Source organism: Lentzea roselyniae (assembly GCF_039537795.1).
GTDB classification, from domain to species: domain Bacteria; phylum Actinomycetota; class Actinomycetes; order Mycobacteriales; family Pseudonocardiaceae; genus Lentzea; species Lentzea atacamensis.
In genome coordinates this window covers 1-54,153 of sequence record NZ_BAABBE010000017.1, presented here as the reverse complement: position 1 = coordinate 54,153, position 54,153 = coordinate 1, and the positions used below count along the sequence as shown (strand labels likewise).

Genomic DNA, 54,153 nt, shown 5'->3' with positions numbered 1-54,153 from the left:
CGACAAACCGCTGGTGGTGCGGCTCGACGGCAACAACGCCGAGGCCGGCCACCGCATCCTCGACGAAGCCCGGCACCCGCTGATCACCGTGGCGCACACGATGGACGACGCTGCGGGCCGTGCCGCCGCGCTCGCCGGCGCCGGTAAGGAGTCCTGATGGCGATCTTCCTCGACGAGAGCAGCCGCGTGGTCGTGCAGGGCATGACCGGGTCGGAGGGCTCCAAGCACACCCGCCGCATGCTGGCGGCCGGCACCCGGGTCGTCGGCGGTGTCAACGCGCGCAAGGCCGGCACGTCCGTGGACTTCGACGAGGTGACGCTGCCGGTGTTCGGCACGGTCGCCGAGGCGATGGCGGAAACCGGCGCGAACGTGTCGGTGCTCTTCGTCCCGCCCGCGTTCACCAAGGACGCGGTCATCGAGGCGGTCGACGCCGGGATCGGGCTCGCCGTGGTGATCACCGAGGGCGTCCCGGTCCACGACACGGCCCAGTTCTGGGCGCACGCGCAGGGCAAGTCGACGCGGATCATCGGGCCGAACTGTCCCGGCATCATCAGCCCCGGCAAGTCGAACGCGGGCATCATCCCCGCCGACATCACGAAGCCGGGCTCGATCGGGCTGGTGTCGAAGTCGGGAACCCTGACCTACCAGCTGATGCACGAGCTCAAGGACTTCGGCTTCACCACGTGCGTCGGCATCGGCGGCGACCCGATCGTCGGCACCACGCACATCGACGCGATCGCGGCGTTCGAGGCCGACCCCGAGACCGAGCTCATCGTGGTGATCGGCGAGATCGGTGGCGACGCGGAGGAACGAGCCGCGGAGTTCGTGCGGGACAACGTGTCCAAGCCGGTGGTGGGCTACGTCGCCGGCTTCACCGCGCCCGAGGGCAAGACGATGGGCCACGCGGGCGCCATCGTCTCGGGGTCCTCGGGCACGGCGGAAGCCAAGAAGCAGGCCATGGAGGCGGTCGGGATCAAGGTCGGCAGGACGCCGTCGGAGACCGCCGCGCTGGCCAGGGCGATCCTGACCAGTTAGAACAAAGGGCCTTGTCCGCCACGTCGAACGAGGAGGGCTTCGAGTCCATCCGGTTCGTGTTGGTCACGACCGACGCGAACCGGCCGTCCTCGGTGACCAGCGTGAACGAGTGGTGGCCCGTGGGCAGGGCACCGTTGTGCCCCCACGCCACGCCGCCGCACGCCAGCGGCAGCTTGACCAGCGCGAGCCCGCAGGCGTCGGCCGGGCCCCACGTCCGCTTCATCTCGGCCAGCGCGGCGGGTGAGACGACCTGCCCGCCCAGCAGTGCCCGGTAGAACCGCTGCAGATCGTCCACCGACGCAGCAGCACGCCGAACTGGCTGGTCACGACGCCCCCTCGTCCCGGTGATCCACACCTTCGAGACGCACGCGTTCACTGCACGGATCCCGCCGCGAGAGGAAGATCGGCGATGTGCTGACCCAGTGGCTCCACACCGTTCCACCGCTGCTGGTCTACATCGTCGTAGGCCTGGTCGTCGGTCTCGAAAGCGTCGGGATCCCGTTGCCGGGCGAGATCGTCCTCGTCACCGCCGCGCTCATGGCCTCGCACCACGACGGCATCTCACCGATCGTCGTCGGCGCGGTGGCCTCGGCGGGCGCGATCGCCGGCGACAGCGCCGGGTACGCGCTGGGCAAGCGGTTCGGGCCTCGCGTGTTCGGGTGGGCGGGCGAGAAGTTTCCCCGGCACTTCAGCGAGGACAGGGTCGGCCGCGCCCAGGCGCTGTTCGAACGGTACGGCGCCTGGGCGGTCTTCTTCGGCCGGTTCGTGGCGTTGCTGCGGATCCTGTCCGGTCCGCTCGCCGCCACGATGGGCATGCACTACGGGAAGTTCCTGCTGGCCAACGCTGCTGGCGGCATCGCGTGGGCCGGTGGCACGACGGCGGTGGTCTACTTCGCGGGCGAGGCGGCCGAGCACTACCTCGCCGAGTTCTCCTGGGTCGCGCTGCTCGTCGTGCTGCTCGCGGTGATCGGGTTCAGCGTCCGAGCCCGGCTCCGCCGTTCACCCCGATGACCTGCGCGGTGATGTGCCCGGCCTCGGGCGAGGTCAGGAACGTCACCGCGGCGGCGACGTCGGCCGGGGTGCCCGCGCGCCCGTTGGCCGGGTTGCCGACGAGCTTCTTGCGCCGTTCCTCGCTGAGGGTTCCGCCGAAGAACTCGGTGTCCTCGGTGACGCCAGGCGAGACCACGTTGACCGTGATCCCCCGCCCGCCCAGCGCGAACGCGAGATCTGCCGTCCACGCCTCCACCGCCGCCTTCGCCGCGCCGTAGGCACCCGAGCCGCGCCGGCCCGCGATCGACCCGAGCGTCACAACCCTGGCGTTGTCGGCGAGTCGCGGTTCCAGCGCGGTCGTCACCAGCACGGCGCTGATCACGTTGGACTCGTAGTTGGCGAACCACAGGTTCTTCACGTCCGCCAGGTTCTCCGGCGCGGGCAGGCGCCGGGTCATGTTGCCTCCCGCGTTGTTCACCAGCACGTCCACTGAGGACGGCAGGTCGCTGAGCGCCGCCTGGACGGCGTCCGGGTCGGACGCGTCGAACACCACCACCGCCCGCGCGCCGATCTCCTCGGCCGCCGCCTTCAGGACGTCCTCCCGCCTGCCCGTGATCACCACGTCCAGGCCCTGCTCCACGAGCCGGGCCGCCACCGCCCTGCCGATGCCCGTGCCGCCGCCGGTCACCACTGCTGTTCGTGTCATGCGATCTTTGATAACAGTCGAAGACATGCAGGTCGATCGGCCTGTCAGCCCATCGGGGTTCACGTGTGTGACTAGGCTGCTCAGGTCAGCACAACTGGGGAGTTTTTCAATGACAACTCACGTTCTGGAAACCGACGGCGCGGCCATCACGTACGACGTGCACGGCGAGGGCGGCCGCCCGTTGATGATGATCGGCCAGCCCATGGACGCGAGCGGTTTCACCGCGCTGCGCGCCCAGTTCCCCGACCGCACGGTGATCACCTACGACCCCCGCGGACTCGGCCGCAGCACGAGGTCGGACGGCCGCACCGACAACAACCCGGAGACGCAGGCCGCCGACGTGCACGCGGTGATCCAGGCGGTCGGCGGGCCGGTCGACATGTTCGCGTCCAGCGGTGGCGCGGTCACGGCGCTCGAACTCGTGGCGACCTACCCGGACGACGTGGTCACGCTGGTCGCGCACGAGCCGCCGATCATCGACGTGCTGCCCGACGCGGAGGCCGCCCGACGTGCCCGCGACGGGTTCATCGACGCCTACTTCGCCGGCGGAACCGGTGCGGGCATGGCGCAGTTCATGGTGATGTCGTCGTGGCAGGGCGAGTACACCGACGAGTACTTCGCCCTGCCACCGGCCGACCCGGCGCAGTTCGGCATGCCGGCCGAGGACGACGGCACCCGCGACAACCCGTTGCTGTCGCGGGACTCGCTCGCGATCACCGACTACCAGGTGAAGGTGGACGCGCTCGCGGCCGCGCCGACCCGCATCGTGATCGCCGTGGGCGAGGAGACGGGCAACGCGTTCACCGCGCGCACGGCCGTGCACACCGCGAAGCTGCTCGGCCAGGAGGTCGTCGTCTTCCCCAGCCACCACGGCGGGTTCATGGGCGGTGAGTTCGGCTACGCGGGCAAGCCCGAGGAGTTCGGCGTCAAGCTGCGCGAAGTGCTCGGCTGAGGATCACGTCGGCGGCCCTTCCGGCGCCACCGCCGTTCGCGATGGCGGCACGCATCCGGTCGAGGTTCTGCCGGATCGTGCCGCTCTTCGCGACCCGCTCGACCGCCGCGCGCAGGCCGGCGTGGTCGTCGACGCGTTCGCCGAGCCCGAGTTCTGCCACGCGATCGGCGTTCAGGACCTGTTCCGGCGTCTGCGGAACGACGACGAGCGGCACACCCTGGTGCAGAGCCTCCATGGTGGAGTTCATGCCGCCGTGGCTGATGAACACGTCGGCGTGCTTGAGCACCGCGGGCTGCGGGAACCACGGCCGCACATCGATGTTCTCCGGCACCGCGCCAACATCGCGCGCGGTCATCGCGACCTGCCAGGTGCCGTCGCCGAACTGGTCGACGCACGCCGCGTAGAAGCCGGCGTCGCTCATCACGGAACCGAGCGAGATGTACAGCAGCGGCAGATCCGTGCGGCGCGGTGACCACTCCTCGTCCAGGCGGCTGCCGAGCACCGGGCCGACGAAGTGGAACGACTCGTCGAACGTCTCCCCGAACGGCTGGAACTCGCGCGGCAGGAACACCACGCTGCACGCCTCCGGTGCCTCCACCGTGCTCCACGGGTCGAGCTCGACGCCGTGTTCGGCCGCGAACCGCGCGGTGTCCTCGGTGAGGTACCGGTCCAGGTCGACGTCCATCACCTTGTAGTGCTCGTTGGACGCGGTGTGCGGCATGGTGCGCACCGCCGGGATGCCGAGCTTGCGCGCCACCAGCCGCGCCGGCCAGTTCGTCGCGTCGTAGCAGATCAGGTCGGGACGCGTGGTCCGGCAGCGGTCGAGCAGCACCGGGTAGGTGGCGCTCATCGCCCTGAAGTAGTGCGGAAACCACTCGTCGATCGGGTTGGCGGTGACCGGGCGGAAGTCGGGCAGCGCGGGCAGCTCCACCCAGCGCGCACCGGCTCCCGTCACGGCTTCCGCGTGTTCGGCGCCGGTCGCGTAGTCGACCTCGGCACCGCGTTTCACGAGCTCCTCGACCACCGCGAGGGTCGGTGTGACGTGGCCATGTCCAGCGAGTGTGACGAACAGGATCCCCATCTCCCCGATCCTGCCGAACACGGTCAAACGCATTTTCGGGCTCGAGTAACGTGGGATGGAGTTGATCAAGTACAGGGGGCGTCGTGGCAGAACGTGTCGTCGAGACGGGGCAGGTCCGGCTGTGGAGCGAGGACCTCGGTGATCCGGCGGCTCCGCCGATCTTCCTGATCATGGGCGCCAACGCGTCCGCGATGGGATGGCCGGACGAGTTCGTCGAGCTGCTGGTCGGCGGCGGGTATCGGGTGATCAGGTACGACCACCGCGACACCGGCAAGTCGACGACGGTGCCGGACGCCACCTACGACTTCACCGACCTCACCCAGGACGCGCTGGCGGTGCTGGACGCCCACGGCGTCGACAAGGCTCATGTCGTCGGCGTGTCGATGGGCGGTCTCATCGGCCAGCTGCTGGCCGTGGACCACCCCGGGCGTCTTCGGTCCCTCACGCTCGCCCTCACCGGTGCCCTCGACATGGGGACCACGGACGAGACGCAGCCGGACAACGGCGAGCGCATCAGCAGGATGATCGCGCTCGCCGAGCCGGGAGCCGACGTGGAGTCCGAGCTGGAACGCCGGGTGGCGCTCTGGCGGGAGCTGCACGGGGACAAGCTGCCGTTCGACGCGGCGGAGTACCGGCGGCTGGAGGAACGCGCGATCGCGCACGCGGGCACGTTCCTCCCGGCCACCGGACACGTGCGGCTCGGAGCCACGCCGCTGCCGCGTGGCGCGGAGGACCTGCGCAAGGCCGAGACCCCGACGCTGGTGCTCCAGGCGAGCGAGGATCCGTTCTACCCGCTCGGTTTCGGCCGTCACCTGGCAGGTCTGCTGCCGGACGCACGGCTGCTGGAGCTCGACGGCATGGGACACAGCATCCCGGCCACGATGCATTCCGTGCTGGCGGACGCGATTCTCGAGCACATCCGCCTGCGCTAGCGCAGGAAGGCCTCGATCACCTCGGCCACGCGCAGGCCGCTGTCGAAGTTCGCCAGGTCGCGCGGGTGTTCACCCCGCACGGCCTGCGCGAACAGCGTGAGCCGCGAGTAGTCGGAACCGGTCTGCGTCAGCGGCACCGGCTCCCACGCGCCGCCGTCCGAAGTGGACAGGTCTGCCCACTGGTCGAGGCGCAGCGAGCGTTCGGTGCCCCACACGGTCCACTCGTAGATCTCCGGCCCGGCCAGTCCGGAGAACGCGGACACGTGCACCGGCACGCCGCTGCCCCGCAGCAGGCCGCGTGCCGCGACCTCGGCGGCGCCGGTTTCGGGGAAGTCCGCCGACACCGACTCGACGGTGAGGGGGCCGAGCAGCCGGTCGGTGAGGTAGATGAAGTGCGACAGCACCTCGCGGACGAATCCGCCCTGCTCGTCTCGCGCGAGCCATGCCGCTTCCGCCTGGAACGCACGTGGCCAGCGCGGGAACTGCAGCCTGATCTCGACGCCCCGCAGTGCGCCGAGCTCCAGCAGCTGGCGTTCGATCTCCAGTGTGGCGACCATGTCCGACAGTGCGAAGTTCACGGCGTTCGCCCGTCCCCTGGCGGCGTCGGCCATCGCCCGCGCCTCGTCGAGGTCGACCGCGAGCGGTTTCTCGCAGAACACCGCCTTGCCCGCGGCGAACGCCTTGGTCGCGAGTCCGGCGTGCAGCGCGGGCGGGGTGGCGATGTACACCGCGTCCACTTCGGACAGCACGTCGTCGAGCGAGGTGACGACGGGGACGCCGAGGGTGCGGGGTGCGATGTCGACGCCCGCGACCACGGTGTAGTCGGGGTGTGCCCGCGCCGCCGTCAGCATCCGGGTGCCCATGGCGCCCAGGCCGACGACGGCGAGGCGAATCGGATCGGCGGTCATGTGCCTATTCTGCAGGGGCCCAGGCTCGCGACAGCTTGACCCGCGCGCCGGTCTGCAACAGCGACCCGGTGTAGAGCCTGGACGCGACCAGCAGGATCGCCACGACGGTGGCCGCCAGGATCCCGAGCGACAGCAGTGCCTCCCACGGTTGCGCCTGCTGCGCGAACATCCGCACCGGCATCGCCACCCCCGCCGTGAACGGCACGTACGACATGACGGCGAGCACCGCCGCGTTGTCGAAGAAGAACTGGACGCCGAAGTACGGGCCCATCACCGCGAGCATCACGAGGCCCATCGTCGAACCGAGGTCCTCCTGACGGCTGACCAGCGCGCCCGCGACCGCCCACATCGACGAGATCAGCACGAACCCGAGCATCAGGAACGGCACGAACCACCCCAGCGCCGGCACCACCACGGCCAGCAGCTCGCCCAGTCCGGCGACCCGCAGCGCGATCGGTGCCGCGAGCGCCAGCACCACGACCTGGCCCAGCGTGAGGATCGTGTGCCCGAGGATCTTGCCGGCGAGCAGCGCCCGCACCGGCACCGTGGACACCAGGATCTCGACGATCCGGGTCTGCTTCTCGGTCACGGTGCTCTGCGCGATGGCCGCGCCGCCCATGCCGAACATCAGGAACACCAGCCCGAACACGAGCACGGTGACGAACCTCTGGTCGGAGTTCACCGCGGAGGCGTCCAGCAGCTCGACCGGCGGCGAGGCGACGAGCTGGCGGATCACGTCGTTCGGCGGGTCGTTCAGCGCGATGACCTTGATCCCGCTGCCGTCCGGCACGATCGCCGCCTCGACCTCGTCGGCCCTGACCAGTTCCGAAGCCGCCTGGACGTCCGCGACCTCGCGGACGTCGAGCGCCTTGCCCTGCACCACCTGAACGGCCGAGCCGACCGCCGCGACCTTCGGGTCGTCGTCGCCGAACACGGTCGGCAGCACGGTCAGCGCGAAGAGGCCGACGATCGTGGCGACGAACCCGATCCAGAACCCCTTGGTGGTGACGAAGGTCTTCATCTCGCGTTCGGCGACGAGCCAGGTCGCCTGGGAGAAGGAAGCACGAGCCATGTCAGATCACTTCCTTGAAGATCTCGTCGAGCGTGGGGACGACCGGCGTGAACGAGCGGACCTCGCCGCGCTTCACCGCTTCGGCGAGCACCCGCTGGGGTTCGGCCTCGAACACCGCACGCGGCCCGTCGAGCTCCAGGATCGTCGCCCCCGGGACGTCGCGGACCCAGCCCGCGTCCTCGGCGACGACGATCTCGTAGCGGGTGCCCGCGTGGTTCTGGCGCAGTTCCTCGCGCGATCCGTTCGCCGCGATCCGTCCCTTTGAGATGATCACGACGTCGTCGCAGAGCCGTTCCACGATCGCGAGCTGGTGGCTGGAGAACAGCACCGGCACGCCGTTCGCGGCCCGCTTGCGCAGCACGTCCAGCACGGTCTCGACGGCGATCGGGTCGAGGCCGGAGAACGGCTCGTCGAGGATCAGCACGTCCGGGTCGTGCACCAGCGCGGCGGCGATCTGCACGCGCTGCTGGTTGCCGAGCGACAGCTGCTCCAGCCGGTCGTTCGCACGTCCGGTCAGCTCCAGGTCTTCGAGGAGCTGGTCGGTGTTGCGCTCCGCGACCGTCCGGTCGACGCCGTGCAACCGCCCGAGCCAGGTGATCTGCTCGCGCACCTTCATCTTCGGGTACAGCCCGCGCTCCTCCGGCATGTAGCCGAAGTGCGGCCTGCGTTGCGGAGTGACCGGCTCCCCCTGCCAGCTCACCGTGCCCCCGTGCGCGGCGAGCACCCCCAGCACGATCCGCATCGTCGTCGTCTTGCCGGATCCGTTCGCCCCCAGGAAGCCGGTCATCCGGCCGGGCTTCACGTCGAAACTCACCTCGTCGAGGACGCGGTGGTCGCCGAAGCTCCGGCTGATCCCCCTCACAGTCAACATGGGAGGAACGGTAGGCGGCCTCGTTCAAGATCGCGTCCGCCACGGGGCATCATCCGCGCGGAGGACTCCTTACGGACTAACGGGCGCCAACCGTCACGCCGAGGCGGTGGCCTCCTGTGTAGACGTTCATCGACGTGCCGCGCAGGAACCCGACCAGCGTCAGGCCCATCTCCTCGGCGAGGTCCGCCGCGAGCGACGACGGCGCGGACACCGCGGTGAGCACCGGAATCCCGGCCATGACAGCCTTCTGCACCAGCTCGAACGACGCCCGGCCGCTGACCATCAGCACGGTGCCGGTGAGCGGCAGCCGTCCGCCGCGGGTGGCCCAGCCGACGACCTTGTCCACCGCGTTGTGCCGGCCGACGTCCTCGCGCAGGCACAGCAGGCTGCCCCGGTCGTCGAACAACCCGGCCGCGTGCAGGCCGCCGGTCCGGTCGAAGACCCGTTGCGCGGCACGGAGTTTGGTCGGGAACTCGGTGATCAGCTTCGGGTCGAGCCGGATCGGGTCGGCCGCCACCTGCCAGGTCGCGGTGGTGCGCACGGCATCCAGGCTGGCCTTGCCGCACAGGCCGCACGACGACGTGGTGTAGAAGTTGCGCTCGATCGACGGATCCGGTGGCGCGACACCTTCTGCGAGGCCGACGTCGAGCACGTTGTAGGTGTTGGTGCCGTCCGCCGTGGCACCCGCGCAGTAGCGGATCGACGCGATGTCGGACGGGTTGCGCACCACGCCCTCGCTGACCAGGAAGCCCGCGGCGAGGTCGAAGTCGTCACCGGGCGTACGCATGGTCACGGCGAGCGACCTGCCCCGCACCCGGATCTCCAGCGGTTCCTCGACCGCGAGCGTGTCCGGCCGCGCGATGGCCGCGTCGTCCACCAGCCGCACCACGCGCCGCCTGCTCGTCACCCGTCCCATCGCCTGCCTCCCTGCAGATCGCGACGCACTCGCCGAGCAGCCGCCGCAACACCTCGTCCCCGCTCATCGCCCGCACCGCCCTGACCACCACCAAGCCGCGCGGCCACCACCGCCGCGCGGTGATCCCGCTCCTGCGCACGCAATGGGCGACCAGTTCCTCCGCCGCCGGAGCCTTGTCCGTGCCGATCATCTTGACGGCGAACGGCAGCAGCTTGCGTCGTCCGTCCGTTGTGGACTGATCGTTCACGCACCGCGCCACACAGGCCAGCACCGGGTGCACGCAGGCCGGCCGGTCCGACCACACCTCGCCCGCGAGCACCGACGTCAGCTCCAACAGGCAACACCCCTCGGCGGGCGTCCGGTGCCAGCCCTTCGTCAGGACCGGTACCCGGCTCACAGCCGCGGCCTTCCCGGCTGCGAGAGGTGTCGCGTGAGCACCGCGCCCGCCAGCCCGAGCACTCCGGCTGCGACGAAGGCGAACTCGGGCCCCTGCGAGGCAAGGACGATCGCCGCGAGGAGCGCTCCGGCCGCCTTCGCCGTGTAGAGCACGCCGAAGTTCTGCGCCCCGTTCGTCTCGCCGAAGTACTCCCGCGTGACGCCGACCAGCAACGAGTAACAGCACCCCGTGCCCAGTCCCGCGAGCGTTGCTCCCACCAGCAACCCGATGACGTTGCCGGAGTACAGCAGCACGAACTGCGCCAGGCCTCCGGTCGCCAGCGTCCAGACCAGCGCCTTCCTGCGGCCGATCCGGTCGGAGATCCACCCGACGAGCACGCGCCCGGTGCCCGTGGCCGCCGCGAGGGTCGCCAGCGCGACCGCCCCGAGCACCTTGTCGCCCACGAACAACGGCAGATAGGCCAGGTCGTAGAGCGAGACCGCCGCCGCGAACGCCACACCGCCGTACAGCCACCAGAACGTGCCGCACCGCATGGCCTCGTGCGTGCGGAACTCCTTGAGCGCGAACCGGTTCGGCACCCGAGCCCGGTCCAGCGCCCACTCGCGCGGCGACACGTTCGGCGGCCACCAGTGCTCGGGCGGATCCTTCATCACCACCCCGGCCACGGCGACCACCGCGGTGATCGCGATCGCGGCCTGCGTGAGGAACCCGCCGACGTCGCCGAGCAGGAACCCGGCGGCGAGCACGAACGGCACCGACCCGTACGCGAAGGCCCCGCTGACGAAGGCGACCTTCCTGGTGACGCGCTCCGGATACCACCGCACGATCGTGCCGAGGCACGTCGCGTAGACGAGGCCCGCGCCGATCCCTCCGAGGACGGAGTACCCGACGAGCTGTCCCTGCCCGAGCGTCACGAGCCCCGCACCACACAGGACCGCGCCGATCCACATGGCCCCGGCCGCCGTCAGTCTCTTCTGCTGCCGCAACCAGGCCGCCGGAAACGCCGTGCCCGCCTGGCACAACGTCCACAGCGCCAGCGCCCAGAACAACTCCGGCACACTCCACCGGTCCTGCAGCTGAGGGATCAGCGCGCCGAACCCGTACTGCCCGATGCCGGCCGCGAGCATCGCCGCCCAGGCCGCCCACAACACCGCGCGGCGTGACCGCCCCGACACCTCGACGTCGGTCTCCCCCACCCGGTAGAGCCTGCCGACGTGATCACGTAGGTAAGTCGCGACTGGCATGCCCTTCACCCCGTCCCGAGGATTGCATACAGTATGAGGTAGGCTATACCACGGGAGTCCTGATGAACATGCCCTGGAATCTCGCCCGCCAGACGGCGCGGGAAGCGGCCAAGCCGCTGGAGGCCGTCGAGGTCGCGCTGCCGGACGCGCTCGGCCTGGCGCTCGCGTCCGGTGTGCGGGCGCTGGCGAGCCAGCCGACCTGCGACACCTCGGCGATGGACGCTACGCGGTGGCCGGACCAGGGCCGTGGATCGTGGTGGCACGGGTGGCCGCTGGTGACCCGGTGCCGGGGGTGCGGCTGCGCGCGGGCGAGGCGTTCGGGGTGGCGACGGGTGCGCCGGTGCCGGACGGGCCGGACTCGGTGATCCCGGTGGAGCTGTGCTCGGTCGAGGCCGGGGTGCTCCGGGAGGCTGCGGGCGGGGTAGCGGACCGTCGGCCCGGCGAGTCCCGCCAGGCGCCGAACCGCCCACCCGGCGACCACGGCGAGTCCCACCAGGCGCCGAACCGTCCACCTGGCAAGCACATCCGCCGCCGCGGCGAGGACTGGTCAGCGGGCGACGAGCTCGTTCCCGCCGGTTCCCTCGTCTCCCCCGCCGTCCTGGGCCTCGCGGCAGGCGCGGGCCACGACACCCTCCTGGTCCACCGCCGCCCCCGCGTCGCCGTGGTCGTGACCGGCGACGAGCTCCTCCACGCCGGCCCGCCCCGCCCCGGCCGGGTCCGCGACGCGATCGGCCCGATGCTCCCCGGCCTGCTCACCGGAGCCGACCTGTTCGGCACCACCCACCTGCGCGACGACCCGTCCGCCCTGGCCGACGCGCTGACCTTCGACCAGGCCGACGTGCTCGTCACGTGTGGCGCCACGTCCGTCGGCCCGGCTGACCACCTCCGCCGGGTGCTGGCCGACCTGGACGCCGAGGTGCTGGTCAGCGGCGTCGCCTGCCGCCCTGGCCACCCGATGCTGCTCGCCGTCCTGCCCGACGGCCGCTGTGTCGCGGGCCTGCCGGGCAACCCGTTCGCCGCACTGGCCGCGGTCCTCACCCTGCTCCGGCCGCTGCTCGACACCCTCGGCGGTCAGGCGATCCGGGCGCCGGTCACCGCCTGGCTGGGCGACGCCGGCGCACATCCTCACGACACGCGCCTGGTCCCGGTCACCAGAGCCGGCGTCCCCGTCGGGCACGACCGGCCGGGATCGCTGTGGGGTGCCGCGCTCGCCGACGCCCTCGCGGTCGTGCCGCCCGGCCACCGGGGCGGCGAGGTCGAGCTGCTGCCGTTGTGACTAGCCGAGTCCGAGCTCGGCGCGGTGCTGCCAGGCCAGCCTCAGACACGCTTCCGTGTTCGGCGAGACGTTGTGCGCGCGGCAGTAGCGGTCGACGGTGGCTTCGTTGAACGGCAGACCGTTCCTGCGATCGCCGGCGATGATGATCCCCTCCTCGTTGCGCGCCGGCACCGGAGCGAAGACCTCGTCGAACACCTCGGCGTCGATCACACACACGGTGAGCAGCTCGGTCTTCCACGGGAGTGGGTCGACACCCAATCCGAGCACTTTGACCTGCAGTTGCCCGGTCGCCCGGGCCATTTCGAGCTCCCAGTACGGCGACTCCGATGCGTAGTCGATCCACCGGCCGCCCTGCCCCTGTGCGTCCGGTACCCCGAGCATCTCCTCGGCGTACTCGCGCATGATGTTCTTCCACAGGTCAAGATCACGGGACACGGCCTCACCCGACACGTCGGACGGCGTGAACTCCCCCGCAGGTATCACCCCGATCATGGAGGCGTTGTTCACGACGTTCTTCGGATCCCTCTGGAGCAGGAAGAATCCCGCTCGCTCGCCGTCGCGCCGAATGGTCAGCGTGTCGATGCCCAGGCCCGCCACCCGCTTGCGGAAGTCGAACGGGTCACGCAGCCGACGGCGATAGGACCGCCGGCGCGACGTCTGGGCTTCGAACGCGAGCACCTCACTCGTGTCGAGGTCCGCGAAGTAGGTTGATCTGGTGAAGACCATCCGTTTCGAGTCCGCGGTTAGCTCGACGTCGACCAGTCGGTAGATCACGCCGTCGAAGAGCCTGGTCAACCCCGCGATCTCAATCAGAGCAGTGCTGTACCTGGTGATGGGCGCGATCTGGATCTTGTCCAAGACCTTGGCGGAGGCACGACGGAACTTCGCGACATCGTCGAACGACTCGTCCAGCCACTCGATCTTGACGTCGGCGAGGTCGAACGGAACGAGGCGCATCCACTCCGGCCTGGTCAGCACGGGCAGGTTCGACTGCCGCAGGTGTTCAGGACTCGCGGCCAGCATTCGGCGTGTCAACGCCCTCTGGTTGTCGCGCAACGACTGCAGTTGGTCTCGGAAGCGAGCCTTCCCTCCAGCCTGCCTGGCGGTTCGCCAGCTCGACCAAGCTGCCCATGCCGCCGGCAACGCGAGCACGCCCGCAGCGAGCGCCCCCGCTGCCAGGTAGTCCTGCAGAGTCATGTCGCCTCCCGCTCGACACCTTGTCGTCGAAGGCGACAGATCCCGTTACTTCCGCGAGGGCCAGCCGGTGTAGCCCTCCGCCAGGTACCGCGACCCCGCCTCCGACCCCACCACCGATGCCAGCTCACCGAGCTGCCGCCGCACGTCGAAGCCGGTCGCGCCGGGCAGCGCGTGCAGCATCGTCGTCATCCAGTACGAGAAGTGCTGCGCCTTCCACACGCGGTCCAGCGCGCGCGGCCCGTACTCGTCCAGCGCGTCGCTGTCGTTCTTCAGCAACGCGCGTTCGATGACCTCGGCGAGCACCCGGACGTCCTGCAGCGCCAGGTTGAGTCCCTTCGCGCCGGTGGGCGGCACGGTGTGGGCGGCGTCGCCGGCGAGCAGGAGGTTGCCGTGGCGCATGGGTTCCGCGACGAACGAGCGGAAGCGCAGCACCGTCTTCTCGGTGATCGGGCCCTCGTTCAGCGTGAAGCCGTCGGGGCCCGCCACCCGAGCCTGCAGCTCCTCCCAGATGCGGTCCGAGGACCAGGCGGCGGGATCGGTCTCCGGATCGCACTGGAAGTACATGCGCTGGTGGGTCTCGGTGCGCTGGCTGATCAACGCGAACCCGCGCGGCGAGTGCGAGTAGACCAGCTCCGGGGCGCTGCGCGGCGCCTCGGTGATGATGCCGAACCAGGCGAACGGGTACTCGCGGAAGCTGTGCGTGCGCACGGACTCCGGTACTTCGGCGCGGCAGATCGACCGCGAGCCGTCCGCCCCGACGAGCAGGTCGCAGCGGACTTCCTGGTGGACGCCGTCGCTGTCGGTGAAACGGATCGCGGGCCCGTTGATGTCGACCGACGTGTCGCTGACGCCGAACCGCACGTCGCCGCCGTCGCGGGCACGGGCGTTGGCGAGGTCGACGAACACGTCGGTCTGCGGGTACAGCCACACCGATTCGCCCACCAGCGCGCGGAAGTCGATGCGGTGGCTCTCGCCGCCGAACCGCAGATCGATGCCCTCGTGCGGATGGCCGTCGCGCAGCACGCGGTCGGACACGCCGGTGTCGACGAGCAAGCGGGCGCTGTCGGCTTCGAGGATGCCGGCGCGGACCGTGTTCTCGATCTCCACGCGGGTCCGGCAGTCGACCACCACGCTGTCGATCCCGTTGAGCGACAACAGATGTGACAGCATCAGTCCGGCCGGCCCCGCGCCGACGATGCCGACCTGGGTGCGCGTCATGACAGCTCCTTGGTGAGCGGGACGTCCAGCAACGACTGGAGATCGGTGAACTCGATGCCGTGCAGATCGCGCACGACGACACCGTTCTCGGTGATCAGGAAGGTCGCGAGGTCGGCGTACACGCGGCTGACGCACCGCAGTCCGGTGAGCGGATACGTGCACTCTTCGAGCAGTTTCGGTTTTCCGCACGTCCGATGTGGACGATCTGATTGACGTAGATGCCCTGCGTCGCAACGTGTTCGGGGTCGGTCTCCCCGAACTCCCCGACCTGCACGACGGTGGTCGTCGCGGCGGCCATGATCGGGCCGAGGTTCCCGAACCGGCCGGCCCGGTGCGCCCTCGCCGGCGCCCGCCCCGATGGCCGCACCGCCGGCCCTGATCCGTTCAGCGAGATTCCCCCGCAGCACCAGGTCGAACTCGACCGTCAGCCCTTCCGCCCCGCTGTCGAGCAACGCCTCGATCAGCTGCACCGGCTCCCCGGCGGGCCCGAAGCCACCGATCAGCACGGTCTCCCCGTCGGCGGTGCCCGCCACGGCCTCGCGCGCGTTCACGCTTCCTCCTCCAGCACCCGCCGCGCCACCGCGAACGCGTGGTTGGCCGCCGGCACCCCGCAGTAGATCGCGCTCTGCAGGATCACCTCACCGATCTCCTCCACGCTGAGCCCGTTCCGCCGCGCCGCCGCGACGTGCAGCCCGAGCTCCTCCCAATGCCCCCGCGCGATCAACGCCGTGAGCGTGATCGCACTGCGCATCCGCCGATCGAGCCCTGGCCGCGTCCAGATCTCGCCCCACGCGTAGCGCGTGATGAAGTCCTGGAAGTCCCGCGTGAACTCGTCCGGCGCGGCCCGATCGACATGCGCGTCCCCGAGCACCTCACGCCGAACCTTCATGCCGTCGTCGTACGACACCGCATCTCCTCGAGCACCCGCACCAACACCGCCGCCACTCCCGCCGGATCCTCGGCGGGCGGCAGATGCCCACACCCGGCGAGCACCACGTCAGCCGTCTCCGGCGACACCACGACGTCGTGCTCTCCCACCAGCACCCGCACCGGTGTGGTGGCCTCGCCCGCTTCGAACCGGCCCAGCGCCTCACAAGCCAGCGCGTACGACTCGTTGTCCGCATCGGCCAAGGCCCGCAGCAACGCCCCCGCGACCCGCGGCGCCCGCTCGACGAACCCCGGCGCGAACCACCGCTGCGCCGATCCCTCGACCATCACCGGCGTGCCGGCCCTGCGCACCAACGCGGCCCGCTCCCGCCACATCGCGGGCTCCCCGATCCGCGGCGCCGCCCCGATGCACACGACCGCCTCGAACGGACTCTCCGCCCGCGTCGCCAGCTCGAACCCGACAGCGCCGCCGAACGACACCCCGGCGTACACAACCGGCCGATTCCCGGCCAGCGCTTCGACGCACGTGGTCAGCTCTCCGGCGAGGTCTTCGACGGTGAACGGCGCCGTGGCAGGCGAGCCGGAGCCGTGGCCGGGCAGATCCCAGCCGATCACCTCGAACTCGCCGGGCAGCACCATCGCGCAGTCCCGCCACAGCAACGCCACCGACGTGCCCAGCGAGGGCCCGACCACCAGCAACCGCGCCGAGGCCTCCGAACCGGCCAGCCTCGTCAAGCTCAGCTCAGTCGCCATTTCTGTCAGACCCCTCTGAGACGATCGGAGTGGGGACCTCGTGCTCCCCCCGGAGGGGGCGGAATCGGGATCGATTCCGACGGAGCACCTCGTCCACGAACGACTCGGCCATCCCGAGATACGCGGCCGGATCCGTGCCGCCACCCCGCTCGGCCAGCAGATCCTCAGCCGCCCCGGCGGCCCGGCGCGCCATCACGTCGGCGTGCACCTCAAGCCCTTCGGTCAGCTCCGCGGCCTGCGACGCCGCCACCACCGCGAGCTCCATCAACCCGCGCAGCGCCGGCCACTCGGCGTGCCAGGCCCCGTCGGGCCGCTCGTCCACCGCCCGCGCCGAGCACAGGTGCAGCTGCGCCCCGAACTGCGGAGCCTGCAGAGCGGCACTGTTCACCAGCACCGACAGCACCGGATTGCGCTTGTGCGGCATGGTCGACGACCCACCCCGCCCCGCCACGGCTCCCTCACGGACCTCGCCGATCTCCGGCCGCCCCAGGGTCAGCACGTCCGCGGCCATCACGCCCAGCGCGTCGCACGTCCGCACCAGCGCGTCCCCGAGACGCGTGACCGGCGCACGATAGGTGTGCCAGGGCATCCCGGGCCACACGAGCCCCAGGTGCTCGGCGAACGCAGCAGCCGCCGCAAGCGGGTCCACCACCGACGCCGCACGTGACAACGTGCCCGCCGCACCCCCGCACTGCACGGGCAGGTTTCGCGACACCGCGTCCAACTCGTCGAGAGAGTCCAGCACTCCCACCAACCACCGCGCTGCCTTCAGCCCGAACGTGATCGGCACGGCGAACTGGGTCAGCGTGCGTCCGGCCATGACGCTCGACCGGTGCTCATCAGCCAGCCGGGCGAGCGCGGCACCGACTCGCGCCAGATCGGCCGAGACACGCGACAACACATCGCGCGCCAGCAGCATCAGCGCCGTGTCGAGCACGTCCTGACTGGTCAGTCCGGTGTGGACGGAACCGGAGACCTGGGATCGCACGGCCGACACCAGAGGCAGAACCGGGTTCCCGGCGGCCTCGACCTCGGCCGGGTCCAGCACGGGTGTCCAGGAACCCAGCGACACCGGCGTGCCGAGGACCCGTGCCCAGGCGACCTCGACGTCCAGCATCGCCCGGACCAGTGCCGTGTCATCGACCAGTCCGGCGGCGCGATAGGAGCCCGGCAGCACGATCAGGTCCGCGGGAACGTGAAGAACACCGTCTCGGACGGGCCCTGCAGGTGGATGTCGAAGCGAAGACGACCGTCCGTCTCGCGCGTGGCCACCAGGCCGTCGACGGCGTCGGTGGCGTCGGGCAGGTAGATCCGCGTGAACAAGCGGTCGAGCAGGCCGCGCGCGAACACCGTCACCGCGAAGAACGGCAGACCCGGCTCCACCGTGCTGAACCAGTAGTGCCCGGCCGCGTCCGTGCAGCAGCGGCCCCAGCCGGTGAACGCGGACCCGCGGCGTCGCAACGAGCCACCGACGGCCGGGACCACACCGGAGGCGTCGGCCTGCCGGATCTCGATCATCGCGTCGGGCACCGGGTCGCCGGCGCCGTCGTAGACGTGGCCGTGCAGGACGACGGAGCCTGCCGCGCCGAAGGGCACCAGCTCGGAGTCGCCCGGATAGGCGAGGGCGTGGTGGAAGAACGGGCCGACGGTCTGGCCGGGAGTCGCTTCAGTCATCGGACGGCTCCAGGTAGGTCGCGTGGCTTCCGGTCAGCACGATGTCCCAGCGGTAGCCGAGCAGCCACTCGTGCTCGGACCGGGAGTGGTCGTAGGAGGCGATCAGGCGCGACCGAGCGGCCGGGTCGGTGATCGACTGGGCGATCGGGTCCAGGGCCAGCAGCTGGTCGCCGGGGAAGTACATCTGCGTGATCAGCCGCTGGGTGAAGTCCGTGCCGAACAAGGAGAAGTGGATGTGGGCGGGGCGCCACGCGTTGTGGTGGTTGCGCCACGGGTAGGGGCCCGGCTTGATCGACGTGAACGAGTACCAGCCGTCGTCGTCGGTCAGGCAGCGGCCGACGCCGGTGAAGTTCGGGTCCAGCGGTGCCGGGTGCTGGTCGCCCTGGTGGGAGTAGCGGCCGGCGGCGTTGGCCTGCCAGATCTCCACCAGCTGGCGGCGCACCGGGCGGCCGTCGCCGTCGAGCACGCGGCCGTGGACGCGGATGCGTTCGCCGATGGGCTCGCCTCCGCGCTGGACGGTCAGGTCCGCCTCGACGGGTGCCACGTCGGAGTGCCCGAAGACCGGGGCGAGCAGCTCGGCGCCCTCGGGGTCGACGAGCTGGAGCTCCTTCGTCGGGTGGCGCAACAAGGTGCTGCGGTACGGCGGGAAGTCCAGCAGCGGCGCACCCGCCGGTGCGTCGGCATGGATCTTCGCGATCTCGTCGCTGATCTCGTGCTGACTGGTCGTCACGGGATCAAACGCTAAGGACGCGTGGCGGACGCCGTCGACCAAAGTCTTCCGCTGAACGGAAAGCGTGCTCGACTTGACGCGATCGAGACGACCGCCCATATTAAAGGGATGCCCAGGGCCAGCGTGCGGGACCAGATCGTCGAAGCCGCATTCGAGCAGTTCCACCGCCACGGCTACAACGCGTGCGGCGTCAAGCTGATCACCGACAGCGCGGGTGTGCCCAAGGGCTCGTTCTACAACCACTTCGAGAGCAAGGAAGCGCTCGCGCTCGTCGTGATGGACCGCTACGGGGAGACGCGGCACCTCGACAAGCTCGCTGATACGTCGGCACCAGCGCTGGTCCGGCTGCGCAGCCACTTCGAAGCGCTCGCCCAGGACATCGAGGACTTCGGCTACGAGCGCGGCTGCGTGTACGGCAACTTCAGCACCGAGGCGGCCGACCACATCCCCGCCATCCGGGAGGGCGTGGCGGCAGCCTTCGACCAGTGGGCGAAGACGATCACCGCGGCGATCCGCGAGGCCCAGGCCGACGGCTCACTGACCACCCAGCAGGACGCCGGCGCCCTCGGCCGCTTCCTGATCAACGCCTGGGAAGGCGCCATCGTCGGCGAACGGGCGGCCAAGGACGGCTCGTCGTTCGCCGCGTTCTTCACCGTCGCGTTCGAGACCGTCCTGCACTGAACCGGAAGTAAGGCTGAACCGGGAATAAATATGACCGGTCGTCTCAATCCTTGACGAGGCTAAGACGACCGGTCATATTGAGGTCATGAGTGACATCCAGCCCCGCTTCCGCACCATCGACGGTCTGTCGATCCGGTACGCCGAGAGCCCGCACCAGAAGCCCGCCGCACTCCTGCTCAGCCCGTGGCCGGAGAGCCTCTACGCCTACGACGCCACCTGGTCGCGCCTGGCCGAGCACGCGCACCTGATCGCGGTCGACCTCCCCGGCTTCGGCCACTCCGAACTGCGCGAAGACCTCCTCAGCCCCAGCGCGATGGGCGAGTTCATCGTGCGCATCGCCGACGAGTTCGGCCTGACCGAGCCCCACGTCGTGGGCCCGGACATCGGCACCAGCGCGGCCCTGTTCGCCGCGGCGAACCACCCCGGCCGGTTTCGCAGCGTCGTCATCGGCAGCGGCGGTGCCCTCGTACCGACCGACCTGGGCACCCCGCTGCACGAGTGGGTGCACGACGAGGATCTCGCGCCGTACAAGGCGATGGGCCCCAAGGACATCGTGACCATCGCCATGGACGCGATCGAGCGCTACGAGCTACCGGACGTGGTGCGCCAGGACTACCTCGCCGCCTACCAGGGCCACCGGTTCGTGGAGCAGCTGCCCTACGTCCGCGCCTACCCCACCGACCTGCGGACCCTGAACGGCCTGCTTCCCGCCATCACCACCCCGGTCCAGCTGATCAACGGCGCGCACGACCCGGTGGTCCCGGTGTCGAACGTCGAACACCTGCACAGCAAGCTGCCGAACAGCAAGCTCGACGTGGTCGACGCCGGCCACTTCGTGTGGGAGGAGAACGCGGACGAGTACGCCAGGATCGTCACCGAGTGGTGGCAGGCGAACTGATCATCCCACCGTGCAGGCAGCTCCGTTCAGCGTGAACGAGTCCGGCACGGAGTTGGCACCGCTGACAGAGGCGTTGAACCCGAGCGACACCGAACCATCAGGCACGATCAACGCGGTATAACCGGCATTCGTGACGGTGACGTCCGCGCCCGACTGAGACACCGTGGCATTCCACATCTGCGTCACCGTCTGCCCGTCGGCGTAGCGCCAGCGCAACGTCCAGCCGTTGATCAGCGCACCGCTGGCGTTGCGCACGGTCACCTCGCCCTGGAACGCACCGGGCCATTCGCTGTTGATCCGGTACACGACAACACAAGGCGGAGCAGGGGGAGCGGTCGAGGAAGGCGAAGGAGAAGGCGGCGCCTGCACGGGTGTCGAGGTTGGACACTCCTGCGCCCACAGCCCGAGTTTCGCCTGCGACGCCTGGCTTTCCGCCTCGGTGAGCGGACCGCCGTCCACTCCCGTGGTGCGCAGCATGCCGCCGCGAACGGCCAGCAACGCGAAGTCGGTGCCATCGGGCAGGACCAGCGACACCTCGCCCGGCGTGATGCTGGAAACACGAACTTCCTTGTCCAGCAACGTCTTCGTCGTGAAGTCCAGCGCCGCAGCTGCAGCGCACGATGACGGCTCGGCGAGCAACGAGATCCGGGCGCGGGTGCCGTCCGCGAGTTCCACGGTGCGGCCGTCGATGACGGCACGCACCTTTGTGGACGGCTCCGCTTCCGAAGGCGGCGAGGAGGACACTCGTGGTGCCGGCGAGGGCATGCCGCCCTGCTCGGCCGTGCAGGCTGTGACGAACAGGGCCAACAGCACCACCAAGTGCTTCCGTGCTGCCATTGGACAAATCTATCTCCGGTGGCAGCGCGTGCAATCGGCTGTTCGGAGTTGATCAACTCGGGCGTTCAGAGGCCACGTTGATCCAAAACCGCCCACTGTGCGACCGTGCAGAGGCCACAGTCGCCGTTGCGCGGTTGGTCACCAGCCGTTCACCGGCCCGTGGTGATCAATGGACAAGATCATGACATCCACGATCCCTGCCGATGGAGGTCTTGAAGTGCAAACCCTGCAACCGCACTGGGCACATCGTCTGCTCGCCGCTCTCGCCATCGTGGCGTCCGTGCTCGGCGTGACCGCTGTCGTGACGCCCGCCGCCGACGCGGCCGTCTACAGCTCCTGCACCCAGACGCGCTGTTCCGCGGCGCGCTCCGCCAACTCGACCTGGTCGTCGATGGGGTACCCGAGCGTCCGCGACTGGTACGACTGGCCGAACGGCCAGTGCAACTTCGCCGGCGGCACCTTCCAGAACCGCGAGGGCCAGCTGCCGTCCGGCCACCGCTACCAGGAGTTCGACGTCTACCCGCGCGCCTGCGGAGCCTCCCGGGACGCGTACCGGATCGTCGTCGACCGCACCAACGGCAACGTCTACTTCTCGCCGGACCACTACAAGAACTTCTACCGCCTCTGACGCCGCACCGGGCGCTGCGGCCGAGCCACGGCCGCAGCGCCCGCCAGGCTCACTTCCCCATCGCGCCGAGGACACGCTTGAGCGAGGACTCCGGGGTTTCCACGGCCGAGTCGAGCACCAGGTGGTCTTCCTCCCACGGCTCCCACAGGCCGCGCATCCGCTCGACGTGCGTCCACGGAACCGTGGGATGCCAGCCAGGAATGCCCCGGTCCCGCCCCTCGATCCGCTCGCGGTGCAGGTTCTCGTCGGAGCAGACGCACTCGACGCCGACGAACACGCCGCCGAGCCGTTCGGTGAGCTCGCGCAGGCGTTCCCGGTTCGCGCGGGTGTGCCCGGCCACGTCGACGGCCACGTCGATCCCGAGCTGGACGTGCCGGGCGATCGAGGCGGCGACGTTCAGGTCCACCAGCGATACCGCGAACCCGTCCAGCTCTTCGAACGGCGTCATCGTGCCCAGCAACCAGTCCATCGAGACGATGGGCCTGCGCAGAGTGCGGGCGAGCGACTCCGCGAGCGTGCTCTTGCCCGCTCCGGGAATGCCCGCGATCAGCACGACGTGAGGGCTCTCGGTGGTCGGCTCGAGGTTCAGATAACGCTGGTAGGCATCCTCCGTCATGCCACCACCTAAACACCGATGCGGGCTCCCATGATCGCTGTTCGCTCTCGGGGCAATCCGCTGACAGCACCCTCACGGGCGGTTTCGTAGCCTCGGCACATCAGGAACCGATGAGAAGGAGCGGGTGTGCCGAGGTTTGCCCTGGTCGTGGCGTTGCTGACCGCGCTGACCGCGTGCACGTCGACCCCGCCGGCACCCGCCCCGGCGCCTGCGTCCAGCAGCACCCCACCGCCTCCGCAGACCTACGTGTCGATCGGTGACTCCTACGCCACCGGCTTCGCTCCGGGCGGCACCGGCGAGAGCTTCGCGCAGATCGTCGCGAAGCAGTCCGGGCTCAAGCTGATCAACCTCGCCTGCAACGGCGCCACCTCCGCCGACCTCGGCACCAAACCCGCGTGCGGCCAGGACGCGGGTGGCAGGACCCAGCTCGACGCGGCGGTGGAGGTGTTGCGCGCCACGAAGGCAGGGCTGGTCACCATCGTGATCGGCGGCAACGACCTGGCGCCGTGCGCGATCGCCCAGGACCCGCTGCAGTGCGCGGCCACGACCGTCACCGCCATCACGACCAACGTCGCCGCGGCGCTCGCCGAGCTCCGCGAGGCCGCGCCGGACGTGAAGATCGTCGGGTTGACCTACCCGGACATCTTCCTCGGGGCGTGGGTGAACCCGTCGATCCCGAACGGCAAGAACATCGCGCGCCTGTCGGTCACGATGTTCCAGGACTTCAACAGCAAGATCGCCGCCGTGTACGCCAAGTTCGGCGCGAAGTTCGCCGACGTCACGAACACGACCGGCGGCTACGGGGCGCTGACGGACCTCACCCAGGACCCGAAGTACGGCCGGATCCCCGCCTCGGTGGCCAAGGTGTGTGCGCTCACCTACTTCTGCGACCGCACGGACGTGCACCCGACGCCCGCGGGCCACCAGGCGATCGCGGAGGCCGTCACCGCCGCGGGTCGCTGAACTCCGCCCGCACCCTAGTTCCTTCACCCACGGGCGAGTGCACGGTGAGCCGTCCGCCCACGGCCGCCACGCGGTCGTCCAGCCCGCGCAGCCGAGAGGCGCCACCGCTCCCGTTGTCACTCACGTCGACCGTCACCAGCCCGTCCACGCAGGTGACCTCGATCCTCACCTCGCGGGCCTGTGAATGCCTGATGGCGTTCGTCAGCGCCTCCGCGATCACGAAGTAGCAGGTCCGTTCCGCGACAGGCGAAAGCCGTTCCTCCGGTACACCCACCAGCACCGCCGGAACCGCGGACCGTTCGACGAGCGAGATCAGTGCGGGACCGAGTCCGGCGTCGGTCAGCAGGACGGGGTAGATGCCGCGGGCCAGCTCACGCAGTTCGTCCAGCGCCTTGGCGAGCTCGTCGCGTGCGGCGGCCAGCAGTTCGGGTGAGCTTTCGGCCAGCTTCAGCGTGAGCAGGACCGAGACCAGCCGCTGCTGCGCGCCGTCGTGGAGATCGCGTTCGACCTGGCGGCGTGCCTCGTCGGCCGCTGCCACGATGCGCTGCAGCCGCAGCTCGTTCTGCACGGCCAGCGCCGCGCTCGCCGCGACCGCCCGCACGAAAGCGGGATCCAGCGCGGGATCGTGCACGAGCGCCGCCAGCCGCGTGCCACCGGCTTCGAGGTAGGTGACACCGCGCGAAGCAGGCGGCACCTCGCCGTAGACGATCTCCAGCGACGGGTCGTGCAGGGTCCTCGCGAGCACCGAGCGCAGGTCGTCCGGCAGCCCGGCGCCGAGCGACACGGCCAGCTCCCCCACCGCGGACCGGTCCAGCCGCGCCCGCAGCAGCCCGTAGAGCAACGCCAGCGGCCATCCGACCAGCACGACCTCGGTCGACCACTGCAACGCCACCTGCACGCCCGGCGGCAACCCGAGCAACGCCGCCAGGTACGTGACGACCACGGTCAGCCCGATCGCCGCGCCACCCCACACGACCGGCCCCAGATCGCGCCGTGCCACGCTGCCCGACCGCAGCCAGCGCGTGATCATCCGCGCGAGCAGTGCACCGAACAGCACGATCCCGCTGGTCATGACGACGACCGCGACCGCGGGGACGTCCGGAGCCGAGACCTCGCGGATCACGACGATGTTCTGCGGCTCCAACGGCGTCACCAGCAGATAGCCCACGTTGACCGGCACCGTCAGCAAGTAGGCGACGCTCACCACCACGAGCTGCCAACGACTCGTGATGCGTCCGGTCGGGTAGGTGACCAGCAGGTGGCCGAGCACCGCGAGGTAGAACGTCTTGGTGGCGACCCCGATCGCGAACGCGGCGTCGTTCTCGATCGCCCCGGCCAGCCGCACGAACCACGCCAGCCCGACCGCGATCATCAGCTGCCCGCTGCGGCTGTCCGGGCGCCGGTCCGCCGCCTCCAGGCCCGCGCCGATGAACGACAACCCCACCGCGAGGTTGAGCACGACGGCGGGCACCGAGACCTCGTAGCCGCCCCAGACGAGCGCGCCCAGCGCGAGGAATCCGGTGCTCAGCCAGAGGATTCTCATCGGCGCAGGTAGGCGAGCACTGCCAGCACGCGCCGGTTGTCGTCGGGCCCCTGCCGCAGGCCGAGCTTCGTGAACACCGACCGCACGTACGCCTCCACCGTCTTGGGGCTCAGGAACAACCGCTCGCAGATCGCCTGGTTCGACCGTCCCTCGGCCATCACGGCGAGCACCTCGCGTTCCCGTTCCGACAACGACTCCAGCGGGTCGTCGACCCGCCGCCGTCCCACCAGCGTCGCCACCACGCCGGGGTCGATCACGAGCCCGCCCGCCGCGACCCTGCGCACCGCGTCGGCCAGTTCGGCGGGGTCGGTGACCCGATCCTTGAGCAGGTAGCCGGCGCCACGCGCCTCCTGGTCGAGCAGCTGCAACGCGTAGTGCGGCTCGACGTGCGCGGAGAGGACGAGCACCCCGACGTCCGGGTGGTTCCTGCGGATCTCCTGCGCGGCGTCGAGCCCTTCGGTGGAGAAGCCCGGCGGCATCCGGATGTCCACGACCACGACGTCCGGCGGGTCGGCGCGCACCCGAGCCAGGAGCTCGGCCGCGTCACCGGTCTTCGCCACCACCTCGAACCCCGCGTCGGTGAGCAAACGCGCGACACCCTCGCGGAACAGCGCCGCGTCGTCAGCCAGTGCTACCCGCATGGGCCGATGGAACCACGTGCGCGACCCGCCTGCGCCGCCACATGAACAACACGACCGCGTTCACCACGACGAGTCCTGCCGCCGCGGGGTAGAAGAGCTGCATCGCGCCGGCGGTGTCGCTCACCACGAACGACCACACGATCTTGGACAGCCCACCGCCGTTGATCGCGACGAGCGCCCAGATCAGCGACCTCTGCCACAACGCCGCCGCCAGCCCGCCCAGCATCACCGGGACGAGGAGAGCCACGGCGATCTTCGCGAGCGTCCACTCCCCCAGCAGGTACTCGCGCTCGGCGGCGAGGAACTCGATCGCGCCGGGGGCCGGGTGCTCCGGCGCGGGGAACCACGCCATGCTCGTCGCCAGTGCGACGAGGGTGACCGCGATGCCCCACCCGCTGCGCCTGTAGCTGAAGTACGCGAACGGCAGCAGGAACAGCGGCCGGATGTACCAGCTCAGCTCGTTGTGGTGCCGTGCCCACGCCCACGCGGCGAGCTCGTTGAGCCACTCCATCATCGTCTCCTTTCGAGTGACTCCCAGAGTTCGCTGTACCGCTCCGCGAGACCACGAGGACAACCCGTGAACTGAAAGCAGGGTTGGCCCCGTATTACCCGAAAGCCTCTGTCGGTCGGCGGCGCCGGCTGACAGGCTCTGGAACGGTTGCCGCAGCGAGGAAGTGTTCGATGACAGTGCTCCCGCAAAGCATGGACGCCCTGCACCGGCTCAGCGACGCCGTCGACGGCTTGCTGCGCAGTGAGAAGGAGTTCGACCTCACCGATCCCGCGACGCACATGCTGGTCGGCGGCCGGTTCCGCACGCTCGGCACGCAGATCGGCGCCAGCGTGCTCGCGGGCGTGCCGGACGAGGACATCGCCGCGATCGTCCAGCCGGCCCGGTCCGCGTGCGCCCGCTCCCCGTTCATGCGGAGCGAACAGGAGTGGGCTCGCGGCTATCCCGGTGACCACCAGCTGATCGAGCACGTGCTGGCCCAGGCCAACGGCGCCGCGCCGGGCACCCTCGCCTGGCACGTCGAGGCCAGCCTGCAGAGCTCGGCGATCACCCAGCAGCTGCGCAACCGGGTGATTCACCAGGCTCGGCTGATCAGCGACGTGCTGACCGCACCGCGCAACGCCCCGCGCTCGGTGCTGCTGATCGCGTCGGGAGCCGCCCCCGAGCTGCGGCACATCCCGCCGGGCACCGTGCGGCCGGGCGACCGGTTCGTGCTCACCGACGTGGACCCGGACGCGTTGTCTCTGGCGCAGAAACGCCTCGGCCTGCTCAACGACTTCACCACCGTTGTGCACGGCAACGTCTTCCGCGCTCTGGCGGCGCTGGCCGAGTCCGGGCCGTTTGACCTGGTGCTGGTGAACGGCCTGTACGACTACTTCAACGACCGCGCGGCCGTCCGTCTGACCGAGGCCGTGCTGACTCGGCTGTGCCGTCCGGGCGGCACGTTCTACTTCTCCTGCACCGGTGTGGGGAACCCGTTCCGGTGGTCGTTGGAGTACCTGATGGAGTGGTCGCTGATCGAGCGCGACGAGGCCGCCGTCCGGGCTCTGCTGCCGGGTTGCGACGTGTCGGTGGGCGTTGATCCGACCGGGCTGGCGCTGCTCACGCACGTTCGAGCTCGGCGCTGAACCCCTTCACCAGCAGCCAGACCGCGAGCACCATCTCGTTGACCGCCAACGGCACGAAGAGCGTGCCAGCCTGCGTTGGGGTGAGCACGTCGAGCAGCACGAGCACGGCACCGGCCAGATACGGCACCACGGCGACCAACGCCCACATGGAGATCCACCGCGGCACCAGCCTCGACCGGAACAGGAGAACGTTCAGCAGCACGACGCTGACACAGAAGTAGATGGCGCTGGCGTGGCCCCACAGGTCGTCGATCTGCAGGCCCGCGATCGGTGCTATGGCCGTCATCAGGAACACGACTTCCAACGTTCTCGCGACGACGTACCCCATCGCGGTGCCTTCGCCGTGTTGTTTGAGGACGGGGAACAGCGTTGGTGCGATGAAGGCGATGGCCACTGCCATGAGGAACACCATCAGGCCTCTGGTGGTGCCTTGTGTGGACGCGCTGACCACTCCGGCGGCCGTGGCGGTGATGAAGAGGGAACCAACAACACGTGCTGTCATGACGCTGAGATTGGCTCGTGCTGATGTGCGGCTGGTGTGCGTGTGGTGTGTGAGAATTCGCGAGTGTGGATCGGTTTGCTCGGTGGTGTCCGCGCCACCACCGGCGACGGCGAGCCGGTCGACATCGGTTCGCCCAGGTCGCAGACGGTGCTGGCGGCGCTGGCGTTGTCCGCGGGCGTGCCGTTGCCGGTGTCACGGCTGATTGATCTCGTGTGGGGTGATTCGCCGCCCGCTTCGGCTTCGAAGGCGTTGCAGTGGCACGTTGCGCAGCTGCGGAAGTCGCTCGGGGCTTCCGTGATCACGCGGGTTGGCGCGGCTTATCGGCTCGACGCGGCTACTGACGTGTCGCGGTTTCGCTCATGTCTGCGGGCCGGTGACGCCGCCGGGGCGCTGACGGAGTGGGGCGGGGTGCCGCTGGCCGGCCTGGAGGCGCCGGGGTTGGCGGCGGCGGTAGCCGGGCTGGTCGAGGAGTGGCTGAGCGCGGTCGAGATGGACTTCTCGCGTCGTGTGGCGGCGGATCCGCGCGCTGTTGTAGGTGAGCTGTCGTCCTTCATGGCGGACTATCCGACACGTGAGCGCCTCGCGGCGTTGTTGATGACGGCGCTCTATCGGACCGGTCGGCAGGCCGACGCTCTCGCGGTGTACCAACGGGTTCGGCAGCATCTTGTTGATGAGCTCGGGGTTGAGCCCGGGGCCGAGTTGCGTGCGGTGGAGCAGCAGGTGCTCGCGCATGCTGCGGTGCCGGCTCCGGTGTTGATCGGGCGTTCCGGTGATCTTGCGGCTGTTGCGGAGGCGTTGCAGCGGTCTCCGGTCGTGACGCTGGTGGGGCCGGGCGGGATCGGGAAGACGCGGCTCGCTTCCGTCCTTGGCGGGGCGTTCGTGTCGTTGGCGGAGATCACGTCTTCTGCTGACGTGCCGCGGGCCGTCGCGGATGCGCTGGGGATCGTTGAGCGGCCTGGGCTGACGGTGGCGCAGGCGGTGGTTGCCGCTCGGCCCTCGTTGTTGGTGCTGGACAACTGCGAACACGTGCTTGACGGGGCGGCGGCGTTCGCTGCTGCTGTGTGTTCTTCGGTGCAGGTTCTGGCTACTTCTCGAGAGCGGCTTGCTGTTGCTGACGAGCAGGTTGTTGTTGTGGAGCCGTTGGACCTCGCTGCGAGCGTTGAGCTGTTTCACGTACGTGCGCGAGCTGCAGATCCCACGTACGTGCGGGATGCCTTTGTTTCCGAGCTCTGTGCACGGCTCGATGGGATTCCGTTGGCGATTGAGCTGGCTGCTGCGCGAGTGCGGAGTCATCGGCCTGCCGAGCTGCTGACTCGACTGGACATCGGGGTGCGGCGGACCGGGGCGGCTCGGCATCGGACGTTGCGGTCGGCGATTCAGTGGTCTTATGGCCTGTTGTCGACTGCTGAGCGTTCGCTGTTCTGCCGGCTGTCGGTGTTCGCGGCGCCGTTCGACCTGAGCGCGGTGGCGGAGGATCACGTGCTCGCGGATCTGGTCGAGCGTTCGATGGTTGCTGTCCACGCTGGACCGTTCGGGCGGCGGTTCCGGTTGCTGGAGCCGCTGCGGCAGTTCGCCTCCGCCGAGCTCGGTGATCGTTCCGAGGCGGTGGCCGCGCACGCTTCCTGGTGTCTGCGGCAGGTTGCGGCCGTCGGTGAGCTGCTGACCGGGCCACGCGAGGCCGAAGGGGTCGGGCGGCTCGCCGAGCTGTGGCCGAACCTGCGGGTGGCCGTGGCCCGGGCGTTCGAGCGGGCGGATCTCGGGCTGGCCGCCGCACTGATCCGGCCGGTCGTGACCGAGCTGCCACTGCGGGGACGACGGGAGATCGGTGACTGGGCCGAGCGGCTCCTGAGCGGTGGTGACCGGGCCTCGCGGCTCTTGCCCCCTATGGCGGCTCACCACACACACGACGTCGGCCGGGTTCCCCCAAAATCAACGATAGCGGGTGGGTCTGACAGTCCCGGCGGCGTCGAGGCGAGCTTGCGCGCGTTCTGGCTGGTGTGGGTGGCTGAGCGGAACACGCAGGGTTCCAGGCCGGCCGCGCTGCCCGGCGTGCCGGACCACCCGCTCGGCCGCTATGCGCGCGCCTACTCGTCCGGGGACGGGCACGAGCTCGCGCGGTGCCTGCCCGAGGCCCTGGACTCGGTGGACTCGCCTGACCTCAGGGCGTTCCTGGAGCTGATGCCCGCGGGCACGCTCATCGGCGTCGGGCAGTTCGAGCACGTCGACAGGAAGGTCGCCGAGCTCGCCGCCCGGTATCGCGCGCAGGGGCCGCCGACGCTGCTGCACTGGTCGCTGCAGACGCTCGGCTACTCGGCGATGTTCCAGGGGCGCGATCCCGAGGCGTTCTTCGACGAGGCGGCGGACGTCGAGCTGCCGCCCGGCACGTTGTCGGCCACCAAGACGACCCGGGCTCGGGCGGCGTTTCGGCGCGGGGACGAGCGGCGGGCGTTCGAGCTGCTCGCGGAGCACATCGACGAGCTGCTGGAGACCGGCAACGTGGTGGCGGCGAGCGTGGTGGCGGTCGAGTTCATCGCCATCACCAAGGTGAGGCTGCGCGAGGAAGCGGCTGTGATGCTCGGCTATCTCAAGCACGCCAACGATTTCGGGGCGCTGGCCGCGGAACGGCTCGTCAGCGGCATCACGACGACCGCGCCGGGGATGAGCGACCGGGAGGCGCTGCACCACATGCGTCAGGTGCTCAACGCAGCCCGTGCGCGATCCGGGTCACGAACGCCACCAGCCGGTCAGGCGTGAACTTCTCCGGATCCGTCAGCACAAGACGACCGGACATCTCGGCCAACGCCAGCATCGCGTGACCCAGCAAAGCCGAGTCCAGGTCGTCCAGACAGCCCAGCTCCTTCACCCCCAGAGCCGCCAGGTCTTCGATCTGAGCCAGCACCCCCGCGCGCACCAGCCCGACCTGGGCGCGGAACTCGCGTGGCGTGCCCTCCGGCGGGAGCAGCACGAGACGCCAGCGGTCCGGAGCCTCCACGACGGCGTTCACGAAGACGCGGACGGCGTCGGCGAAGGCGTCGTCCGGGGAGCGGGTGGCGAAGTCGGTCGGGAGGGCGGCGAGGACCTGTTCGGTGGCGCGGGTCGCCTCGCGTTCCAGCAGGGCGCTGATCAGGGAGGAGCGGTTGGCGAAGAGGTCGTAGAGGACGGGTTTGGTCACGGAGGCCTGTTTGGCGACCGATTCCATCGTCACCGTGTCGAAGCCTGCCGGGATCAGGCTCAGGGCGGCGTCCAGCAGCTGCTCGCGGCGCTGTTCGGGTGGCAGGCGGCGGGCGTACTTCCGGCGCGTTGTGCTCACGGGTCCATATTGCTACGGTGGCGTAGCTTTCACAAAGCTACGCGGGCGTAGTAATTGCTGGAGGTACGCGATGGAGCCGGACAACCTCGTGCTGCAGCCTCGTGACGTGCAATTCGACTGGTCGACGCTGCCGATGCACTGGGTGCCGGACGAGCCGGTGACCACGCACGTCATGAATGTCCTGCACCTGCTGCTGCCCGAGGGCGAGCAGTGGTTCGTGCGGACGTTCCAGCAGGCCGTGCCGCTGATCACGGACGACACGTTGCGCGAGGACGTGCTCGGGTTCATCGGGCAGGAGGCGATGCACGCCGAGGCGCACAGCGAGGTGCTCGACCACCTGCTCGCCAACGGGCTGAACCCGCGGCCGTTCACGCGGCAGATGGAGCAGGTGTTCCGCCGGATCCTCGGTCCCACGGCCGGGCTCGGCGAGGAACAGGCGCGCGAGCAGCTCATCGAGCGGGTGGCGATCGTGGCGGCCGTCGAGCACTTCACCGCGTATCTCGGCGACTGGATGTTGAACGCCGGCGCGCTCGACCGGGCAGGCATCCACCCCGTGATGCTGGACCTGCTGCGCTGGCACGCCGCCGAGGAGGTCGAGCACCGCAGCGTCGCGTACGACCTGATGTGCCACCTCGACCGCCGCTACGTGCGCCGGGCGCGGACGATGCTGCTGGTGGCGCCCGTGCTGTTCTGGCTGTGGGTGCGGGGTGCGCGGTTCATGGTCGAGGCCGACAAGACCACGAAAGCGCGGCTCACCTGGCGGGAGGCGATGCGGGCCGGGCGGCGTGGGTTGCTGCCGAAGCTGTCGGAGATCCTCCGGGCGTTCCTGCGGTACTTCCACCCCGCCTACCACCCGAAGCAGGAGGGATCGACGAGCCAGGCCATCGCCTATCTGGCCTCCTCCCCCGCCGCACGGGAGGCGCACTGATGCTGCGCGGGCTGACCTGGTTCGGCACCTTCTACGACGCCGCGGTGCTCAGGATCGGCGGCAGGGCGCGTCCGGGCACGGCGCGGGATGCGTTGTGGCTCAACGTGGTCGAACGCCAACGGGTCGCGGACGGCGTCGTGAGCCTCAGACTCGGAGGAACCGGGCTGCCCGCGTGGCAGCCCGGTTGCCACCTCGATCTGCACCTGCCGTCCGGGCTGCGTCGCCAGTACTCGCTGTGCGGAAACCCGGAAGACGACACGTACCGGATCGCGGTCCGCGAGGTCGGCGCGGGGTCACGCGAGGTGCAGGCGCTGCACGTCGGCGACCGGATCCGGGTACGAGGACCGCGCAACGCCTTTCCGTTCGCCGGCATCGGACCTGTCGTGTTCGTGGCGGGCGGCATCGGGATCACGCCGATCCTGCCGATGGTCCACGCGGCCGCGAAAGCCGGCCTCGACTGGCGGCTCGTGTACTGCGGGCGGTCGACCACGGCGATGCCGTTCCTCGACGAACTGCCCATCGGCCACGTCGACATCAGGATCGGGCGTGGCGGACCACTCCTGAACGACGCTCAACCCGGCGGTGCGGTCTACTGCTGCGGCCCGGCGTCGATGCTCGACCAGGTCAGGGCCGAGTTCTCGGGGCGCTGGCTGCACTTCGAGCGGTTCAGCCCGCCGCCGATCGCCGGCGGACGGCCGTTCACGGTGGAGCTGCGCCGCAGCGGGGTATCCCTGCACGTGCCCGCCGACCGGTCAGCGCTCGACGTGATCAGGGACTTCCGGCCGTCGGTCGCCCACTCGTGCCGGCAGGGGTTCTGCGGCACGTGCGAAGTCGGCGGCGTGCGGATCTGCGTGGACAGGCCAACCGGTGACCGGCTAGTCGTGGAGGAACTGTGAAGGTGCGTTCCGGAGAAGTCGAGCTCGCCGTTCAGGTGCGCGGCACCGCCGGGCCGACCGTGGTCCTGGTGCACGGATATCCCGACACGCACACCGTGTGGGACCGCGTGGCGGCGATCCTGGAGAAGGACTTCCGGGTCGTCACCTACGACGTGCGCGGCGCGGGCGAGTCGACGCCACCCTCCACTGAGGACGGTTACCGGCTCGAACACCTGGCGCGCGACCTGTTCGCGGTGATCGACGCGGTCAGCCCGGACGAACCGGTGCACCTGGTCGGCCACGACTGGGGCTCGATCCAGTCGTGGGAGGCGGTGACCACGCCCGGTGCGCGGATCGCCACGTTCACCTCGATCTCCGGGCCGTGCCTCGATCACATGGGCCACTGGTCGCGCAAACGCTTGTCGGTCGCGCACGTCCGGCAGTTCGCGAGGTCCTGGTACATCGGCGCGTTCCACCTTCCGGTGCTCGCGCCGCTGTTCTGGCGCCTCTACCTCGGCCCGCGCTGGGGAGACGTGCTCAGGCGCCTGGAGGGCGTCAAAGCCAAGCCCGCGAGGACGATCACCCGGGACGCGGTGCGCGGAATCTCGTTGTACCGGGCCAACATCCGGCAGGTCATGCGCAACCCGCGGCACCGCATCGCACCCATGCCCGTGCAGGTCATCCAGCCGACCCGCGACCGCTACATCCGCACCGAGCCCCTGGACCTCGAACGCTGGGTGCCGTCACTGCGCCGCCGCAGGATCGCCGCAGGGCACTGGGCGCCGCTCAGCCATCCGGAGCAGCTCAGCAGGATGATCGGCGAGTTCATCGGCGACTCCGCTCCCCCACGTGAGCTCGTCGTGATCACCGGTGGCGGCAGCGGCATCGGCAGGGCGACCGCGGTGGCGTTCGCCGAGGCCGGCGCGAAGGTGGTGGTGTCCGATGTGGACTTCACCGCGGCCAAGGAGACCGCGGGCACGGTCGGCGGGCACGCCTACGAGGTCGACGTGCGCGACGAGGAAACGGTGAAGGCCTGGGCGCGACAGGTCGCCGACGAGCACGGCGTGCCCGACGTGGTCGTCAACAACGCCGGCATCGGCCACTCCGGGTCGTTCCTCTCCACGTCGACCGAGCAGTGGCAACGGGTGCTGGACGTCAACCTCTGGGGCGTCGTGCACGGTTGCCGCGCATTCGGCGAGCTGATGGTCGAACGCGGAGAGGGCGGTCACATCGTGAACCTGTCGTCGGCGGCGGCCTACGTGCCGTCGAAGATCCTCTCCGCGTACGCGACCAGCAAGGCCGCGGTGTTCATGCTCTCGGACTGCCTGCGGGCCGAGTTCGCGCCGCACGCCATCGGCGTCAGCGCGATCTGCCCTGGGCTCGTGAACACGAACATCACGGCCACCACGACGTTCTCCGGCGTCAGCGCCGAGGAACAGAGCCGCAAGCAGGCCCGTGCGTCCCGCGTCTACGCGCGGCGCGGCTTCGGGCCGGAGGGCGTGGCCGAGGAGATCGTCCGCGCCGTCCGCCGCAACCGCCCGGTCGTCCCGGTGACTGCGGAGGCGAAGGCCGCACGACTCGCGAGCCGCGTCGCTCCTGGCCTGTTGCGCGCGTTCGCCAAACTAGACGTCGGCTAGTTCGCCGCTGAACGCGGCGGCGAGCCGGAGCCAGGGCGCGGCCTCCTCCGGCCGTCCCTGCCGCTCCAGCGTCCGCCCGAGCAGCAGGTGCGCGTAGTGCTCGACCGGGTCGCGGTCCACGATCGCGCGGAGCTGCGCCTCCGCCTTGGCCAGCTGGGCCGAGTGGTAGTAGGCGCGGGCCAGCAGCAGGCAGAGGTCCGTCTGGAACGGCACCTCCACCACGACCTCGGCCAGCAGCTGCGCGGCCCTGGTGTAGTCCTTGGACGCGAACAGCAGCTGTGCGCGCTCCCACTTGTCGGCCGCGGTCTCCACGTGACCGGCGTCGAACAGGCGCGTCGCGGTGACCCAGCGGTCCTCCGCCACCTCACCGTTCGGCTGGTAGGCGTTGAAGTTGTCGCTCATCGAACCTCCCTTCCGGACGCGTACAACGTCGTCCGGCGGCAGGTATTCCCGTCAGATCCGGCGGACGAGGCGGAGCGAGCGCGCGTAGGTGCCTGTTCCGTCCAATGTGGAGGCGCCGCCGAGGTCGCTGATCGTCGGCCCGTTCACCGTCTTGCGGCTGGAGACGAACCGGTACCGGCCGTCCTGGTCACGCCCCACGTACACGCCCACGTGGTCGAGCCTGCCGGTGACCACCTCCTCGTCGGCGTCGAAGAGCACCAGGTCACCCACCTGGATGTCGGCGAACGTCCCGTCACCGTGCACGATCACACCGGGACCGCTCGGGCCGATGTCGCGCGACCTGCGCGGGAGCACTGTGCCGTCGAAGTCGGCGGTGTCGTCGTAGACCATCGGCACGCCGAGGTGGTAGCCGAACACCATGCGCACCATGCCGGAGCAGTCGAGCGTGCGATGCCACCGGGACGACGGCGCGGGCTTGTGCTCACCGCCGGGGAACGTCCACTCGATGCCCATGTACTCGTGGAAGTCCGCGCCCTCGACACGGGCGCCGTCGGGGTTCAGCGGCCCGTAGCCGGACTCGCCGAGCACCTGCACGCCGCCCTCGTGGTACGGGGCCGCGCCCGTCTGGAGCATGGCGCAGTACGCCAGCACGTCCGGCGAGACATCGGTCGCCCAGGCACGGACGCGCACGTCGGTTTCGGTGTTCCAGCCCTGGAACGGTGCGGGCAGCAGGCGCACCCAGGTGTCGTGCGTGACGACCGGCGGCCTGGTCCACGTGCCGGTCGCCGCGAACTGGTGCACCAGCGCCCGGCTCGGCACGGCGGTGCTGCCCTTCGACGCGATCGCGCGGATCCCGAGCCTGCCCGCGCCGAACGTGGGGTCCTGGACCACGTGCGTCCAGCCGGGCTCGGCCGCACCGTCCCGCCACGCCTTCACCTGCGAGGTGCTGCCGGACCGGGCGACGCGGACGCGCCAGCGCCCGGTCCCCGCGCCCACCTCGATGGCGGACGCCAGGGTGGTGACGAGATCGGCCTGTTCGCGCTCGACGCTCAGCCGCACGGAGCCGCTCGGGCTGAACGCGAGCCGGGCCCGGTAGTGGTTGTCGAAGTTCTGGTGGCCGAACGTCAGCGCGATCGACGTGTCCGCACCCGCCGGTGCCGTGTCCAGCGCGACCGTCGCCGTGGCGTCGAAGTCGCCGATCGCCGGGTCGTTCAGCGTCACGAAGTAGCTGGAGTTGTTCTGCGACAACGAGATCACGCCGCTGCCCGGTTGCACCGAGTAGTTCGCGGGCTCGCCGTTCGCCGTCGTCCACGTGCCGCCGCCCGGCGACATGCCCCAGCCCCCGCCGACCGTGCGGTCGAACACGTCGGAGAACGGCCGCTTCTGCTCGCTGAAGGAGCGCCGCGGTCCCCGGACGGCGACAGTGCGGGCGCCCGCGGTGAGCACGGCCAGCGTGCCTTTCGCGTCGGACACCCCGGTGCGCCCGCCCGGCAACGCCTCGACGGTGAGCGGTCCGCGCACCGGGTCCGGGAACCACTCGGCGTCCCCGAACGCGATCAAGCCCGGAATGCGGTGGCGCGCGAACGTCATCGCGCCTCCCTCGGCTGCTGCCGCGGCCGCCACCGGACCCTCGGCACGGGCGGGCACCGAGCCGGCCAACGGTACCGCGGCGAACGCGGCCAGCACGGATCTGCGGTTCAACGACGACATTCCCACTCCCCCAGGTCGCTGTGTCCCAGCGGATCCTACGGCTGCCAGTGGAGCGGCTCGAACGATTGGTCCTGCCAGATCAGCCGGGACTCCTCCTCGGGGTACGCGGTCACCTGGTCATGAGAGTCGAAGACCCTCGTGAGGCGGTCGGCGGAGTCGTAGGCGGGCCAGCCGAGATCGCGGCCGGTCGCGAACGCCGTCCACGCGCCGCGCATGCGGTCAGACAGCTGCTCCGCCTCGGGTGTCACGTCGCCGATCAGCATCGCGGGCTGGCCGCGATCGAGGTTGCCGAACATCAGCGGCACGTCGAGGCCGTGGCACGCTCCCAGCGCGCCTCCCATGCCTGGCGCGGGCCACGCCAGCACGTACAGGTGCGCACGACCGCCCGCCGCGGCCTGTGCCTCGGCCAGCCGCAACGACGGCATCCGGAACAGCCAGTCCGAGCAGACCAGGTCGTACAGCTCCTCCGGGCCCGCGTCCGGGAAGCTCTCCCGGTAGCGGCGGGCACCGTCCGGGCCGGGCGCGAGGAAGTCCAGCGCGTTGGCCGCCTGCTCGTCCGTCACCTCGCCGAGCATGCCGTCGAGCGCGGTGAGGATCCGTTGCTCGTGCCGGGTGTGGCCGACGATCAGGTCGACGTGCTTCGCCGCGCCCCCGGCCACCGCCTCCCACGGTGTGACCGGCAGGACCTCACCGTCGACGATCGGCGCGAACGGGATCCGCTTGTATCCGGCCGGCCCCCAGGAACCGGGCGAGCCGGCCATCACTTCCAGCATGTCGTCGCCGACGACCGGCAGGTCAGAAGGATCCACAGTGGACAGATCCTCCAGGACGGGGATCCACCCCAGTCCGGCCGCGCACACCGCGGCGATGCCGAAGGCCATCCTGGGTGTGAAGTACGTGCCCTGCACGCTGCTCGCGATCGCCCGGTGGAACAACCCGGCGGCCCGCGGCATGGCGAGCAACGAGGCCACCGAGCCACCGCCCGCCGACTGACCGAAGATCGTCACGCGGGCGGGGTCGCCGCCGAACGCGCGAATGTTGTCCTGCACCCATTCCAGGGCCGCGACCTGGTCCAGCAGGCCGCGGTTCGCTTGAGCGGGAGCACCGTCGATGAAGCCGAAGCCCTCCATGCCGACGCGGTAGTTGAACGTCACCACGACCACGCCGTCCCCGGCGAGCCGGGTGCCGTCGTACTCGGGGAGACCCGACGTGCCGAACAGGTAGGCGCCGCCCTGGATCCACACCATGACGGGCAGGTTCGCGGCGAGATCGGGCGACCAGACGTTGACGGTCAACCAGTCGTCGCCCTTGTCGCCCATCGCGTCCATGCCGAACATCCCCAACTGCGGCGGTGGCGGGCCGAAGGCCGACGCGTCCCGCACACCGTCCCACGCCGCGGCCGGCTGGGGCGCGGCGAACCGCAGATCTCCCACCGGGGGCGCGGCGAACGGGATGCCGCGAAAGACGGCGACGCCCGATTCCACAGTGCCTCGAACCATTCCACCGCTCACGCGCGCCTCGACCATGCGCGGATCCTTGCCGCCCTGCCCGCCGGGCGCCACGCAATTACGGCGGTCAGGCCGTGACCACGACCTTCGCCCGCGCGTGCTCCTTCTCGACGTGCCGGATCGCGTCCGGCACGTCGGTCAGCGGGTAGATCCGCTCGATCACCGGCACCAGCTGTCCCGACTCGGCGAGCTCCCGCAGCGCGGCCAGGTTCTCCTTGCCGGGCTTGGCCTCCAGCACCACGAGCCGCTGCCGGGCGAACGGCCCGAGCACCTTGCCCTGGATGATCAGCCGGTACGGGCCGAACAGGACACCGCCGGTGAAGCTGCCTCCCCCGGACAGCACGAGCGTCCCGTCCGGGGTGAGGGCGCCCCGCAGCTCGCTCATCGACCGGTTGCCCACGAGGTCGAAGATCAGGTCGTAGCGTTCACCGGCGCGGGCGAAGTCGTCGGTCCTGTAGTCGATGACGTGATCCGCGCCGGCCGCCCGCACCTGCTCGACGTTGCGCGTGCTGCACACCCCGGTCACGATCGCCTTGCGCGCCTTGGCGATCTGCACCGCCATCAGCCCGACGCCGCCGGACGCGCCGTTGATCAGCACCTTCTGCCCGCTCTGCAGGTCGCGCAGGCCCATCCACGCGGTGTTTCCCGCCAACGGCAGCGTCGCCGCCTGCTCGAACGTGAGGTTCGACGGCTTGTGTTCCACCAGGTGCTGCGGCACGCACACGTACTCGGCGAAGGCGCCCTCGACCTCACCGAACACCTCGTCCCCCACCTGCAGCAGCCCGTTCACACCGGGCCCGACTGCCTCGACCACGCCCGCGAAGTCGAGCCCCCTGATCCGGGTCTTCGGCCCGCGCAGCCCCAGGAACAGCCGTGCGAAGTACGGGTCGCCCCGCATCACGTGCCAGTCGGCGGCGTTCACCGACGACGCGCGCACGCGCACGAGCACCTCCCCGGCGCCGGGCACGGGCCGTTCGACCTCTCTGAGTTCCAGCACGTCCGCCGAGCCGTACCTGTCCTGCACGATCGCCTTCATCGCGGCCTCCCTCGTTGGCAGGAAGTTAAGCCGTGGCAACGCACATCCACATCAGGGACGACCCCTAGTGGCGTGGCCCGATGTCACCGGACCTCGCCCGTCTGCTCCTTGACCATGTACTCGGCGTACCAGTCGGGCCAGTTCTCGTCGTACTCGCCGCCGTTGCGCTTCTCGTACTCACCGTGCGCCAGCGCTGCCCTGCGCAACGCCGAGGCCAGATCGGCGATCGACGTGTAGGACGTGTCGTCGGCGTCGACCCGGCCGGGAAGACGAGTGGTCACCTCCTGCAGGATCCACGTGTTGCCGTCCGGGTCGGCGAACTCGGCGCGGGTGAAGTAGCTCCGGCGTTCCGGGTCGGCGCCCTCGACGGGACCGTCCGGGCCGCCGTGGTAGAGCGGGCCGACCTTGATCCCTGCGGCGAGAAGGGCCTCGTGCGTCTCGACGATGTCCGAGACGATCAGGAAGTGCCGGCCGGAACCGGGTGCGGCGGTCGTGACGCCCTCGCCGAAGTGGATGGACGCGCCGGAGCCGTACGGAGTGAACTGCACGACCCACGGCGGGGTGACGTCCAGGCGCCAGCCGAGGCGGCTGTAGAACTCCTTGGCGCGCTCCACGTCGGTGACGGGGATGACCGTGACCTCGATCTTCATGTCGATCTCTGTCAACTTCTTCACTTCGCTGTTTCCTTTGCCAGATCGCGGAGGCCGTTCAGGAAGGCCTCGGAGAAGGTGGGGAACGGTTGGACGACGTCGAGCAGCACGGACAGCGGGACCTTCGCGCGGATCGCGACGGTGGCCTGCTGGAGCCATTCGCCCGCCTCGGGGCCGATGGCGTAGGCGCCCGTGAGGACTTCGCCGTCGGAGACGAGGGTCAGGAAGCCGGGTCGCGTGTCGTACTCACGGGTGTAGGTGGCCGTGCGCGCGACGCCGGACAGGTGGACGGTTGCGGTGTACTTTCCTTCTGCCGCACCAACTGCGGCGACCTGCGGATCGGTGAACACGACCCGTGGCACCGCGTCGTAGTTGACACTGGCCGGCCTGCCGAGGATGTTCGCGGCGGCGACGCGGCCCTGGTACTTGCCGACGTGGGTCAGGTTCCACTGACCGGTGACGTCGCCGACCGCCCAGATGCCGTCGGCCACGTTCATCCGCTCGTCGGTGCCCAGCCCGTGCGGATTCGGTTCGACACCAACGGTTTCGAGCCCGATGCCCTCGACCCGCGGACGCCTGCCGGTGGCGACGAGGAGCCTGTCGCCGCGCAGCCGCGTGCCGTCCGGAAGGTCGAGCACGTACTCGTCACCCTCCTTGGCGGCGGCGGTGGCGTGCGCGCCGAGGTGGAGCTCGACGCCGTCGGCGGCCAGCGCCTCGCCGAGCGCACGGCCGACCGCCTCCGGTTCGCGGGGCAGCAGGTGGTCCGCGCCGTCGACCAGCGCGACCGATGCGCCGAGGCGGGTGAACGCCTGGGCCATCTCGACACCCGTCGGCCCACCGCCGAGGATCAGCAGCCTGGCGGGGATCTCCTCGGCACCGGTGGCCTCGCGGTTCGTCCACACGTCCAGCTCGCGCAGGCCGGGGATCGGCGGGATGAACGCTTCCGAGCCCGTGGCGATCACGATGTGGTCGGCCGTGTGGGTCTCGTCGCCCACCGCGACGGTCTTCGGCCCGGCGATCCGGCCGTCGCCGCGCAGCACGTCGATACCGGTGTCACGGGCCCACTTCTCGGCACCCGCGTCGTCGTAGGACGAGACCATGAAGTCCCGCCACGCCAACGCCGCCCTGGCGTCGACCTGACCGGTGACCGCCTCCCGTGCGCCGGGCACGTCCCGCGCGCTGGCGACGGCCTCGCCCGCGCGCAGCAGCGTCTTCGACGGGATGCACGCGTAGAAGGTGCACTCACCGCCGAGCAGCTCGCGCTCGACCAGCGCGACGCGGAGACCTCCGTCGGCGACGGCGGCGGCGAAGTGCTCGCCGGGTGACCCGCCGCCGATGACGATGACGTCGTAGTGGGTCATCACACCCGTCCCGGCAGACGCGTCGTGACTTCCTGCAGGATCCAGCCGTTGCCGTCGGGGTCGCTGAACGAGGCGTACGAGGAGTAGCTGCGGCGCTCCGGGTCAGGGCCCTCCACCCGCGCCTTGGTTCCCGCGTGGTGGAACACACCGCCCTTGTCGTGGAACACCTCGCTGATCTGCACCCCACGGCTCGCCAGCTCCGCCCGCGCGGCCACGACGTCGTCGACGATCAGGTACAGGCCCTGCGCGCTGCCCGGCTCGGCGTCGGACACGCCGCTGCCGAAGATCACCGACGCTCCGGATCCCGGCGGGGTGAGCTGCGCGACGCGCAGGCCGTCCTCGGCGGTGAAGTCGGCGTCCAGGCGCCAGCCCAGCGTCTTGTAGAAGTGCTCCGCGCGGTCCACGTCGGCGACCGGGATGACCACCACTTCGAGCTTGAAGTCCATCAGGACCATCTCCTTCGTTGTCGATGACACGAGACTGCTCGCGCCAGGGGGCCGCTCGAACCCGTGGAACACCCTGGTCACTCCCTGGCACGTAGGCTCGGGGCCGTGTCGGACGATCTCCTGGGCAGACGCGCTGAGGGCGAGGCGCTGGACCGCCTGCTGACGCGGGCGAAGTCGGGCAGCGGCCAGGTGCTGGTGCTGCGCGGTGAGGCGGGAATCGGCAAGACGGCGCTGCTCGACCACGTGTCGGCGCGGGCGTCGGGGTTCCGGGTCACGCGGGCCGCGGGCGTGGAGGCGGAGAGCGCGTTCCCGTACGCCGGCCTGCACCAGCTGTGCGTGCCGTTCCTCGACCGGCTCGACAAGCTGCCCGCACCCCAGCGCGAGGCCCTCGGCACCGCGTTCGGCCTGACGTCCGGACCCCGGCCGACGCGGTTCATGGTGGGGCTGGCGGTGCTGACGCTGCTCGCCGAGGTCGCGGACGAACAGCCGCTGGTGTGCCTGGTCGACGACGCGCAGTGGCTCGACTCGATGTCGTCCGCGGTGCTCGGCTTCGTCGCCCGCAGGCTGCTCGCGGAACGGATCGTGCTGGTCTTCGGCCTGCGCGAGGGCAACGACCACCTGGACGGGCTGCCGGAGCTGCTCGTGCGCGGCCTCGACGACACCGACGCCCGCGCGTTGCTCGACTCGGTGATCAAGGGGCCGGTCGACGGCCGGGTGCGCGACCGGATCGTCGCCGAGGCTCGCGGCAACCCCCTCGCGTTGCTGGAGCTGCCGCGCGAGGTGGCCGACGGGCTCGACGCCGGGCCGCTGACCAGCAGGATCGAACAGGCCTTCGTCCGCCAGATCGAAGCCCTGCCCGCCGACACGCGCCTGCTCATGCTGACAGCGGCCGCCGAGCCGCTCGGTGACGCGACCCTGCTGTGGCGCGCGGCCGGGCTCCTCGGGCTCGGTGCCGACCCGGCGGCCGCCGCGGTGGGCACCGGGCTGATCGAGTTCGGGACACGGGTCCAGTTCCGGCACCCGCTGGTGCGGTCGGCCGTGTACCGGTCAGCGTCCACTGTGGACCGTCAGCGCGTGCACCGGGCGCTCGCCGACGTGACCGACCCGGCGATCGACCCGGACCGCCGCGCGTGGCACCGCGCCCAGGGCACCGCCGCGCCCGACGAGGAGGTCGCGGCCGACCTGGAGAACACCGCGTCACGCGCCCAGGCCAGGGGCGGGCTGCTGGCCGCGGCGGCGTTCCTCGAACAGGCCGCGGTGCTCACCCCGGAACCCGGCCTCCGCGCTTCCCGCGAGCTCGCCGCCGCGCGCGCCAAACGCGACGCCGGTGCACTGGACGCGGCGCTGCGGTTGTTGTCGGCCGTCGAAGCCGGTCCGCCGGACGAGCGCCGCAGTGCCGAGGTCGAGCACCTGCGCGGGCACATCGCGTTCGACCGGCGCCGTGTCGGCGAGGCCGCTCCCCTGCTGTTCAGCGCGGCCCGCCGGCTCACCCCGTTCGACCCCGACCTGGCCCGCGAAACCCACCTGGAAGCCCTCTCCGCGACGATCTGGGCCGGTGCGCCGCTGGCCGACGCGGCCCGCACCGCTCCCCCTCCGCGCACCCCGCCGTCCGCGATCGACCTGGTCCTGGAGGCGCTCAGCACCCGCATCACGTCCGGCTACGCGGCGTCCGTACCGCACATGACCCGTGCGCTGGAAGAGGTACGCGCGCTGAAGGTCGCCACCGAGGACATCAGCCGTCTGCCGTGGCTCTTCGGCTACCGCGCCGGCGGCATCGTCGCGACCGAGATGTTCGACTTCGAGACACGCCACGCGTTCGCCCAGCAACAGGTGCGCCTGGCACGCGAATCCGGCGCCCTCGTACAGCTGCAGTTCGCGTTGAACTTCTTGGCGGACAACGAACTCATGGCCGGTGATCCGGCCGCCGCGCAGGCACTGATCGAGGAGGACAGGCGCATCTCCGAGGTCACCGGCACACCGCCGGTCGCCTACGCCGTCCTGCTGCAGGCCGCCCACCGAGGCGAGGACCTGGCCACCGCCGTTGGCGCGCAAGCACGTTCGGAAGGCCAGGGACGCCTCGCGGTCATCGCGGACTGGACCCTCGTGATCCTCCACAACGGACTGGGCAGGCACGACCTGGCCCGCGACGCCGCGGCGCGCGTGGTCAACTCCGATGCCCTCGTCTACAGCTGCCTGGCCACCACCGAGCTGGCCGAGGCCGCGTCCCGCACCGGAGACACCGGCCTGGTGACTGAGGCTTTGGAACGTTCATCGGCGTGGGTCGACACCGACTGGTCGTCGGGCCTCAAGGCCCGCTTGCGCGCGTTGAACGGTTCTCCCGACGGCTTCCGGGAGTCGATCGACTTCTTCGCCCGCACGGGTCTGCGGCCGGAACTGGCTCGCGGCCATCTGCTGTACGGCGAGTGGCTGCGCCGCGAGGGCCAACGCGTCGAGGCGCGCGATCACCTCCGCACGGCCCACGAGATGCTGACGTCCTGTGGCATGCCCACGTTCGCCGACCGCGCTCTGCGTGAACTGCAAGCCACCGGCGAAACGGCTCGCAAGCGCACCGCGGAGCCGACCGACGAGCTGACCGCGCAGGAGTACCAGATCGCCCGGCTGGCCCGCGAGGGCTTCTCGAACCCGGAGATCGGCACGCGCCTGTTCATCAGCCCGCGCACCGTGGAATGGCACCTGCGCAAGGTGTTCGGCAAGCTCGGTGTGACGTCGCGGAGACAGCTCCGCGACGCCACGTTTCCGCTGCCTGGCTGACGACCCGCTTGAACGCCCGTTCGGGAATGCGGCCGTCAGTGCACTACCCGCTGGTGGCTCGTAGGCTCAGTTCCCCGCAGCGAACCAGTCCTGCAGGCTGGTCGGCTGCAGCTGCGCGCCCTCGTTGGGCACGAGCTGCCTGCCCGTCAGGAACGTGCCGAAGTACTTGGCCTGCGGGTCGCTCACGACCTCGCGCTCGTCCTTGCGCTGGGTCAGCACCGTGCGAATCCAGCCGTCCATGGTGAACTCCTCCGGCCCGCCGATCTCCAGCACGCCGTTGACCGGCTCGGTCGCGGCGGTCCTGCCGACCACCGCGGCGACGTCCGAGGCCGCGATCGGCTGCACACCACCGTGCGGGAGGTGCACGACGCCGCCGACGTCCGCCGAGTTCGCGATGGCGCCCGCGAACTCGAAGAACTGGGTGGCGCGGATGATGGAGTACGTGAGGCCGGACTCCTTGATGAGCTTCTCCTGCGCCGCCTTCGCCCGCAGGTAGCCGGAGTCGGGCAGCTCGTCCGTGCCGACGATCGACAGCGCGACGTAGTGACCGACGCCTGCCTTCTTGGCGGCGTTCGTCAGGTTGGTGGTGGCGGCGGTGAAGAAGTTCATGACGTCGTCGTCGGCGAACGACGGCGAGTTCGACACGTCGACGAGCACGTCGGCGCCCTGCAGGACCTCCTCGACGCCTTCGCCGGTGACCGTGTTGACGCCGCTGTTCGGTGACGCGGGCACGGCGTCGTGGCCGTGCTCACCGAGCCGCTTCACGACCTGGCTGCCGATCAACCCGGTGCCGCCGATGACAACGATCCTCATGGGTCCGTCCCTCTCGTGAGCCCGCCCGGTGCGGGTGTTCACGAGCTAAGACAGGACAGCCCGCGCCGTTGTGACAGGCCTACTGGAACGCGTTCAGCTTTTCCGGGTTGACCAGCCACATCACCTGGTCGATGCCCTCCGCGGAGGCCGTCACGGTGATCACCGCGTAGGTCGTGCCGTCCTTGCGCAACCGGACGGCGCTCAGGCCGTTCGCGTCGACGTAACCGACCTCGGCACCCGCCCAGAACCCCGGTGCCCACGCCGCGAAGATCTTCGCCAGCGCCGCCGCGCCGAACAGCGGCCGGCCCGCCGCCCGCACCGCGCCGTTGCTGTCGGAGTAGCTCACCACGTCCTGCGCGAACAGCTTCTCGAGCGCGGCCAGGTCACCGGCCTGCGCGGCCGCCACGAACGCTTCCAGGAGCCTGCGCTGCTCGGCGCGCTCGACGGGGACCCTGCGCTCGTCGGCCAGGTGCTTGCGCGCCCTGCTGACCAGCTGCCGCGCCGCGACCTCGCTGGTCTGCACGATCTCTGCGATCTCCCGGTACGGGTAGTCGAACGCCTCGCGCAGCACGTACGCGGCGCGCTCGGTCGGCGTGAGCTTCTCCAGCAGCATCAGCACCGCGAGCTCCAGCACAGCACCCTGCTCGGCACCGAGCTGCGGATCGGCGGCCGTGTCCACCGGCTCCGGCAGCCACGGGCCGACGTAGGTCTCCCGCCGGGCCCGCGCGGTCTGCGACTCGTTGATCGCGAGCCGGGTGATCGCCGTCGCCAGGTAGGCCTCGGGGTTGACCACCGACGCGCGGTCCGCGAGCTGCCAGCGCAGCCAGACCTCCTGCAGGAGGTCCTCCGCGTCGGCCACGCTGCCGGTCATGCGGTAGGCGATGCCGAACAGCCTCGGCCGAGCCGCCGCGAACGCCGACTCGGCCTGCTCCAGCTGTGTCATGCCACCGCTCCCCTCGTCAGACCGCCACGTTAGCGCCGATCGGACGAGGGGATGATGTGGCGCCCCGCACGTGGGGTCAGGCGCACGTCCAGCGCAGTGGCCCGTGGCTGTACGCGTGGCTGAAGAGGCTGTCGTCGTTGCCCACGACGAACAACTCGAAGACGCCGGTGACACCGTCGGGATAGGGCAGTTCGCTCTGGAAGGCCGTGTCCCGCCAGACCGACGCGCGGCCCATGATGTCGGACCGCTCACCGGTGATCAGTCCGCCCGCGTTGACGGCGTACGCGGTTCCGCCGTCCTGGATGTTCTGGACGTTGCCGTTGCTGTCCCACAACAGCGACTGCGACGAAGGCCACGACCCGTCGAGCCGGTAGCCGACCACCTTGCCGCCCCGGATCGCCTGGGGATAGATCTGCCGGCCCTCGTCCGCCAGCCGCGTCAGCTGACCGTCGCGCCACAGGTATCCCCCGCCGTCGCGCCTGAGCAACACCGTGCCGTCGTCGTCGAGGTCCTCCGGAATGCCGTCGGACCTCTCGATGATCCGAGGCGCGGCCGCGACCGTGGACCACACCAGCCCCACGCTTGCGCCGTCCGCGAGCCGCACGGCGCCGCCCAGCACGTCACCGCGTTCGTTGAGAGTGTCCGGGGCGGAGAGCTGGTAGCCCTCCGGCGCGACGAGCTCGGTGATCGTGCCCGTGCCCTGGTGGCCACCCGAGTACAGCAGCACCAGCAAGCGCTGCTGGCCGGGGATGCGGCCGCTGACCAGCACGGTTCCCGCGGAGTTCTCGCCTCTCACCTCCAGACCGCCCAGGTGTGCGAGCTCCTGCACCACGTGCGGTTGCCCGTTGGTCCAGAGCACGACGTCGTTGGTGTTCGTCCCCGGCCGGCGCGACGTGCCCGCGTAGTTGCCGTGGCTGTCGGTGCCCTTCACCCTGGTGAACGCCGGGTCGTAGCCGGACGGCGCCGGCACCTTCGACACGGCCCAGGTGCACTGCGATGGGTCGTCGGCTGCCATCGCCGGAACGGAAACAGTGGTGCAGGCGAGGCCCAGCGCTGCGACGAGCGCGAGTTTGCGCATGTGATTCCCCCAGAATCAGTCGAGGACATGATCTTCACACCTCCTGCCCGCGCACGGTTCCGACAGTGGGGAGCACCACTCGAACGGCCCAGTGGCAACCGATCGCACCGGCCACATAGGACGATCGAGATGCCAGACTGGCCGGGTGACCGCAGAACGAATCGGCCCGCCGCTGCAGGCGGGCGAACGCGAGACGCTGCGCGCGTTCCTCGACTTCCACCGCGCCACCCTCGCGATGAAGTGCGAAGGTCTCTCCGACGACGACCTGCGCCGCCGCTCGATGCCGCCGTCCACGCTGACGTTGCTCGGCCTCGTGCGGCACATGGCGGAGGTGGAGCGCACCTGGTTCCGCAAGGTGATCAACGGCGAGGACATCCCGCTGGTGTGGTCGGACGACAACGACTACCAGGTCGCCTACGACGCCTCGAAGTCAAGCCGCAGCGAGGCTTTCGCGGCCTGGCAGAACGAGGTCGAGCACGCGCGCCGGATCGAGCGCGAGGCCGAGTCGCTCGATGTGACGGGCTACCAGCCGCGGTGGTCCGAGCAGGTGTCGCTGCGCCTGGTCATGCACCACCTCTGTCACGAGTACGCGCGCCACAACGGCCATGCGGACTTCCTGCGCGAGGGCATCGACGGCGTCACGGGGGCGTGACGGCCCGATCCGCCTGCGCGGAGCTCCGGTACCCCAGATCGGCGCTGATCCGTTTCGCGGCGTCCAGCAGCAATGGCACCACATCACGCCGGATCGCCTCAACCGACGATCGCCCGACGGACGTGGAGGACGCGAGCGCCGCCACCACCTCACCGGACCGGTCGCGGACGGGCGCGGACACCGAGAGCAGGCCGATCTCCAGCTCCTCCGCGACGATCGACCACCCGTCCGACCGAACCTGCCGCAGCACGCCGCGGAAGGCGTCGGCGTCGGTGACCGTGTGCCTGGTGAGCGCGGGCAGCCCGGCCGCGATGATCTCGCCGACCACGGCGTCCGGTGCCCACGCGAGCAGCACCCGGCCCATCGACGTCGCGAAGGCCGGGATCCGGGTGCCGATCGACACGTTGATGCTCATGATCCGCCGCACCGGCACGCGCGCGACGTACACCGCGTCCCGCCCGTCCAGCTCCGCGAGCGACGCCGACTCGCCGGTTTTCACCGACAGGTCCAGCAGGTGCGGGTGCGCGACTTCGATCATCGCGTGCGACGCCGAGTAGTGCTGCCCGATGCTCAGCACCCGCGGCGTCAGCGACCACCTGCTGCCGGACGCACGCACGTACCCGAGTCGCTGCAGCGTGAGGAGGATCCTGCGGACCGCGGGACGCGACAGGCCGGTGGCGGCGGCCAGCTCCGCGAGGTTCGGGTTGACCCGCTCCTCGTCGAACGCGAGCAGCACCGCGAACCCGCGCTCGATGCTCTGGATGAAGTCGCGCTCGTCCGGATCGCTCACCATCGCCTCATCCTCCCGTTGACAGCGCCACGAAGGCAGGGCACCCTCAATGTAACCGCATCGCGTACAACTTGTACGCATAGCGTACAGAAGAGCGGAGATGTCGCTTGATCACCGCACGGGTTCGGCACCGCGCGACGGCGGGTATTCCCGCTCACGGTGGCACCTCGATCGACCGCCACGCCGGTTGTCCAGGCGCGAGGAGCTGCTGCCCACGCCGCCGTCGCGGCCTTCACCAGGAGGTGACCGTTGCTCTTCCACGTGCGCATGGACGTCTCGCTCCCCCACGACCTCGACCACAACCGGCGTGCCGAACTCATCGCCGCCGAAAAGGACCGGGCGCTGGAACTGCAGAAACTGGGTGTGTGGCCGCACCTGTGGCGGGTCGTCGGGCACCACAGCACCATCTGCGTCTTCGACGTGCCGTCCAACGACGAGCTGCACGCGCTCCTCTCGTCGTTACCGCTGTGGGAGTTCATGCGGGTCGAGGTGACGCCGCTGGCACAGCACCCCTCCGACCTGGCGGCCCAGCCATGACGGCCGTGCGCGAAAACAGCTAAAAGGAGAATTCATGCGTGACGCCGTCATCTGCGAGCCCATCCGCACCCCGGTGGGCCGCTACAACGGTGCGATCAAGGAGCGCACGGCCCAGGAGCTGGGCGCCATCGTGGTCCAGGAGCTGATGCGCCGCACCGGCCTGGATCCGTCCGATGTGGACGATCTGGTGCTCGGCCACTGCTACCCCACCATGGACGCCCCGGCGATCGGCCGCGTCATCGCGCTGGACGCGGGTCTCGGTGTCGGCGTGCCGGGTGTGCAGCTCGACCGCCGTTGCGGCTCCGGGCTGCAGGCCGTGATCAACGCTGCCATGGCGGTGCAGACCGGTGCGCAGGACCTCGTGCTCGCGGGCGGCGTGGAGAGCATGTCGAACGCCGGGACCGAGGCTCTGGCTCGCGGCCGGGTGACCGCCGGTGGCGTCAACTTCCCGGTGCCCGGCGGCATGCTGGAGACCGCGGAGAACCTCCGGCGCGAGTACGACATCTCCCGCACCGAGCAGGATGAACTGGCGTTGCGCAGCCATGAGCGTGCGGTGGCGGCGCGGGATCGTTTCGCGGACGAGCTGGTCGCTGTCGGGGACTTCGTGGCGGACGAGCACCCGCGGCCGGGTTCGACGCTGGAGAAGCTCGCGTCGTTGAAGACCGTCATGGACGTCGAGGGCGCGACCGTCACCGCGGGCAACGCGAGCGGGCAGAACGACGGCGCCGCGCTCTGCGTCGTCACGCACTCCGATCGTGCCGCCGAGCTGGGCCTGCGTCCGCTGGCGCGCCTGGTTTCGTGGGCGTCGGCGGGGGTCGAACCGGCGCGGATGGGGATCGGGCCGGTGCCGTCGTCCGCACGGGCCTTGCAGATCGCCGGCCTGAAGCTCGGCGACATGGACCTGATCGAGCTGAACGAGGCGTTCGCCGCGCAGGTGCTCGCGGTGACGCGCGAGTGGGGTCTCTCCGACTTCGAGCGGCTCAACGTCAACGGTTCCGGCATCGCGCTCGGGCATCCCGTCGGCGCGACGGGTGCGCGGATTCTCGCGACGATGCTGCGCGAGCTGGAGCGCCGTGACGGCAGGTACGCGCTGGAAACCATGTGCATCGGTGGCGGGCAGGGGCTCGCGGCGGTCTTCGAGAGGGTGTCATGAACAAGGTCGTGGCCTCCGCCGCGGACGCCGTGTCCGATGTGGACGACGGCGCGACCATCGCCGTGGGCGGCTTCGGGCTGTGCGGTGTGCCGAAGGTGCTCATCAACGCCTTGTACGACAAGGGTGCCGGCTCGCTCGGCATCGTGTCGAACAACTGCGGCGCCATGGACCAGGGCCTCGCCGTGCTGCTGTCCGCCGGCCGGATCGCCCGCGTCACCGGCTCGTACATCGGCCAGAACAAGGAGTTCGCCCGCCAGTACCTCGCGGGCGAGATCGAGGTGGAGCTGATCCCGCAGGGCACGCTCGCGGAACGCCTGCGCGCGGGCGGCACCGGCATTCCCGCCTTCTACACGCCCGCCGGCGTCGGCACGCTCGTCGCGGACGGCGGCCTGCCGTGGCGATACCACCCGGACGGCACCGTCGCGATCGCCTCGCCTCCCAAGGAGGTGCGCGAGTTCGACGGCCGCGAGTACGTGCTGGAACACAGCATCCGCACCGACTTCGCGCTGGTGCGGGCGGCGCGCGCGGACCGGTTCGGCAACCTGGTGTTCGAGAAGTCGGCCCGCAACTTCAACCCGCTCGCCGCGATGGCCGGCCGGGTCACGATCGCCGAGGCCGAAGAGCTCGTCGACGTCATCGACCCCGACGACGTGCACCTGCCCGGCATCTTCGTGCAACGGGTGGTGGCGCTGAGTCCTGACGAGGCAACGGACAAGAGCGTGGAGTTCAGGACGGTGCGCCGTGTGGAGTCGTGACGAGATGGCCGCCCGCGCCGCCGCGGAACTGCGCGACGGCGAGTACGTCAACCTCGGCATCGGCGTGCCCACGCTGATCCCGAACCACCTGCCGCCGGGCGTCGAGGTGGTGCTGGAGTCCGAGAACGGCATCCTCGGCGTCGGTCCCTACCCGCTCGACGACGAGGTCGATCCCGACCTGATCAACGCGGGCAAGGAGACCGTGACCGTGCTGCCGGGAGCGTCGTTCTTCGACTCGGCGCTGTCGTTCGGCATGATCCGCGGCGGCCACGTCAACGTGGCGGTGCTCGGCGCGATGGAGGTGTCGGCGCGCGGTGACCTGGCGAACTGGGCGGTGCCCGGCAAGCTCGTCACGGGCATCGGTGGCGCGATGGACCTCGTGCACGGTGCTCGCCGCGTGATCGTCGTCATGACCCACACCGCGAAGGACGGCAGCCCGAAGCTCGTCGAGGAGTGCACGCTTCCGCTGACCGGCAAGGGATGCGTCGATCGGGTGATCACCGACCTGGGCGTGTTCGACGTGACGCCGGACGGTCTGCGGCTCGTCGAGCTCGCGCCGGGCGTGACCGAGGAGACGGTGCGCGAGCGCACTGCCGCACCACTAGTGGCGTGATCCTCGCGCTCGCGGCGGGTGTGACGCCGTGGAGCACACCGTTTCCGGCGTGGACACCGGCGAGGAAGTCCCGGACGAACTGGACGGCCCACTGCACGAGCTGATCCTTCCGCTGGGCCGGACCGCTGCCCCGAGCAGTCCGACGGCGGCACAGGCGAGGAAAGCGGTGAGGTGGCCGGCGTGGTCGACGACCGCGCCGGTCAGCGGCGCGCCTGCGGCCTGTCCGGCGGCGATCATCAGGAAGGACGTGCCGACACCGGTGGCGGGCCGGCCGGCGTGCACCCTCGTGCTCCACACCAGGACCAGCCCGCACAGCGCGATGTAGGCCCCACCGAACAGAGCGGCGGCCACGAGCGTCAGTGCCACGCTCGCCGGCCACAACGCGAGTGCCGCGGTCGCCGCGGAGAGCAGGACGAGCACGAGCGTCCACGAGGTGCGCAGCCCGATGCCGCCGGCCAGGTGCCCGCTGAACGCGCCGAGCATCCCGGCCAGCCCGATCAGCGACCACATGATCGTCGCCACGGCCGGGCCCGCCTGCACCACGTCCCGCCCGAACGTCCAGACGGCCGAGCTCGCGAGGCCCAGCAGGAACGCGGCGACGAGCATCACCGGCGCACCCGCCGGCAGCAGGCTCCCCTGCTCACCACGCACGTCAGCGCGGCCGCGCGGCACCGTCGCGATGATCCACCACGTCACGGCGGCGGACAGCACCGCGAACGTCGCCCACGCGAACCGCCAGTCGTCGAGCAGCGCCATCGCGATCGGCCCGGACAACAGCACACCGACGCCGGTCCCCGCGTTCACCACCGACTGCGCCCGGTCCTGCCGCGACCTGTCGGCGGCACGGGCGATCGCCTCGGCCATCGGCGGCGACGCAAGGCCGGTGCTCGCCCCAGCGACCAGAATCCCGACCGCGAGCATCACGCCGTTGACCGACACCGCGACCAACGCCGTGCCGGCCGCCGCGACCACCCCGGCCGCGGCCGCCACCACACGCGGCCCGAACCGGTTCGTCAACACGAACCCGGCGATGATCGCGATCCCATAGCCGACGTAGCCACCCGCCGCGATCACGCCGAGCAGCGTGGCGTCCAACGCGAACTGGCGCTGAAACACGGGCGCGAACAGGCCGTAAGCGAATCGCGCGAAGCCGTAGCACACACCGATGAGTGCCGTACCCGCGCAGATCAGCGATACCAGTCCTGTACGCATGGTCCTCCACCAAGTAGAACCGTGGTTCTAGTCCTACCATAGCCACGTGTCCCTCACGGCGCGAGAGCGCATCCTCACCGCGGCCGACGAGCTGTTCTACGGCGACGGCATCGCGACCACCGGCGTGGACACCGTCGTGGACCGGGCGGGGGTCGCGCTCGGCTCGGTCTACAACAACTTCGGCGGCAAGGACGGGCTGGTCGAGGCGTACCTGCGGCGGCGCGACCACCTGTGGCGCGCATTGTGGGAACGGGTCGCCGCTGACGCCGCGACCCCGCGCGAGCGCGTCCTCTCCGTGTTCGACGCCCTGCTCGAGTGGTGCCGCGACCAGGCTGCGGACCAGGGCTGTGCGCAGGTCGCGGGTTTACTGCAACTGCCGGCGGGACATCCAGCGGTCGCGGTGGCACGCACCCACAAGGAGCACCTGATGCGCCGGCTCACCGAGCTGGCCGCAGGCCTGACCGGGGTGCGCGAGGTCGCCGAGGACGTCGCGATCCTCTACGAGGGCGTCCTGGTCCGGATGCTGCTCGGGTCCCCGCCGGAGGAGGCGATCCCGCGGGCCAGAAAAATGGCGGAAACCGTGATTGCCGCTCGAAGTGGAACCAGCGCTCCATGATTTACCGGTGCCTAACCGGCCGGCGCCACCGTGAGGCATGCGCAAAACGATGTTGATCCTGCCCGCGGTGGCCCTCTCGGTGCTCGCGCTGACGGGCACCGCCCAGGCCGAGCGGGCGCCAGGCTGCGCCGACACCGTGCAGATCGGCTCCACCGGGCACGTGAAGAAGGGCAGCACGATCATCGCGTCGGTGAAGCAGTTCAAGGGCTGCGGCAAGAACTGGGCCTACACCTACGTGTGGGACTCGTACGCCTCCCAGCCGGGCGGCTTCAGCTCCAGCGCCGCGATGGTCGTCAACGGTGACCGCGACTTCAACAGCAACGTCAACGGGCGCAACAAGCAGGACGTCTGGTCCAAGGGCACCAACTCGCTCACCAAGTGCACCAGGGCGTACGGCGAGGTGTGGGGTGACGGCAACGTCTACTGGGGCCAGACCGACGAGCGCTGCTAGGGCCCGTCCTCAAAGCCAGAGGGTGAGGGTGGCCAGGTCGATCATGGCTTGGTAGGACAGGGCGGTCTTGTCGTAGCGGGTGGCGATCGCGCGGAACTGTTTGAGCCGGTTGAAGCAGCGT

General features: G+C 70.3%; 60 protein-coding genes and 1 pseudogene (1 of these 61 only partly in view). 24 read left to right on the top strand and 37 right to left on the bottom strand.

Annotation, left to right across the window (positions count from 1 at the left end; all coding sequences use genetic code 11):
* Positions 1–157 carry the final stretch of an ADP-forming succinate--CoA ligase subunit beta gene (sucC, locus tag ABFX45_RS28175; RefSeq protein ID WP_346133092.1) on the top strand. The gene continues 950 nt to the left of window position 1, outside the view, so only the last 157 of its 1,107 coding nucleotides appear in the window; the start codon falls outside the window, past its left edge; the stop codon is at positions 155–157.
* A complete protein-coding gene (gene sucD, locus ABFX45_RS28170) occupies positions 157–1,035 on the top strand; it encodes a succinate--CoA ligase subunit alpha (protein WP_109636328.1) in 879 nt (292 codons plus the stop codon). Before sucC ends, sucD begins: the two co-directional genes overlap by 1 nt.
* Here sucD and ABFX45_RS28165 read toward each other — a convergent pair.
* A complete protein-coding gene (locus ABFX45_RS28165) occupies positions 974–1,330 on the bottom strand; it encodes a serine hydrolase domain-containing protein (protein ID WP_211337285.1) in 357 nt (118 codons plus the stop codon). The genes sucD and ABFX45_RS28165 overlap by 62 nt on opposite strands.
* A gap of 116 nt (positions 1,331–1,446) precedes the next feature.
* Here ABFX45_RS28165 and ABFX45_RS28160 point away from each other — a divergent pair, with 116 nt between their 5' ends.
* Positions 1,447–2,046: a DedA family protein gene (locus tag ABFX45_RS28160; RefSeq protein ID WP_346133089.1), complete on the top strand. Its 600-nt coding sequence runs from the start codon at positions 1,447–1,449 to the stop codon at positions 2,044–2,046.
* Here ABFX45_RS28160 and ABFX45_RS28155 read toward each other — a convergent pair.
* Positions 2,009–2,731 (bottom strand): SDR family NAD(P)-dependent oxidoreductase, encoded by a 723-nt coding sequence (locus ABFX45_RS28155; RefSeq protein WP_346133088.1) that lies wholly within the window; start codon positions 2,729–2,731, stop codon positions 2,009–2,011. The genes ABFX45_RS28160 and ABFX45_RS28155 overlap by 38 nt on opposite strands.
* A gap of 109 nt (positions 2,732–2,840) precedes the next feature.
* On the opposite strand from ABFX45_RS28155, the gene ABFX45_RS28150 reads away from it, so the two are divergent.
* Positions 2,841–3,683, top strand: a complete 843-nt coding sequence (locus tag ABFX45_RS28150) for an alpha/beta fold hydrolase (RefSeq protein WP_109636324.1) — start codon at positions 2,841–2,843, stop codon at positions 3,681–3,683.
* On the opposite strand, the gene ABFX45_RS28145 is transcribed toward ABFX45_RS28150, so the two are convergent.
* A complete protein-coding gene (locus ABFX45_RS28145; RefSeq protein WP_346133087.1) occupies positions 3,658–4,764 on the bottom strand; it encodes a macrolide family glycosyltransferase in 1,107 nt (368 codons plus the stop codon). The two genes, ABFX45_RS28150 and ABFX45_RS28145, sit on opposite strands and share 26 nt — an antisense overlap.
* A gap of 83 nt (positions 4,765–4,847) precedes the next feature.
* On the opposite strand from ABFX45_RS28145, the gene ABFX45_RS28140 reads away from it, so the two are divergent.
* Entirely contained in the window at positions 4,848–5,696 is an 849-nt protein-coding gene (locus tag ABFX45_RS28140; RefSeq protein ID WP_109636323.1) for an alpha/beta fold hydrolase, read from the top strand.
* On the opposite strand, the gene ABFX45_RS28135 is transcribed toward ABFX45_RS28140, so the two are convergent.
* The 6 genes from ABFX45_RS28135 to ABFX45_RS28110 form a co-directional block, all read right to left on the bottom strand.
* Positions 5,693–6,604, bottom strand: coding sequence for a Gfo/Idh/MocA family protein (locus ABFX45_RS28135; RefSeq protein ID WP_109636322.1), 912 nt, complete (start codon positions 6,602–6,604; stop codon positions 5,693–5,695). The genes ABFX45_RS28140 and ABFX45_RS28135 overlap by 4 nt on opposite strands.
* A 4-nt stretch (positions 6,605–6,608) precedes the next feature.
* Positions 6,609–7,676: an ABC transporter permease gene (locus ABFX45_RS28130; RefSeq protein ID WP_109636321.1), complete on the bottom strand. Its 1,068-nt coding sequence runs from the start codon at positions 7,674–7,676 to the stop codon at positions 6,609–6,611.
* Between the two features lies 1 nt (position 7,677).
* Entirely contained in the window at positions 7,678–8,547 is an 870-nt protein-coding gene (locus ABFX45_RS28125; RefSeq protein ID WP_109636320.1) for an ABC transporter ATP-binding protein, read from the bottom strand.
* Positions 8,548–8,623: 76 nt separating this feature from the next.
* Positions 8,624–9,424 carry a formate dehydrogenase accessory sulfurtransferase FdhD gene (gene fdhD, locus ABFX45_RS28120; RefSeq protein WP_233439471.1) on the bottom strand — a complete coding sequence of 267 codons (801 nt, stop codon included), beginning with the start codon at positions 9,422–9,424 and terminating at the stop codon, positions 8,624–8,626.
* Positions 9,318–9,860, bottom strand: a complete 543-nt coding sequence (locus tag ABFX45_RS28115; RefSeq protein WP_233439470.1) for a hypothetical protein — start codon at positions 9,858–9,860, stop codon at positions 9,318–9,320. Before ABFX45_RS28115 ends, fdhD begins: the two co-directional genes overlap by 107 nt.
* Complete coding sequence (locus tag ABFX45_RS28110; protein WP_346133082.1) at positions 9,857–11,104, bottom strand: MFS transporter; 1,248 nt, start codon at positions 11,102–11,104, stop codon at positions 9,857–9,859. The genes ABFX45_RS28115 and ABFX45_RS28110 overlap by 4 nt, the downstream gene beginning before the upstream one ends.
* A 62-nt stretch (positions 11,105–11,166) precedes the next feature.
* Between ABFX45_RS28110 and ABFX45_RS28105 the strand changes: the two genes are divergently transcribed.
* Together ABFX45_RS28105 and ABFX45_RS28100 are read left to right on the top strand one after the other, a co-directional pair.
* Positions 11,167–11,469, top strand: coding sequence for a hypothetical protein (locus ABFX45_RS28105; protein WP_346133080.1), 303 nt, complete (start codon positions 11,167–11,169; stop codon positions 11,467–11,469).
* Positions 11,370–12,380, top strand: coding sequence for a molybdopterin-binding protein (locus ABFX45_RS28100; RefSeq protein WP_346133078.1), 1,011 nt, complete (start codon positions 11,370–11,372; stop codon positions 12,378–12,380). Before ABFX45_RS28105 ends, ABFX45_RS28100 begins: the two co-directional genes overlap by 100 nt.
* Here the strand turns inward: ABFX45_RS28100 and ABFX45_RS28095 are convergent, their stop codons facing one another.
* From ABFX45_RS28095 to pcaH, 8 genes are read right to left on the bottom strand one after another with little or no spacing between them, the layout of a single operon-like run.
* Positions 12,381–13,577, bottom strand: a complete 1,197-nt coding sequence (locus tag ABFX45_RS28095; RefSeq protein ID WP_346133076.1) for a hypothetical protein — start codon at positions 13,575–13,577, stop codon at positions 12,381–12,383.
* Positions 13,578–13,622: 45 nt separating this feature from the next.
* Positions 13,623–14,795 (bottom strand): 4-hydroxybenzoate 3-monooxygenase, encoded by a 1,173-nt coding sequence (locus tag ABFX45_RS28090; protein ID WP_346133074.1) that lies wholly within the window; start codon positions 14,793–14,795, stop codon positions 13,623–13,625.
* Positions 14,792–15,346, bottom strand: a complete 555-nt coding sequence (locus ABFX45_RS28085; protein WP_346133072.1) for a CoA-transferase — start codon at positions 15,344–15,346, stop codon at positions 14,792–14,794. Before ABFX45_RS28085 ends, ABFX45_RS28090 begins: the two co-directional genes overlap by 4 nt.
* Entirely contained in the window at positions 15,343–15,684 is a 342-nt protein-coding gene (locus ABFX45_RS28080; protein ID WP_109636492.1) for a carboxymuconolactone decarboxylase family protein, read from the bottom strand. The genes ABFX45_RS28085 and ABFX45_RS28080 overlap by 4 nt, the downstream gene beginning before the upstream one ends.
* Positions 15,681–16,436, bottom strand: coding sequence for an alpha/beta fold hydrolase (locus ABFX45_RS28075; protein WP_346133070.1), 756 nt, complete (start codon positions 16,434–16,436; stop codon positions 15,681–15,683). Before ABFX45_RS28075 ends, ABFX45_RS28080 begins: the two co-directional genes overlap by 4 nt.
* Positions 16,426–17,613 carry a lyase family protein gene (locus tag ABFX45_RS28070; protein ID WP_346133068.1) on the bottom strand — a complete coding sequence of 396 codons (1,188 nt, stop codon included), beginning with the start codon at positions 17,611–17,613 and terminating at the stop codon, positions 16,426–16,428. Before ABFX45_RS28070 ends, ABFX45_RS28075 begins: the two co-directional genes overlap by 11 nt.
* A 2-nt stretch (positions 17,614–17,615) precedes the next feature.
* The gene (pcaG, locus tag ABFX45_RS28065) at positions 17,616–18,110 is read right to left on the bottom strand and encodes a protocatechuate 3,4-dioxygenase subunit alpha (protein WP_109636314.1); all 495 of its coding nucleotides are present in this window, start codon (positions 18,108–18,110) and stop codon (positions 17,616–17,618) included.
* Positions 18,103–18,840 (bottom strand): protocatechuate 3,4-dioxygenase subunit beta, encoded by a 738-nt coding sequence (pcaH, locus tag ABFX45_RS28060; RefSeq protein WP_233441925.1) that lies wholly within the window; start codon positions 18,838–18,840, stop codon positions 18,103–18,105. The genes pcaG and pcaH overlap by 8 nt, the downstream gene beginning before the upstream one ends.
* A gap of 108 nt (positions 18,841–18,948) precedes the next feature.
* Here pcaH and ABFX45_RS28055 point away from each other — a divergent pair, with 108 nt between their 5' ends.
* Together ABFX45_RS28055 and ABFX45_RS28050 are read left to right on the top strand one after the other, a co-directional pair.
* On the top strand, positions 18,949–19,521 hold the full coding sequence (locus ABFX45_RS28055; RefSeq protein WP_346133065.1) for a TetR/AcrR family transcriptional regulator: 573 nt from the start codon (positions 18,949–18,951) through the stop codon (positions 19,519–19,521).
* Positions 19,522–19,606: 85 nt separating this feature from the next.
* Positions 19,607–20,419: an alpha/beta fold hydrolase gene (locus ABFX45_RS28050; RefSeq protein ID WP_346133063.1), complete on the top strand. Its 813-nt coding sequence runs from the start codon at positions 19,607–19,609 to the stop codon at positions 20,417–20,419.
* Here ABFX45_RS28050 and ABFX45_RS28045 read toward each other — a convergent pair whose 3' ends face one another.
* The gene (locus ABFX45_RS28045; RefSeq protein ID WP_346133061.1) at positions 20,420–21,256 is read right to left on the bottom strand and encodes a cellulose binding domain-containing protein; all 837 of its coding nucleotides are present in this window, start codon (positions 21,254–21,256) and stop codon (positions 20,420–20,422) included. It abuts the gene before it with no gap.
* Between the two features lie 181 nt (positions 21,257–21,437).
* Here ABFX45_RS28045 and ABFX45_RS28040 point away from each other — a divergent pair, with 181 nt between their 5' ends.
* Entirely contained in the window at positions 21,438–21,884 is a 447-nt protein-coding gene (locus tag ABFX45_RS28040; RefSeq protein WP_109636490.1) for a ribonuclease domain-containing protein, read from the top strand.
* Between the two features lie 49 nt (positions 21,885–21,933).
* On the opposite strand, the gene ABFX45_RS28035 is transcribed toward ABFX45_RS28040, so the two are convergent.
* On the bottom strand, positions 21,934–22,500 hold the full coding sequence (locus ABFX45_RS28035; RefSeq protein ID WP_346133059.1) for a P-loop nucleotide/nucleoside kinase family protein: 567 nt from the start codon (positions 22,498–22,500) through the stop codon (positions 21,934–21,936).
* A 126-nt stretch (positions 22,501–22,626) separates the two neighbouring features.
* Here ABFX45_RS28035 and ABFX45_RS28030 point away from each other — a divergent pair, with 126 nt between their 5' ends.
* Positions 22,627–23,463 (top strand): SGNH/GDSL hydrolase family protein, encoded by an 837-nt coding sequence (locus ABFX45_RS28030; RefSeq protein ID WP_346133057.1) that lies wholly within the window; start codon positions 22,627–22,629, stop codon positions 23,461–23,463.
* Here the strand turns inward: ABFX45_RS28030 and ABFX45_RS28025 are convergent.
* The 3 genes from ABFX45_RS28025 to ABFX45_RS28015 are packed head-to-tail and all read right to left on the bottom strand — an operon-like array spanning position 23,444 to position 26,161.
* Positions 23,444–25,006, bottom strand: coding sequence for a sensor histidine kinase (locus tag ABFX45_RS28025; RefSeq protein ID WP_346133055.1), 1,563 nt, complete (start codon positions 25,004–25,006; stop codon positions 23,444–23,446). The genes ABFX45_RS28030 and ABFX45_RS28025 overlap by 20 nt on opposite strands.
* Entirely contained in the window at positions 25,003–25,647 is a 645-nt protein-coding gene (locus ABFX45_RS28020; RefSeq protein WP_109636306.1) for a response regulator transcription factor, read from the bottom strand. Before ABFX45_RS28020 ends, ABFX45_RS28025 begins: the two co-directional genes overlap by 4 nt.
* On the bottom strand, positions 25,628–26,161 hold the full coding sequence (locus ABFX45_RS28015) for a hypothetical protein (protein ID WP_346133052.1): 534 nt from the start codon (positions 26,159–26,161) through the stop codon (positions 25,628–25,630). The genes ABFX45_RS28020 and ABFX45_RS28015 overlap by 20 nt, the downstream gene beginning before the upstream one ends.
* 167 nt (positions 26,162–26,328) lie before the next feature.
* On the opposite strand from ABFX45_RS28015, the gene ABFX45_RS28010 reads away from it, so the two are divergent.
* The gene (locus tag ABFX45_RS28010) at positions 26,329–27,282 is read left to right on the top strand and encodes a class I SAM-dependent methyltransferase (RefSeq protein ID WP_346133050.1); all 954 of its coding nucleotides are present in this window, start codon (positions 26,329–26,331) and stop codon (positions 27,280–27,282) included.
* On the opposite strand, the gene ABFX45_RS28005 is transcribed toward ABFX45_RS28010, so the two are convergent.
* Positions 27,257–27,784 carry a DUF4386 domain-containing protein gene (locus ABFX45_RS28005; RefSeq protein WP_346133048.1) on the bottom strand — a complete coding sequence of 176 codons (528 nt, stop codon included), beginning with the start codon at positions 27,782–27,784 and terminating at the stop codon, positions 27,257–27,259. The genes ABFX45_RS28010 and ABFX45_RS28005 overlap by 26 nt on opposite strands.
* 63 nt (positions 27,785–27,847) lie before the next feature.
* Between ABFX45_RS28005 and ABFX45_RS28000 the strand changes: the two genes are divergently transcribed.
* A complete protein-coding gene (locus tag ABFX45_RS28000) occupies positions 27,848–30,538 on the top strand; it encodes an AfsR/SARP family transcriptional regulator (protein ID WP_346133046.1) in 2,691 nt (896 codons plus the stop codon).
* On the opposite strand, the gene ABFX45_RS27995 is transcribed toward ABFX45_RS28000, so the two are convergent.
* Positions 30,483–31,094, bottom strand: coding sequence for a TetR/AcrR family transcriptional regulator (locus ABFX45_RS27995; protein ID WP_346133044.1), 612 nt, complete (start codon positions 31,092–31,094; stop codon positions 30,483–30,485). The two genes, ABFX45_RS28000 and ABFX45_RS27995, sit on opposite strands and share 56 nt — an antisense overlap.
* Positions 31,095–31,164: 70 nt before the next feature.
* On the opposite strand from ABFX45_RS27995, the gene ABFX45_RS27990 reads away from it, so the two are divergent.
* The 3 genes from ABFX45_RS27990 to ABFX45_RS27980 are packed head-to-tail and all read left to right on the top strand — an operon-like array spanning position 31,165 to position 34,534.
* The gene (locus tag ABFX45_RS27990) at positions 31,165–32,022 is read left to right on the top strand and encodes a metal-dependent hydrolase (RefSeq protein ID WP_346133042.1); all 858 of its coding nucleotides are present in this window, start codon (positions 31,165–31,167) and stop codon (positions 32,020–32,022) included.
* Positions 32,022–32,918, top strand: coding sequence for a PDR/VanB family oxidoreductase (locus tag ABFX45_RS27985; protein WP_346133040.1), 897 nt, complete (start codon positions 32,022–32,024; stop codon positions 32,916–32,918). The genes ABFX45_RS27990 and ABFX45_RS27985 overlap by 1 nt, the downstream gene beginning before the upstream one ends.
* 2 nt (positions 32,919–32,920) lie before the next feature.
* Positions 32,921–34,534 carry an SDR family oxidoreductase gene (locus ABFX45_RS27980; protein ID WP_346133038.1) on the top strand — a complete coding sequence of 538 codons (1,614 nt, stop codon included), beginning with the start codon at positions 32,921–32,923 and terminating at the stop codon, positions 34,532–34,534.
* Here the strand turns inward: ABFX45_RS27980 and ABFX45_RS27975 are convergent.
* The 7 genes from ABFX45_RS27975 to ABFX45_RS27945 all read right to left on the bottom strand — a co-directional run bounded on the left by ABFX45_RS27975 (position 34,520) and on the right by ABFX45_RS27945 (position 41,647).
* Entirely contained in the window at positions 34,520–34,936 is a 417-nt protein-coding gene (locus ABFX45_RS27975) for a tetratricopeptide repeat protein (RefSeq protein ID WP_346133036.1), read from the bottom strand. The two genes, ABFX45_RS27980 and ABFX45_RS27975, sit on opposite strands and share 15 nt — an antisense overlap.
* Before the next feature lie 51 nt (positions 34,937–34,987).
* The gene (locus tag ABFX45_RS27970; RefSeq protein WP_346133034.1) at positions 34,988–36,646 is read right to left on the bottom strand and encodes an NlpC/P60 family protein; all 1,659 of its coding nucleotides are present in this window, start codon (positions 36,644–36,646) and stop codon (positions 34,988–34,990) included.
* Between the two features lie 35 nt (positions 36,647–36,681).
* Positions 36,682–38,172: a carboxylesterase/lipase family protein gene (locus ABFX45_RS27965; protein ID WP_346133032.1), complete on the bottom strand. Its 1,491-nt coding sequence runs from the start codon at positions 38,170–38,172 to the stop codon at positions 36,682–36,684.
* A gap of 49 nt (positions 38,173–38,221) precedes the next feature.
* Positions 38,222–39,190: an NAD(P)-dependent alcohol dehydrogenase gene (locus tag ABFX45_RS27960; protein WP_112225854.1), complete on the bottom strand. Its 969-nt coding sequence runs from the start codon at positions 39,188–39,190 to the stop codon at positions 38,222–38,224.
* Positions 39,191–39,273: 83 nt separating this feature from the next.
* Entirely contained in the window at positions 39,274–39,864 is a 591-nt protein-coding gene (locus ABFX45_RS27955) for a VOC family protein (protein WP_233439467.1), read from the bottom strand.
* Entirely contained in the window at positions 39,861–41,201 is a 1,341-nt protein-coding gene (locus ABFX45_RS27950; RefSeq protein WP_346133029.1) for a dihydrolipoyl dehydrogenase family protein, read from the bottom strand. The genes ABFX45_RS27955 and ABFX45_RS27950 overlap by 4 nt, the downstream gene beginning before the upstream one ends.
* Positions 41,201–41,647: a VOC family protein gene (locus ABFX45_RS27945; RefSeq protein ID WP_109636488.1), complete on the bottom strand. Its 447-nt coding sequence runs from the start codon at positions 41,645–41,647 to the stop codon at positions 41,201–41,203. The genes ABFX45_RS27950 and ABFX45_RS27945 overlap by 1 nt, the downstream gene beginning before the upstream one ends.
* Positions 41,648–41,752: 105 nt before the next feature.
* Here ABFX45_RS27945 and ABFX45_RS27940 point away from each other — a divergent pair, with 105 nt between their 5' ends.
* A complete protein-coding gene (locus ABFX45_RS27940) occupies positions 41,753–44,419 on the top strand; it encodes a helix-turn-helix transcriptional regulator (protein ID WP_346133026.1) in 2,667 nt (888 codons plus the stop codon).
* A gap of 66 nt (positions 44,420–44,485) precedes the next feature.
* On the opposite strand, the gene ABFX45_RS27935 is transcribed toward ABFX45_RS27940, so the two are convergent.
* The 3 genes from ABFX45_RS27935 to ABFX45_RS27925 form a co-directional block, all read right to left on the bottom strand.
* Entirely contained in the window at positions 44,486–45,232 is a 747-nt protein-coding gene (locus ABFX45_RS27935) for an SDR family oxidoreductase (protein ID WP_346133024.1), read from the bottom strand.
* A gap of 79 nt (positions 45,233–45,311) precedes the next feature.
* A complete protein-coding gene (locus ABFX45_RS27930; protein ID WP_109636292.1) occupies positions 45,312–46,175 on the bottom strand; it encodes an RNA polymerase sigma-70 factor in 864 nt (287 codons plus the stop codon).
* 76 nt (positions 46,176–46,251) lie between these two features.
* Positions 46,252–47,253 (bottom strand): hypothetical protein, encoded by a 1,002-nt coding sequence (locus ABFX45_RS27925; protein ID WP_346133022.1) that lies wholly within the window; start codon positions 47,251–47,253, stop codon positions 46,252–46,254.
* 145 nt (positions 47,254–47,398) lie between these two features.
* On the opposite strand from ABFX45_RS27925, the gene ABFX45_RS27920 reads away from it, so the two are divergent.
* Complete coding sequence (locus ABFX45_RS27920) at positions 47,399–47,905, top strand: DinB family protein (RefSeq protein WP_109636290.1); 507 nt, start codon at positions 47,399–47,401, stop codon at positions 47,903–47,905.
* Here the strand turns inward: ABFX45_RS27920 and ABFX45_RS27915 are convergent.
* Positions 47,892–48,698 (bottom strand): IclR family transcriptional regulator domain-containing protein, encoded by an 807-nt coding sequence (locus ABFX45_RS27915; protein WP_346133020.1) that lies wholly within the window; start codon positions 48,696–48,698, stop codon positions 47,892–47,894. The genes ABFX45_RS27920 and ABFX45_RS27915 overlap by 14 nt on opposite strands.
* A 246-nt stretch (positions 48,699–48,944) precedes the next feature.
* Between ABFX45_RS27915 and ABFX45_RS27910 the strand changes: the two genes are divergently transcribed.
* From ABFX45_RS27910 to ABFX45_RS27895, 4 genes are read left to right on the top strand one after another with little or no spacing between them, the layout of a single operon-like run.
* Positions 48,945–49,232, top strand: a complete 288-nt coding sequence (locus tag ABFX45_RS27910; protein WP_109636288.1) for a muconolactone Delta-isomerase — start codon at positions 48,945–48,947, stop codon at positions 49,230–49,232.
* A gap of 34 nt (positions 49,233–49,266) precedes the next feature.
* On the top strand, positions 49,267–50,385 hold the full coding sequence (locus ABFX45_RS27905) for an acetyl-CoA C-acetyltransferase (protein WP_346133017.1): 1,119 nt from the start codon (positions 49,267–49,269) through the stop codon (positions 50,383–50,385).
* On the top strand, positions 50,382–51,140 hold the full coding sequence (locus ABFX45_RS27900; RefSeq protein ID WP_109636286.1) for a CoA transferase subunit A: 759 nt from the start codon (positions 50,382–50,384) through the stop codon (positions 51,138–51,140). Before ABFX45_RS27905 ends, ABFX45_RS27900 begins: the two co-directional genes overlap by 4 nt.
* A 4-nt stretch (positions 51,141–51,144) precedes the next feature.
* On the top strand, positions 51,145–51,753 hold the full coding sequence (locus ABFX45_RS27895; protein ID WP_346133269.1) for a CoA transferase subunit B: 609 nt from the start codon (positions 51,145–51,147) through the stop codon (positions 51,751–51,753).
* On the opposite strand, the gene ABFX45_RS27890 is transcribed toward ABFX45_RS27895, so the two are convergent.
* Entirely contained in the window at positions 51,742–52,965 is a 1,224-nt protein-coding gene (locus ABFX45_RS27890; protein WP_346133015.1) for an MFS transporter, read from the bottom strand. The two genes, ABFX45_RS27895 and ABFX45_RS27890, sit on opposite strands and share 12 nt — an antisense overlap.
* A 46-nt stretch (positions 52,966–53,011) precedes the next feature.
* Between ABFX45_RS27890 and ABFX45_RS27885 the strand changes: the two genes are divergently transcribed.
* A complete protein-coding gene (locus ABFX45_RS27885) occupies positions 53,012–53,581 on the top strand; it encodes a TetR/AcrR family transcriptional regulator (RefSeq protein WP_346133013.1) in 570 nt (189 codons plus the stop codon).
* A 37-nt stretch (positions 53,582–53,618) separates the two neighbouring features.
* Entirely contained in the window at positions 53,619–54,032 is a 414-nt protein-coding gene (locus tag ABFX45_RS27880) for a hypothetical protein (protein ID WP_109636282.1), read from the top strand.
* 9 nt (positions 54,033–54,041) lie between these two features.
* Here ABFX45_RS27880 and ABFX45_RS27875 read toward each other — a convergent pair.
* A pseudogene (locus ABFX45_RS27875) lies at positions 54,042–54,153 on the bottom strand (IS5/IS1182 family transposase); the annotation flags it as partial.

Bases quoted from the DNA above. Each gene is read 5' to 3' on its own strand.
- sucD (WP_109636328.1), top strand. From the start codon at position 157: ATGGCGATCTTCCTCGACGAGAGCAGCCGCGTGGTCGTGCAGGGCATG.
- ABFX45_RS28155 (WP_346133088.1), bottom strand. From the start codon at position 2,731: ATGACACGAACAGCAGTGGTGACCGGCGGCGGCACGGGCATCGGCAGG.
- ABFX45_RS28150 (WP_109636324.1), top strand. From the start codon at position 2,841: ATGACAACTCACGTTCTGGAAACCGACGGCGCGGCCATCACGTACGAC.
- ABFX45_RS28145 (WP_346133087.1), bottom strand. From the start codon at position 4,764: ATGGGGATCCTGTTCGTCACACTCGCTGGACATGGCCACGTCACACCG.
- ABFX45_RS28135 (WP_109636322.1), bottom strand. From the start codon at position 6,604: ATGACCGCCGATCCGATTCGCCTCGCCGTCGTCGGCCTGGGCGCCATG.
- ABFX45_RS28130 (WP_109636321.1), bottom strand. From the start codon at position 7,676: ATGGCTCGTGCTTCCTTCTCCCAGGCGACCTGGCTCGTCGCCGAACGC.
- ABFX45_RS28125 (WP_109636320.1), bottom strand. From the start codon at position 8,547: ATGTTGACTGTGAGGGGGATCAGCCGGAGCTTCGGCGACCACCGCGTC.
- ABFX45_RS28110 (WP_346133082.1), bottom strand. From the start codon at position 11,104: ATGCCAGTCGCGACTTACCTACGTGATCACGTCGGCAGGCTCTACCGG.
- ABFX45_RS28105 (WP_346133080.1), top strand. From the start codon at position 11,167: ATGAACATGCCCTGGAATCTCGCCCGCCAGACGGCGCGGGAAGCGGCC.
- ABFX45_RS28095 (WP_346133076.1), bottom strand. From the start codon at position 13,577: ATGACTCTGCAGGACTACCTGGCAGCGGGGGCGCTCGCTGCGGGCGTG.
- ABFX45_RS28090 (WP_346133074.1), bottom strand. From the start codon at position 14,795: ATGACGCGCACCCAGGTCGGCATCGTCGGCGCGGGGCCGGCCGGACTG.
- ABFX45_RS28080 (WP_109636492.1), bottom strand. From the start codon at position 15,684: ATGAAGGTTCGGCGTGAGGTGCTCGGGGACGCGCATGTCGATCGGGCC.
- ABFX45_RS28075 (WP_346133070.1), bottom strand. From the start codon at position 16,436: ATGGCGACTGAGCTGAGCTTGACGAGGCTGGCCGGTTCGGAGGCCTCG.
- pcaG (WP_109636314.1), bottom strand. From the start codon at position 18,110: ATGACTGAAGCGACTCCCGGCCAGACCGTCGGCCCGTTCTTCCACCAC.
- ABFX45_RS28055 (WP_346133065.1), top strand. From the start codon at position 18,949: ATGCCCAGGGCCAGCGTGCGGGACCAGATCGTCGAAGCCGCATTCGAG.
- ABFX45_RS28050 (WP_346133063.1), top strand. From the start codon at position 19,607: ATGAGTGACATCCAGCCCCGCTTCCGCACCATCGACGGTCTGTCGATC.
- ABFX45_RS28045 (WP_346133061.1), bottom strand. From the start codon at position 21,256: ATGGCAGCACGGAAGCACTTGGTGGTGCTGTTGGCCCTGTTCGTCACA.
- ABFX45_RS28040 (WP_109636490.1), top strand. From the start codon at position 21,438: ATGACATCCACGATCCCTGCCGATGGAGGTCTTGAAGTGCAAACCCTG.
- ABFX45_RS28035 (WP_346133059.1), bottom strand. From the start codon at position 22,500: ATGACGGAGGATGCCTACCAGCGTTATCTGAACCTCGAGCCGACCACC.
- ABFX45_RS28025 (WP_346133055.1), bottom strand. From the start codon at position 25,006: ATGAGAATCCTCTGGCTGAGCACCGGATTCCTCGCGCTGGGCGCGCTC.
- ABFX45_RS28020 (WP_109636306.1), bottom strand. From the start codon at position 25,647: ATGCGGGTAGCACTGGCTGACGACGCGGCGCTGTTCCGCGAGGGTGTC.
- ABFX45_RS28015 (WP_346133052.1), bottom strand. From the start codon at position 26,161: ATGATGGAGTGGCTCAACGAGCTCGCCGCGTGGGCGTGGGCACGGCAC.
- ABFX45_RS28010 (WP_346133050.1), top strand. From the start codon at position 26,329: ATGACAGTGCTCCCGCAAAGCATGGACGCCCTGCACCGGCTCAGCGAC.
- ABFX45_RS28005 (WP_346133048.1), bottom strand. From the start codon at position 27,784: ATGACAGCACGTGTTGTTGGTTCCCTCTTCATCACCGCCACGGCCGCC.
- ABFX45_RS27990 (WP_346133042.1), top strand. From the start codon at position 31,165: ATGGAGCCGGACAACCTCGTGCTGCAGCCTCGTGACGTGCAATTCGAC.
- ABFX45_RS27985 (WP_346133040.1), top strand. From the start codon at position 32,022: ATGCTGCGCGGGCTGACCTGGTTCGGCACCTTCTACGACGCCGCGGTG.
- ABFX45_RS27975 (WP_346133036.1), bottom strand. From the start codon at position 34,936: ATGAGCGACAACTTCAACGCCTACCAGCCGAACGGTGAGGTGGCGGAG.
- ABFX45_RS27970 (WP_346133034.1), bottom strand. From the start codon at position 36,646: ATGTCGTCGTTGAACCGCAGATCCGTGCTGGCCGCGTTCGCCGCGGTA.
- ABFX45_RS27965 (WP_346133032.1), bottom strand. From the start codon at position 38,172: ATGGTCGAGGCGCGCGTGAGCGGTGGAATGGTTCGAGGCACTGTGGAA.
- ABFX45_RS27960 (WP_112225854.1), bottom strand. From the start codon at position 39,190: ATGAAGGCGATCGTGCAGGACAGGTACGGCTCGGCGGACGTGCTGGAA.
- ABFX45_RS27950 (WP_346133029.1), bottom strand. From the start codon at position 41,201: ATGACCCACTACGACGTCATCGTCATCGGCGGCGGGTCACCCGGCGAG.
- ABFX45_RS27945 (WP_109636488.1), bottom strand. From the start codon at position 41,647: ATGGACTTCAAGCTCGAAGTGGTGGTCATCCCGGTCGCCGACGTGGAC.
- ABFX45_RS27935 (WP_346133024.1), bottom strand. From the start codon at position 45,232: ATGAGGATCGTTGTCATCGGCGGCACCGGGTTGATCGGCAGCCAGGTC.
- ABFX45_RS27930 (WP_109636292.1), bottom strand. From the start codon at position 46,175: ATGACACAGCTGGAGCAGGCCGAGTCGGCGTTCGCGGCGGCTCGGCCG.
- ABFX45_RS27925 (WP_346133022.1), bottom strand. From the start codon at position 47,253: ATGCGCAAACTCGCGCTCGTCGCAGCGCTGGGCCTCGCCTGCACCACT.
- ABFX45_RS27915 (WP_346133020.1), bottom strand. From the start codon at position 48,698: ATGGTGAGCGATCCGGACGAGCGCGACTTCATCCAGAGCATCGAGCGC.
- ABFX45_RS27905 (WP_346133017.1), top strand. From the start codon at position 49,267: ATGCGTGACGCCGTCATCTGCGAGCCCATCCGCACCCCGGTGGGCCGC.
- ABFX45_RS27900 (WP_109636286.1), top strand. From the start codon at position 50,382: ATGAACAAGGTCGTGGCCTCCGCCGCGGACGCCGTGTCCGATGTGGAC.
- ABFX45_RS27895 (WP_346133269.1), top strand. From the start codon at position 51,145: ATGGCCGCCCGCGCCGCCGCGGAACTGCGCGACGGCGAGTACGTCAAC.
- ABFX45_RS27890 (WP_346133015.1), bottom strand. From the start codon at position 52,965: ATGCGTACAGGACTGGTATCGCTGATCTGCGCGGGTACGGCACTCATC.
- ABFX45_RS27880 (WP_109636282.1), top strand. From the start codon at position 53,619: ATGCGCAAAACGATGTTGATCCTGCCCGCGGTGGCCCTCTCGGTGCTC.